54 protein-coding genes and 3 tRNA genes (2 of these 57 only partly in view) are annotated in these 54,853 nt (G+C 72.1%); 34 read left to right on the top strand and 23 right to left on the bottom strand.

The annotated features are described in order from the left end of the window. From AB1K56_RS02655 to AB1K56_RS02640, 4 genes are all read left to right on the top strand, one after another. On the top strand, positions 1-222 hold the 3' end of the coding sequence (locus AB1K56_RS02655) for an FBP domain-containing protein (protein ID WP_136587604.1). The gene continues 279 nt to the left of window position 1, outside the view; the window shows 222 of its 501 coding nt (coding positions 280-501); its start codon lies beyond the left edge, outside the window; it ends in the stop codon at positions 220-222. Continuing rightward, the gene (locus AB1K56_RS02650) at positions 219-1,100 is read left to right on the top strand and encodes a PfkB family carbohydrate kinase (RefSeq protein ID WP_371204428.1); all 882 of its coding nucleotides are present in this window, start codon (positions 219-221) and stop codon (positions 1,098-1,100) included. The genes AB1K56_RS02655 and AB1K56_RS02650 overlap by 4 nt, the downstream gene beginning before the upstream one ends. Before the next feature lie 97 nt (positions 1,101-1,197). Next, a tRNA-Tyr gene (locus AB1K56_RS02645) sits at positions 1,198-1,279 on the top strand. An 85-nt stretch (positions 1,280-1,364) separates the two neighbouring features. Continuing rightward, positions 1,365-1,934, top strand: a complete 570-nt coding sequence (locus AB1K56_RS02640; RefSeq protein ID WP_371204427.1) for a peroxiredoxin — start codon at positions 1,365-1,367, stop codon at positions 1,932-1,934. Between the two features lie 5 nt (positions 1,935-1,939). Here AB1K56_RS02640 and AB1K56_RS02635 read toward each other — a convergent pair whose 3' ends face one another. Further along, positions 1,940-2,293: a hypothetical protein gene (locus AB1K56_RS02635; RefSeq protein WP_371204426.1), complete on the bottom strand. Its 354-nt coding sequence runs from the start codon at positions 2,291-2,293 to the stop codon at positions 1,940-1,942. A gap of 92 nt (positions 2,294-2,385) precedes the next feature. Beyond that, positions 2,386-2,757, bottom strand: a complete 372-nt coding sequence (locus tag AB1K56_RS02630; protein ID WP_136587609.1) for a hypothetical protein — start codon at positions 2,755-2,757, stop codon at positions 2,386-2,388. 148 nt (positions 2,758-2,905) lie between these two features. Between AB1K56_RS02630 and AB1K56_RS02625 the strand changes: the two genes are divergently transcribed. Then, a complete protein-coding gene (locus AB1K56_RS02625) occupies positions 2,906-3,334 on the top strand; it encodes a MarR family winged helix-turn-helix transcriptional regulator (RefSeq protein ID WP_371204425.1) in 429 nt (142 codons plus the stop codon). Here AB1K56_RS02625 and aztA read toward each other — a convergent pair. Beyond that, complete coding sequence (gene aztA / locus AB1K56_RS02620; protein WP_371204424.1) at positions 3,306-3,995, bottom strand: zinc ABC transporter ATP-binding protein AztA; 690 nt, start codon at positions 3,993-3,995, stop codon at positions 3,306-3,308. The genes AB1K56_RS02625 and aztA overlap by 29 nt on opposite strands. Positions 3,996-4,051: 56 nt before the next feature. On the opposite strand from aztA, the gene aztB reads away from it, so the two are divergent. The 4 genes from aztB to aztD are packed head-to-tail and all read left to right on the top strand — an operon-like array spanning position 4,052 to position 8,286. Continuing rightward, positions 4,052-4,906 (top strand): zinc ABC transporter permease AztB, encoded by an 855-nt coding sequence (gene aztB, locus AB1K56_RS02615; protein WP_371204423.1) that lies wholly within the window; start codon positions 4,052-4,054, stop codon positions 4,904-4,906. A gap of 13 nt (positions 4,907-4,919) precedes the next feature. Beyond that, positions 4,920-6,131, top strand: coding sequence for an ABC transporter (locus AB1K56_RS02610; RefSeq protein ID WP_371204422.1), 1,212 nt, complete (start codon positions 4,920-4,922; stop codon positions 6,129-6,131). Between the two features lie 20 nt (positions 6,132-6,151). After that, the gene (gene aztC, locus AB1K56_RS02605) at positions 6,152-7,051 is read left to right on the top strand and encodes a zinc ABC transporter substrate-binding protein AztC (RefSeq protein WP_371204653.1); all 900 of its coding nucleotides are present in this window, start codon (positions 6,152-6,154) and stop codon (positions 7,049-7,051) included. Positions 7,052-7,083: 32 nt separating this feature from the next. Further along, positions 7,084-8,286: a zinc metallochaperone AztD gene (aztD, locus tag AB1K56_RS02600; protein ID WP_371204421.1), complete on the top strand. Its 1,203-nt coding sequence runs from the start codon at positions 7,084-7,086 to the stop codon at positions 8,284-8,286. A 75-nt stretch (positions 8,287-8,361) separates the two neighbouring features. Here the strand turns inward: aztD and AB1K56_RS02595 are convergent, their stop codons facing one another. After that, complete coding sequence (locus AB1K56_RS02595) at positions 8,362-9,249, bottom strand: LysR family transcriptional regulator (RefSeq protein ID WP_371204420.1); 888 nt, start codon at positions 9,247-9,249, stop codon at positions 8,362-8,364. Between the two features lie 99 nt (positions 9,250-9,348). On the opposite strand from AB1K56_RS02595, the gene AB1K56_RS02590 reads away from it, so the two are divergent. After that, the gene (locus AB1K56_RS02590; RefSeq protein ID WP_371204419.1) at positions 9,349-12,819 is read left to right on the top strand and encodes a bifunctional proline dehydrogenase/L-glutamate gamma-semialdehyde dehydrogenase; all 3,471 of its coding nucleotides are present in this window, start codon (positions 9,349-9,351) and stop codon (positions 12,817-12,819) included. 293 nt (positions 12,820-13,112) lie between these two features. On the opposite strand, the gene AB1K56_RS02585 is transcribed toward AB1K56_RS02590, so the two are convergent. Beyond that, positions 13,113-13,787 carry a pyridoxamine 5'-phosphate oxidase family protein gene (locus tag AB1K56_RS02585; protein WP_371204418.1) on the bottom strand — a complete coding sequence of 225 codons (675 nt, stop codon included), beginning with the start codon at positions 13,785-13,787 and terminating at the stop codon, positions 13,113-13,115. An 81-nt stretch (positions 13,788-13,868) separates the two neighbouring features. On the opposite strand from AB1K56_RS02585, the gene AB1K56_RS02580 reads away from it, so the two are divergent. Both AB1K56_RS02580 and AB1K56_RS02575 read left to right on the top strand, forming a co-directional pair. Next, the gene (locus AB1K56_RS02580; protein ID WP_371204417.1) at positions 13,869-15,293 is read left to right on the top strand and encodes a PLP-dependent aminotransferase family protein; all 1,425 of its coding nucleotides are present in this window, start codon (positions 13,869-13,871) and stop codon (positions 15,291-15,293) included. Positions 15,294-15,310: 17 nt separating this feature from the next. Further along, positions 15,311-16,117, top strand: a complete 807-nt coding sequence (locus AB1K56_RS02575) for a MerR family transcriptional regulator (RefSeq protein ID WP_371204416.1) — start codon at positions 15,311-15,313, stop codon at positions 16,115-16,117. Positions 16,118-16,162: 45 nt separating this feature from the next. Here the strand turns inward: AB1K56_RS02575 and AB1K56_RS02570 are convergent, their stop codons facing one another. Continuing rightward, a complete protein-coding gene (locus tag AB1K56_RS02570; protein ID WP_371204415.1) occupies positions 16,163-17,752 on the bottom strand; it encodes a phytoene desaturase family protein in 1,590 nt (529 codons plus the stop codon). Between the two features lie 61 nt (positions 17,753-17,813). Here AB1K56_RS02570 and AB1K56_RS02565 point away from each other — a divergent pair, with 61 nt between their 5' ends. The 4 genes from AB1K56_RS02565 to AB1K56_RS02550 all read left to right on the top strand — a co-directional run bounded on the left by AB1K56_RS02565 (position 17,814) and on the right by AB1K56_RS02550 (position 20,525). Next, positions 17,814-18,611: an inositol monophosphatase family protein gene (locus AB1K56_RS02565; RefSeq protein WP_371204414.1), complete on the top strand. Its 798-nt coding sequence runs from the start codon at positions 17,814-17,816 to the stop codon at positions 18,609-18,611. A 240-nt stretch (positions 18,612-18,851) separates the two neighbouring features. After that, positions 18,852-20,285 carry a peptidoglycan DD-metalloendopeptidase family protein gene (locus AB1K56_RS02560; protein ID WP_371204413.1) on the top strand — a complete coding sequence of 478 codons (1,434 nt, stop codon included), beginning with the start codon at positions 18,852-18,854 and terminating at the stop codon, positions 20,283-20,285. A 67-nt stretch (positions 20,286-20,352) separates the two neighbouring features. After that, positions 20,353-20,424, top strand: a tRNA-Thr gene (locus tag AB1K56_RS02555). A 27-nt stretch (positions 20,425-20,451) separates the two neighbouring features. After that, positions 20,452-20,525, top strand: a tRNA-Met gene (locus AB1K56_RS02550). A gap of 157 nt (positions 20,526-20,682) precedes the next feature. Here the strand turns inward: AB1K56_RS02550 and AB1K56_RS02545 are convergent. Then, positions 20,683-21,762, bottom strand: a complete 1,080-nt coding sequence (locus AB1K56_RS02545; protein WP_371204412.1) for an IS1249 family transposase — start codon at positions 21,760-21,762, stop codon at positions 20,683-20,685. Between the two features lie 339 nt (positions 21,763-22,101). Here AB1K56_RS02545 and AB1K56_RS02540 point away from each other — a divergent pair, with 339 nt between their 5' ends. After that, positions 22,102-23,235: an adenosylhomocysteinase gene (locus tag AB1K56_RS02540; RefSeq protein ID WP_371204411.1), complete on the top strand. Its 1,134-nt coding sequence runs from the start codon at positions 22,102-22,104 to the stop codon at positions 23,233-23,235. Positions 23,236-23,342: 107 nt separating this feature from the next. Here AB1K56_RS02540 and AB1K56_RS02535 read toward each other — a convergent pair whose 3' ends face one another. Together AB1K56_RS02535 and AB1K56_RS02530 are read right to left on the bottom strand one after the other, a co-directional pair. Beyond that, positions 23,343-24,725, bottom strand: a complete 1,383-nt coding sequence (locus AB1K56_RS02535; RefSeq protein ID WP_371204410.1) for an aspartate aminotransferase family protein — start codon at positions 24,723-24,725, stop codon at positions 23,343-23,345. 186 nt (positions 24,726-24,911) lie between these two features. Further along, a complete protein-coding gene (locus AB1K56_RS02530; protein WP_371204409.1) occupies positions 24,912-25,574 on the bottom strand; it encodes an ArsR family transcriptional regulator in 663 nt (220 codons plus the stop codon). Positions 25,575-25,768: 194 nt separating this feature from the next. On the opposite strand from AB1K56_RS02530, the gene AB1K56_RS02525 reads away from it, so the two are divergent. From AB1K56_RS02525 to AB1K56_RS02515, 3 genes are all read left to right on the top strand, one after another. Beyond that, positions 25,769-26,818, top strand: coding sequence for a serine/threonine-protein kinase (locus tag AB1K56_RS02525; RefSeq protein ID WP_371204408.1), 1,050 nt, complete (start codon positions 25,769-25,771; stop codon positions 26,816-26,818). Between the two features lie 196 nt (positions 26,819-27,014). Further along, positions 27,015-28,121, top strand: coding sequence for a fatty acid desaturase (locus AB1K56_RS02520; protein WP_371204407.1), 1,107 nt, complete (start codon positions 27,015-27,017; stop codon positions 28,119-28,121). A gap of 201 nt (positions 28,122-28,322) precedes the next feature. Further along, positions 28,323-29,783, top strand: coding sequence for an MFS transporter (locus AB1K56_RS02515; RefSeq protein ID WP_371204406.1), 1,461 nt, complete (start codon positions 28,323-28,325; stop codon positions 29,781-29,783). A 3-nt stretch (positions 29,784-29,786) separates the two neighbouring features. On the opposite strand, the gene AB1K56_RS02510 is transcribed toward AB1K56_RS02515, so the two are convergent. After that, a complete protein-coding gene (locus AB1K56_RS02510; protein WP_371204405.1) occupies positions 29,787-29,993 on the bottom strand; it encodes a hypothetical protein in 207 nt (68 codons plus the stop codon). A gap of 100 nt (positions 29,994-30,093) precedes the next feature. Here AB1K56_RS02510 and AB1K56_RS02505 point away from each other — a divergent pair, with 100 nt between their 5' ends. Next, a complete protein-coding gene (locus AB1K56_RS02505) occupies positions 30,094-31,023 on the top strand; it encodes an aldo/keto reductase (RefSeq protein WP_371204404.1) in 930 nt (309 codons plus the stop codon). 70 nt (positions 31,024-31,093) lie between these two features. On the opposite strand, the gene AB1K56_RS02500 is transcribed toward AB1K56_RS02505, so the two are convergent. The 3 genes from AB1K56_RS02500 to AB1K56_RS02490 form a co-directional block, all read right to left on the bottom strand. Then, positions 31,094-32,092 (bottom strand): hypothetical protein, encoded by a 999-nt coding sequence (locus AB1K56_RS02500; protein WP_371204403.1) that lies wholly within the window; start codon positions 32,090-32,092, stop codon positions 31,094-31,096. Then, positions 32,079-32,594, bottom strand: a complete 516-nt coding sequence (locus tag AB1K56_RS02495) for an RNA polymerase sigma factor (protein ID WP_167494192.1) — start codon at positions 32,592-32,594, stop codon at positions 32,079-32,081. Before AB1K56_RS02495 ends, AB1K56_RS02500 begins: the two co-directional genes overlap by 14 nt. Positions 32,595-33,007: 413 nt before the next feature. Continuing rightward, a complete protein-coding gene (locus AB1K56_RS02490) occupies positions 33,008-33,400 on the bottom strand; it encodes a PaaI family thioesterase (RefSeq protein WP_371204402.1) in 393 nt (130 codons plus the stop codon). A 120-nt stretch (positions 33,401-33,520) separates the two neighbouring features. Here AB1K56_RS02490 and AB1K56_RS02485 point away from each other — a divergent pair, with 120 nt between their 5' ends. Then, complete coding sequence (locus AB1K56_RS02485; RefSeq protein WP_371204401.1) at positions 33,521-34,846, top strand: MFS transporter; 1,326 nt, start codon at positions 33,521-33,523, stop codon at positions 34,844-34,846. A gap of 277 nt (positions 34,847-35,123) precedes the next feature. Here the strand turns inward: AB1K56_RS02485 and AB1K56_RS02480 are convergent, their stop codons facing one another. The 5 genes from AB1K56_RS02480 to AB1K56_RS02460 all read right to left on the bottom strand — a co-directional run bounded on the left by AB1K56_RS02480 (position 35,124) and on the right by AB1K56_RS02460 (position 39,038). Beyond that, a complete protein-coding gene (locus tag AB1K56_RS02480; RefSeq protein WP_371204652.1) occupies positions 35,124-35,729 on the bottom strand; it encodes a TetR/AcrR family transcriptional regulator in 606 nt (201 codons plus the stop codon). A gap of 33 nt (positions 35,730-35,762) precedes the next feature. Further along, complete coding sequence (locus AB1K56_RS02475) at positions 35,763-37,229, bottom strand: NAD(P)/FAD-dependent oxidoreductase (protein ID WP_371204400.1); 1,467 nt, start codon at positions 37,227-37,229, stop codon at positions 35,763-35,765. Positions 37,230-37,303: 74 nt separating this feature from the next. Then, positions 37,304-37,594, bottom strand: coding sequence for a hypothetical protein (locus AB1K56_RS02470; RefSeq protein ID WP_371204399.1), 291 nt, complete (start codon positions 37,592-37,594; stop codon positions 37,304-37,306). A 34-nt stretch (positions 37,595-37,628) separates the two neighbouring features. Next, positions 37,629-38,465, bottom strand: a complete 837-nt coding sequence (locus tag AB1K56_RS02465; RefSeq protein ID WP_371204398.1) for an NAD-dependent epimerase/dehydratase family protein — start codon at positions 38,463-38,465, stop codon at positions 37,629-37,631. A 156-nt stretch (positions 38,466-38,621) separates the two neighbouring features. After that, complete coding sequence (locus AB1K56_RS02460) at positions 38,622-39,038, bottom strand: Asp23/Gls24 family envelope stress response protein (RefSeq protein ID WP_371204397.1); 417 nt, start codon at positions 39,036-39,038, stop codon at positions 38,622-38,624. A 121-nt stretch (positions 39,039-39,159) separates the two neighbouring features. On the opposite strand from AB1K56_RS02460, the gene AB1K56_RS02455 reads away from it, so the two are divergent. The 6 genes from AB1K56_RS02455 (at position 39,160) to AB1K56_RS02430 (ending at position 43,870) form a co-directional block, all read left to right on the top strand. Beyond that, positions 39,160-39,702: an RNA polymerase sigma factor gene (locus AB1K56_RS02455; protein ID WP_136586844.1), complete on the top strand. Its 543-nt coding sequence runs from the start codon at positions 39,160-39,162 to the stop codon at positions 39,700-39,702. Between the two features lie 5 nt (positions 39,703-39,707). Next, positions 39,708-40,280: a hypothetical protein gene (locus tag AB1K56_RS02450; protein ID WP_371204396.1), complete on the top strand. Its 573-nt coding sequence runs from the start codon at positions 39,708-39,710 to the stop codon at positions 40,278-40,280. After that, the gene (locus AB1K56_RS02445; protein WP_136586842.1) at positions 40,277-40,597 is read left to right on the top strand and encodes a hypothetical protein; all 321 of its coding nucleotides are present in this window, start codon (positions 40,277-40,279) and stop codon (positions 40,595-40,597) included. Before AB1K56_RS02450 ends, AB1K56_RS02445 begins: the two co-directional genes overlap by 4 nt. Positions 40,598-40,705: 108 nt before the next feature. Beyond that, positions 40,706-41,554 carry an SDR family oxidoreductase gene (locus AB1K56_RS02440; protein ID WP_371204395.1) on the top strand — a complete coding sequence of 283 codons (849 nt, stop codon included), beginning with the start codon at positions 40,706-40,708 and terminating at the stop codon, positions 41,552-41,554. Between the two features lie 154 nt (positions 41,555-41,708). Then, positions 41,709-42,713: a pyridoxal-phosphate dependent enzyme gene (locus AB1K56_RS02435; protein ID WP_136586840.1), complete on the top strand. Its 1,005-nt coding sequence runs from the start codon at positions 41,709-41,711 to the stop codon at positions 42,711-42,713. Then, a complete protein-coding gene (locus tag AB1K56_RS02430) occupies positions 42,710-43,870 on the top strand; it encodes a cystathionine gamma-synthase (RefSeq protein WP_371204394.1) in 1,161 nt (386 codons plus the stop codon). The genes AB1K56_RS02435 and AB1K56_RS02430 overlap by 4 nt, the downstream gene beginning before the upstream one ends. Positions 43,871-43,995: 125 nt before the next feature. On the opposite strand, the gene AB1K56_RS02425 is transcribed toward AB1K56_RS02430, so the two are convergent. Further along, positions 43,996-44,631 carry an NADPH-dependent F420 reductase gene (locus tag AB1K56_RS02425; protein ID WP_371204393.1) on the bottom strand — a complete coding sequence of 212 codons (636 nt, stop codon included), beginning with the start codon at positions 44,629-44,631 and terminating at the stop codon, positions 43,996-43,998. A gap of 346 nt (positions 44,632-44,977) precedes the next feature. Here AB1K56_RS02425 and AB1K56_RS02420 point away from each other — a divergent pair, with 346 nt between their 5' ends. The 4 genes from AB1K56_RS02420 to AB1K56_RS02405 all read left to right on the top strand — a co-directional run bounded on the left by AB1K56_RS02420 (position 44,978) and on the right by AB1K56_RS02405 (position 47,837). After that, positions 44,978-45,769, top strand: a complete 792-nt coding sequence (locus AB1K56_RS02420; RefSeq protein WP_371204651.1) for a sulfite exporter TauE/SafE family protein — start codon at positions 44,978-44,980, stop codon at positions 45,767-45,769. An 81-nt stretch (positions 45,770-45,850) separates the two neighbouring features. Then, positions 45,851-46,300, top strand: a complete 450-nt coding sequence (locus AB1K56_RS02415; RefSeq protein WP_371204392.1) for a MaoC family dehydratase N-terminal domain-containing protein — start codon at positions 45,851-45,853, stop codon at positions 46,298-46,300. Continuing rightward, the gene (locus AB1K56_RS02410; protein WP_371204391.1) at positions 46,297-46,701 is read left to right on the top strand and encodes a MaoC/PaaZ C-terminal domain-containing protein; all 405 of its coding nucleotides are present in this window, start codon (positions 46,297-46,299) and stop codon (positions 46,699-46,701) included. Before AB1K56_RS02415 ends, AB1K56_RS02410 begins: the two co-directional genes overlap by 4 nt. Next, on the top strand, positions 46,701-47,837 hold the full coding sequence (locus AB1K56_RS02405) for a UDP-N-acetylmuramate dehydrogenase (RefSeq protein ID WP_371204390.1): 1,137 nt from the start codon (positions 46,701-46,703) through the stop codon (positions 47,835-47,837). The genes AB1K56_RS02410 and AB1K56_RS02405 overlap by 1 nt, the downstream gene beginning before the upstream one ends. A 250-nt stretch (positions 47,838-48,087) precedes the next feature. On the opposite strand, the gene AB1K56_RS02400 is transcribed toward AB1K56_RS02405, so the two are convergent. Together AB1K56_RS02400 and AB1K56_RS02395 are read right to left on the bottom strand one after the other, a co-directional pair. Then, the gene (locus AB1K56_RS02400; RefSeq protein WP_371204389.1) at positions 48,088-49,287 is read right to left on the bottom strand and encodes a pyridoxal phosphate-dependent aminotransferase; all 1,200 of its coding nucleotides are present in this window, start codon (positions 49,285-49,287) and stop codon (positions 48,088-48,090) included. Between the two features lie 48 nt (positions 49,288-49,335). After that, positions 49,336-49,650, bottom strand: coding sequence for a hypothetical protein (locus AB1K56_RS02395; RefSeq protein ID WP_371204388.1), 315 nt, complete (start codon positions 49,648-49,650; stop codon positions 49,336-49,338). A 55-nt stretch (positions 49,651-49,705) separates the two neighbouring features. Between AB1K56_RS02395 and AB1K56_RS02390 the strand changes: the two genes are divergently transcribed. Next, a complete protein-coding gene (locus tag AB1K56_RS02390) occupies positions 49,706-51,001 on the top strand; it encodes a chloride channel protein (RefSeq protein WP_371204387.1) in 1,296 nt (431 codons plus the stop codon). A 62-nt stretch (positions 51,002-51,063) separates the two neighbouring features. On the opposite strand, the gene aceB is transcribed toward AB1K56_RS02390, so the two are convergent. Further along, positions 51,064-52,683, bottom strand: a complete 1,620-nt coding sequence (aceB, locus tag AB1K56_RS02385) for a malate synthase A (protein ID WP_371204650.1) — start codon at positions 52,681-52,683, stop codon at positions 51,064-51,066. A gap of 397 nt (positions 52,684-53,080) precedes the next feature. Beyond that, positions 53,081-54,397, bottom strand: a complete 1,317-nt coding sequence (gene aceA / locus AB1K56_RS02380; RefSeq protein ID WP_371204386.1) for an isocitrate lyase — start codon at positions 54,395-54,397, stop codon at positions 53,081-53,083. A gap of 129 nt (positions 54,398-54,526) precedes the next feature. Between aceA and AB1K56_RS02375 the strand changes: the two genes are divergently transcribed. Beyond that, positions 54,527-54,853: the 5' end (the start) of a helix-turn-helix domain-containing protein gene (locus tag AB1K56_RS02375; protein WP_371204385.1), read on the top strand. Its footprint extends 1,152 nt past the window's final position; only the first 327 of its 1,479 coding nucleotides appear in the window; its start codon is at positions 54,527-54,529; its stop codon lies beyond the right edge, outside the window.

Here is a 54,853-nt window from a genome sequence, read left to right as displayed (position 1 = left end):
TCGCTCTTCACCGCCCGCAAGGCCGGAGAGGCGGGGGAGCACGGCGACACCGTCGGCACCTACATCTGCGCCGACCTCTCGTGCCACGAGACGGTGCGCCTGGCCGCCCCGCTCGCGCCGAGCGAGATCCGCGCGAGTGTCGACCGCAAGATCGACGGCACCAAGCGTCGCACCGAGGAGTTCGTCTCGCGCGTGCTCGACGCGGCGGAGGTGACCCGGTGACCGGTCGGGTGGTCGTCATCGGCGACGCCCTCATCGACGAGTTGCGCGACGAGACGGGCGTGCGCGAGTTCGTCGGGGGCGCCGGACTCAACGTGGCGGTGGGTCTCTCGCGGCTCGGGGTGTCGGCATCCCTCATCGCCATGGTCGGCGATGACGAGGCGGGGGAGCAGATCCGCCGCTACCTCGACGAGTACGACGTCGAGCTGCTCGCGAGCCCGTCCGAGCACGGCACCTCGCGCGCGGTCAGCACGCGCTCTCCGGGCGGCGAACCCGAGTACGTGTTCAACGAGGCGGCCCAGAACCGCCGCGTCTCTTACGGCGACGTCGAGCGGGCGGCGATCGCCGCCGCCCCCATGGTCGTCGTCAGCTGCTTCCCGTTCGACGACCGCGAGCAGACCGACCTGCTCATCGACGCCACGGCATCTCCGTCGACGCCCCTCGCGATCGACCCGAACCCGCGCAGCGGCATGCTGCACGATCGGGCCGAGTTCGTCCGCGGCTTCGAGAAGGCGGCATCCGGAGCCCTTCTCGTCAAGGTCGGCGAAGATGACGCGCACCTGCTCTACGACGCTCCGCTCGAGCAGCTGCGCGAGAAGCTGATCGGTCTCGGCGTGGGCGCGGTGCTCGCGACCTACGGCGCGGGCGGGGCGGCGATCGACGCCGGCGGCACCTCGGTGTCGCGGGGCATCTCCGACCTTCCGGGCCGGATCGTCGACACGATGGGCGGGGGCGACGCGGTGCTCGCGACGACCGCTGCCCTCGTGCGCGATCGGCTGCCCGAGACGGCGGAGGAGTGGGATGCCGTGCTCTCGCGCGCCATGGACGTGGCGGCGGCGACCTGCCGGCACGAGGGCGCGCTGCTGCGCACGCCCGCCTGAAGACAACACGCTGCGTGGTTTGAGGCACCCCTCCGGGGATAGTAGAGTGGTTTCTCGCGCCTCTGGTCGACTGTGAAAGCCGGGCGGGTGCGCATCTGGCGAGTTACCCAAGCGGCCAAAGGGATCTGACTGTAAATCAGACTGCATTGCATTCGGGGGTTCGAATCCCTCACTCGCCACCGGAAGAAAGCCCCTCCTCGCGGAGGGGTTTTTCTTTTCGTCCCCGCCTCTACGCGGCACTCCCGGGAAGGACGCGCTCGCTCCATGGCCGACCACACCTCCTTACCGCCCGATCTTCCAGTGCCGGTCGACGACGGGGCGGCGGCGCACCTGCCCGGGCGACGGATGCCGGGGGTGACGCTGCCGACCTCCGACGGCGGGACGGTCGATCTCGGGGCGTTGCCCGCCGGTCGCACGATCGTCTACCTCTACCCCCTGACGGGGCGTCCCGACGCCGAGCTGCCCGAGGGGTGGGCGGCGATTCCCGGGGCGCGCGGCTGCACCACCGAGGCCTGCGACTTCCGCGACCACCACGAGGATCTGCGCCGCGCCGGGGTCTCGGCCGTCTTCGGGCTCTCGAGCCAGAACGCCGACTATCAGCGCGAGGTGGTGGGGCGGCTGCGTCTGCCCTTCTCGATGATCTCCGACGAGGGGTTCGTCGTGGCCGAGGCGCTGGGGCTGCCGACCTTCGCGGCGGAAGGGCACGCGCGCCTGTACGCGCGGCTGACGCTCGTGGTCGACGACGGCCGCATCACTCACGCGTTCTATCCGGTGTTCCCGCCGAACACCCACGCACAGCAGGTGCTGCGATGGGTGGGGGAGAACCCGCGGTAGCGGGATCAGCAGGCGGCGAGGAGCGCCTTCGACTTCGTCTCGAGGAACGCCACGAGCGCACCGAGCACGTTGACCTCGTTGCCGAGGGTGACGAGTTCGACGGCGCTCAACTCGATCACGTCGTCGCGCGCCTCCATCGTCGCCTTCCAGCTCCCGTCGCCGCCGGCGATCGGCTGCAGGTAGGTGATGGTCTTCGCGTTGCTGAGATCCACCACGATCAGGCCGATGTCGGCGTCGGGTTCGGCGTCGTCATCCTGTTCGAGGACGCGGATGTCGCTCCCGGTCAGATATCCCAGGGTGCGGAACTCCGTCAACCACGCCTCGAGCAAGGCCATGTCGAGCAGCTTGCGAACCGGCATCCGTCACCTCGATCCATGCGCATGAATGTCATACGCCCCCCACATTATGGGGGGCGTACGAGGAGGCTTCCGCCGCGGGGTCGCGCGTGGTATCAGGCGGCGCGAACCGGCCGACCCGCCGCCGCGCGAACGGGGTGCGCGGGAGTGCGCGATGCCTCTTCGGCGGCCTCCCAGGTGCGGGTGTCGACGACGAGGCCGGATGCCGCGTTCGCCTGATCGGCGAGGGAGCGGAGGTAGTCGCCGACGAGTTGCTCGGGCTCGGGCGACTCGAAGACGAAGCGCAGGGGAATGGCCGGCTGGAGCCAGATGGTGGAGCGGCCGGTCTCATCCGCCGTGCCGGTCCAGGTGAGTGTGAAGGATTCTCCACGGCGCAACTTCGTCGACGCGATCACCTTGATGTATCCCATCAGGCGGTCGGGAAGGGAGATGGGGGCGGTGTCGGAACCGTAGAACAGCGTGGCCATGATGATCTCCTTCGTCGATTGGTCGGGCTGAGTTGATTTCTAAGGTACCACGTATTTCACTCGGTTAATTATCTTCGCGAGATACTCAGGTTTCTCACTAGAGTGAGATCCAGCGACCGGCCGGGTCGCGTCGAGAGGGGGTTTCGTCGTGTCTCTCCCCTCCGCTCTGCTCGCGGCGCTGGACGACTACGTCGCAGCCCGCGACGAGGCCATCGCCCGCGCCCGGAGCGAACTCAACGTGAGCGAGCTCGAGGCCTCGGCGCTGTCGTGCATCGCCGACGAACCCGGCATCCGCCCGTCCAACCTGCGCGGTCACCTCGGGGTGACGGCGGCCGGAGTCACGACCCTGGTGGACCGTCTCATCGGTCGCGGCCTGCTGCGGCGCGAACTCGACGCCGAGGATCGCCGCGTCAACCACATCTATCTCGAGATCGACCTGGATGCCGAGCCGTGGGTCGCTCTGCGCCGATTCCCCCGCGAGGTCGAAGAGGCCGTCCGCGAAGAGCCGGCGGAGGTCGCGGCGGCCGCGGCCGAGATGCTGTCGCGCGTCACCGCGCGCGTGCGCGCTCGCGGCTGACGCTCGCCTCCCCGTCGCCGACGACGCGACCGTCCGCGAGGGCGACGACGCGATCGGCGGTCGCGATCAGCCGCTCGTCGTGACTCACGCACACCACCGTCGCGCCGCGGCGGAGCTCGTCGGCGATCGCCGCGCGGTTCAGTGCGGCGCTCGCGGCGTCGAGCCCCGTGGTCGGTTCATCGAGCAGCAGGATGTCGGCCCGGCGGGCGAGCCCCTGCGCGAGCAGAGCCCGCTGTCGCTGCCCTCCCGACAGGATGCCGAAGGGGCGCCGGGCGAGAGCGGCGATGTCGAGGCGGCGCAGGGCCTCATCGACGGCGGCATGATCGGTGCGGCCCATCGGGCGGAACGGGCCCGTGCGGCCCCAGGCGCCGACCGAGACGACGTCGCGAACGGTCAGGGGGAGGTGCTCGCCCACCGCCGCGCGCTGGGGGACGAAGGAGCGCGAGAGGCCGTGGGCGTCGACGTCGCCCGACGTCGCCGCGCGTGAGCCGGCGAGGGCTTCGAGCAGTGTCGACTTGCCCGCCCCGTTCGCCCCGACGACCACGGTGAGGGCACCGCGGGGCACGTCGAGGTCGACGGCGTCCAGGGCCACCGTGCCCGAGAAGGTCACGCGCAGGGCGCGAGCGCGGAGGGCGAGGGCGGGGGAGGGCGACGAGGGCACGGCATCAACTATACGAGTTTGAGAATCGTTCTCACTTCACGCTACGGTCGATCACCGTGTCCTGGCTCCTCGATCCGTTCTCGCTCGACTTCGTGCAGCGCGCCCTGTGGGGCGGCGTCCTCGTCGCGATGCTGTGCGCCGTCGCGGGGACCTGGGTGATCGTGCGGGGCATGGCCTTCCTCGGCGAGGCCCTGGCGCACGGGATGCTGCCCGGCGTCGCACTCGCCACCGTCGCGGGCCTGCCCGTGCTCCTCGGCGCCGCCGCGAGCGCCGTCGTGATGAGCCTGGGCATCGGCATGCTCCAGCGGCGCGCGAAGCTGTCGTACGACACGAGCATCGGACTGCTGTTCGTCGGCATGCTCGCGCTCGGCGTGATCGTGATCTCGCACGCGGGGAGCTTCGCGACGGATGCCACGGCGATCCTGTTCGGCGACATCCTCGCGGTCGGCACCGACGACCTCGTCGTGCTCGCGTTCGCCGCGGCGATCGGCGTCGTCGCCGCGACGCTGGCGCACCGCGCGCTCGTAGCCGCCGCCGTCGACGAACGCGTCGCGACGGTGCTCGGATTGAAACCCCGTCTCGCGCAGACCGTGCTCGTCGGCCTGGTCACCCTCGCGGTGGTCGCCTCGTATCAGGCCGTCGGTTCCCTGCTGGTGGTGGGGCTGCTCGTGGCCCCTGCCGTGGCGGCCCGGCAGTGGACCGTGCGCATCCCCTCGACGATGCTGCTCGCCGCGGTCGTGGGGGCCCTTGCCGTGGCCGTGGGGCTTCTCATCTCCTGGTACGCCGCCACCGCGGCCGGAGCCACCATCGCCGCCACCGCGATCGCCGCGGCGGGGCTGTCGTGGGCGCTGCGGGCCTCATCCGACGCCCTCCGCCGGCGCACGGCATCCCCCGTTCCCCTTCCCGCCTGATCCGAAAGCCCCCATGCGTTCTTCCTCCCCGACCCGACGGGTCGCGCTGCTCGGCGCGCTCGCCGTCTTCACCCTCGCCGGATGCTCGGCCCCCGCCGCCTCCGCCCCGGAACCCTCCGTCGACACCCACGGCGCCATCGACGGGGCGACCGAACTCGCCGAGCCCGCCCTCGGGCTGACCTCGGTCGACGCCGACGGTCGCGTGACGCACCTCGACCTGCTCGAGGAGACCACGACCGAGATCGGCGAAGTGCGCGTGCCCACCGCGGTGCACTCCGACGGCCGCTACCTCTTCGTGGCCGACGACGAGGGCGTCTCGATCGTCGACAGCGGCGTGTGGACCTGGGACCACGTCGACCACTTCCACTACTACCGGGCCGAGGCGCGCGTGCTGGGCGACGTCGACGGCGGCGGGACCGCCACCGTCGCGACCTCGAACTCCTCGACGACCGGCGGAACGGGATTGTTCTTCCCCGCCTCCGGGGAGGCCGTCCTGCTCGACACCGAAGCCCTGTCGAAGGGCGAGATCGTCGAGCGGTTCCGCCTCGACCGTTCGTCCGGGGCGGGGCTGGTCGTCCCGGTCGGGTCGTTCGCCGCGGTCGCCGCGGGCGACGAGGTGTCGCTGCACACCGCCGACGGCGCCGAGGCGGGAGCGCGCACCCCCTGCGTCGACCCGGCCGGCACCATCACCACGCGGGTCGGAGCGGTGATCGGATGCCGCGACGGCGCCCTGCTCGTCACCGTCGCCGACACCGGTCCCGCCGTGGAGCGGATCCCCTACCCGGAGGGGACGACGGCGCCGCGCGCCACGGTGTTCGCGAACCGCGAGGGGCGCCCGACCGTCGCCGCCCCCGCCGGGGAGGCCGGGATCTGGATGCTCGACACCCGTGAGCGCACCTGGACGCTCGTGCCGACGGCCGAGCCGGTCGTGCAGGCCACGGCCGTCGACGACAAGGACGCGCACCTGCTCGCCCTGACCCCGGACGGGCGCGTGCTCGTGCTCGACGGGGAGACGGGGCAGCTGCGCGCGCGAACCGAGCCCCTGGTCGGCGCGAGCCTCGCCGCCGGTCGTCCCGTCTCGCTCCTCGCCGACCAGCAGCGCGCCTACCTCGGCGGCGCCGAGGAGGGACGCCTCTGGGAGCTCGACTTCGCCGACGGCGCGCGCGTCGCCCGCGAGTTCACCCCCGCGACCGCGCCGCTCTTCACGGCCGAGACGGGGCGATGACGATGTCGATGCCGATGCCCGTGCGCCGGACCCTCGCCCTCGCCGTCACGGCCGCCCTGCTCGTCCTGACCGGATGCGCCGGGTCGGCGGCATCCGATCGCCCCCTCGTGGTGGTGACGACGAACATCCTCGGCGACGTCGTGTCGCACCTCGTCGGCGACGAGGCGGAGGTGCTCACGCTCATGCGGCCGGGCGCCGACCCGCACTCGTTCGAGATCTCGGCCGCCGAGGCCGCCCGCGTGCGCACCGCCGACCTGCTCGTGGCCAACGGTCTGGGGCTGGAGGAGGGGCTGCAGCAGCACCTCGACGCCGCCTCCGCGGAGGGGGTGCGCACCTTCGTCGCCGGCGATGCGGTCGACGTGCTGCCCTACACCTCGACCGACGCGGACGGTGCGGACGATCCGCACTTCTGGACGGACCCCGCGCAGATGATCGCCGTGGTCGACGCGATCTCGCCGGTGCTCGGCGAGATCGCCGGGCCGACGGTCGCGGATCACGCCGCCGCGTACCGCGCCGAGCTCGAGACGCTGGATGCCGAGATGACCGCCGCCTTCGCCGCGATCCCGAGCGAGCGACGCGCCCTGGTGACCAATCACCACGTGTTCGGCTACCTCGCCGACCGCTTCGGGTTCCGTGTCATCGGCGCGGTCATCCCGGGCGGGACGACCCTCGCCGCGCCGAGCGCGAGCGACCTGGCCGACCTCGTCTCGGCGATCGACGAGGCGGGGGTGCCGACGATCTTCGCGGAGTCGTCGTCTCCGGATCGGCTCGTGCGCGCGCTCGCCGACGAGGCCGATCGCGACGTCGAGGTGACCGAGCTGTTCACCGAGTCGCTGACCGACGCCGCGGGCGGCGCCCCCGACTACCTGTCCATGATGCGCGTCAACACGGAGCGCATCGCCACCGGCCTGTCGCCCTGAGCGTCGGCCACCACCTGAGAAAGAGAAATCACATGCGCAGTTCTTCCTTCCGCCGAGCGGGCCTGCTCGCGCTCGCGGTCGGCGCGACCGTCGGCCTCTCGGCCTGTGCGGGCGGCGCCGGTTCGGCCGCCCCCGCGTCGAGCGCCCCGGCCTCCGCCGAGGCGGCGACCCGGGTCGCCCTGTCGTACCCGGGCGGCATCGTCGTGCTCGACGGCGACACCCTCGAGACGCTCGCCGACGTCTCGAGCGAAGAGTTCACCCGCCTCAACTCGGCGGGCGACGGTCGCCACATCATGGTCACCACGAGCGCGGGCTTCCAGGTCCTGGACGCCGGGACCGCGGGCGACGAACCCGCGCTCACCGACCTGGTCTTCGCGGCATCCAAGCCCGGCCATGTCGTGACGCACGGGGGCAAGACGGTCCTCTACGCCGACGGCACGAGCGACTCCACGATCTTCGACAGCGACGCCCTCCTGGCATCCACCGATTCGCTCCCCGCGGTCGAGACCGTCCCGGGCGTCGAGGCGCACCACGGCGTCTCGATCGTCCTCGAGGACGGCACCTTCCTCACCACGGTCGGAAACGCCGACGGCCGCAACGGGGCCGTGGCGAAGGATGCCGCGGGCGCGACGATCGCCGAGACCGCCGAGTGCCCCGGCATCCACGGTGAGGGCACCGCGAAGGACGAGGTCGTCGTGTTCGGCTGCGAGAACGGCGCGCTCGTGTACGCCGACGGCGCCTTCACGAAGCTCACCGCCCCCGATCAGCCGTACGGCCGTATGGGCAACGCCTACGTCAGCGACAGCAGTGCCGTCGTCGTGGGCGATTACAAGGACGACCGGGATGCCGAGGGCTACCTGCTCCACCGCGTCGCGCTGATCGACACCGCGGCGAAGACCCAGCGCGTCGTCGACATGCCCGCCGGCGCGGAGTACACCTTCCGCGACGTCGCGCGCGGCCCGGGCGACCTGGCCTACGTGCTCGCCTCGGACGGCTCGATCCACGTGCTCGACCCCGTGACGGGTGTCTTCACCGACGCCTTCCCCGTGATCGACCCGTGGGAGGGCCCCGTCGAGTGGCAGGACGCGCACCCCGCGATCAAGGTCTCGGGCGACATCGCCTACGTCACCGAGCCCGCGAAGAACGCCGTGCACGCGGTCGACCTCACCACGGGCGAGGTCACGACGAGCGCGACGCTCGACGAGACGCCGAACGAGATCGCGCTGACGAAGTAAGAGGAGTCGTCGCTCCCCTCGCCCCCGATCGGGACCCTCTCGGATCACGAGCGGGACCGCGGGGGGAGCGGCGCTTCACCGGCCGCCCCGGTCGTACGCCACCTGCAGTGCCCCGCGCACCGCGCGGACGCCGGGGCGGTCGGCCGTTCCGCGGCGCACCGCGGTGAACACCTCGCGGCGCGGCTCGCCCGGTAGGCCCACGAGCCGCACGGGCGGCGTCTCTCCCGCGAAGACGAGGTCGGGGATCAGACCGACGGCATGACCGGATGCCACGAGCCGCACGTGCGCGGTCAGATCGGCCATCTCGAACCGCACGTCGGGCTCGAACCCGGCCGCCCGGCACTGCTGCGTCGCCCACTGCCGGGCGGCGGTGCCGACGGGCTCCATCACCCACGCGCGGTCGCGGAGGTCGTCGAGCCGTGCCGCGCCGTCCCCGGGCGCGACGGCGAGGCGGATGGCATCCCGGCCCAGGAGGCCCCGCTCGAGGCCCTCGCGGTGTTCGCGCGTGTGGCCGGGATACTGCTCGGCGACGGCGAGGTCGAAGCCGCGGGCGGCGACCTCGAACAACCCCTCCTCGGGGGCGAGCTCGGCGACCTCGACGCGCAACTGCGGTTCGCTCGCGGCGAGGGCGTCGAGCGCGCGGGGGAGCAGGCCGTGCGCCGCGGACTGCATCACGGCCAGCCGCACGGGGGCGAGGGACGGGCGCATGCGCTCGAGCTCGGCGCGCGCGGCCTCGTCGGCGGCGAGCATGCGGGACGCGTGAGCGGCGAGGGCGGCACCCTGCGCGGTCAGGCGCACGCGGCGCCCGTCGGGCTCGAGCAGGGCCACCCCGGCCTCCTTCTCGAGCAGGGCGAGCTGCTGCGAGATCGTCGACGGGCTGTACGAGAGGGCGTCGGCGACGGCGGCGAGCGTGCCGCGCACGCTCAGCTCGTGCAGCAGGCGCAGGCGGCGCAGATCGAACACGGCATCCCTTCGGCTCTATCGAACAGTAGGCGTCAGGAATCATCGCTTTTCTCGAACGAATGCGCACCTCATGCTGAGAGCATCCGAGGAAGGATCGCCATGTCGCTCACCGATGTCCCCGACACCACGTCCGGCACCACCCCCGCTCCGCGACCTGCTCACGGGCTCGTGTCGCCCCACGAGCTCGCCGACGAGGCGATCGCCCTCGTGCGCCGCTGGCTCGCCGAGAGCCGCGACGAGCCGGTCGACGCCGCCGCCGAGCGCCTGGCCGGCGTGCTGCGCGATCCGCACGGCCTCGACTTCACGGTCGGCTTCGTCGACGGCGTCGTGCGCCCCGAAGACGTGCGCGTCGCCGCGCGCAACCTCGCTGCGCTGACCCCGCTCATCCCGGGATTCCTGCCGCTGCACCTCAAGGCCGCGATCCGCCTGGGCGCATTCGCCGCCCCGATCCTGCCGCAGGTCGTGGTCCCCGCCGCCCGCACGGCCCTGCGCTCGATGGTGCGCCACCTCATCGTCGACGCCACCGACGGCAAGCTCGGCGGGGCCATCGCCTCGATCCGCGGCCGGGGAGACGGCATCCGCCTCAACGTCAACCTGCTCGGCGAGGCGATCCTCGGTAAGAAGGAAGCCGCGCGACGCCTGGCCGGCACCCGCAAGCTGCTCGCCCGCGACGACGTCGACTACGTCTCGATCAAAGTCTCGTCGACCGTCGCCCCGCACACCCCCTGGGCCTTCGACGCCGCCGTCGCCGACGCCGTCGCGGCGCTGCGTCCCCTGTACCGGGTCGCGAAGGAGACGGGGACGTTCCTGAACCTCGACATGGAGGAGTTCAAGGACCTCGACCTCACCCTCGCCGTGTTCGAGACGCTGCTGTCGGAGCCCGAGTTCCACGGTGTCGAGGCGGGGATCGTCCTGCAGGCGTACCTGCCCGATGCGCTCGCCGCGATGATCCGCCTGCAGGAGTGGACGGCCGCGCGGGTGGCATCCGGGGGCGCCCCCATCAAGGTGCGCGTCGTCAAGGGCGCGAACCTGCCGATGGAGCGCGTGGACGCCGACGTGCACGACTGGCCGCTGGCCACGTGGGCCTCGAAGCAGGCGACCGACGCCTCGTACAAGGCCGTGCTCGATTACGCCCTGCGCCCCGAGCACACGAAGAACGTGCGGATCGGCGTCGCCGGACACAACCTCTTCGACGTCGCCCTCGCCTGGCTCCTCGCCGAGCGGCGCGGCGTCACCGGCGGCATCGACGTCGAGATGCTCCTCGGCATGGCCACCGCGCAGCAGGCAGTCGTGCGGCGCACGGTCGGTTCGATCCTGCTCTACACGCCCGTCGTGCACCCGCAGGAGTTCGACGTCGCGATCGCCTACCTCATCCGCCGTCTCGAAGAGGGCGCCTCGAGCGAGAACTTCATGTCGGCCGTGTTCGACCTCGACACCCACGCGGCCCTGTTCGCCCGCGAGCGCGACCGCTTCCTGGCATCCCTCGCCGACATGCCCGAGGGGGTGCCGGCGTCGCACCGCGTGCAGGATCGCACCGCCCCCGCGGTGCCGGCGCCGACGCACGGCTTCCGCAACACCCCCGACTCCGACCCGGCGATCGCCGCGAACCGCGACTGGTCGCGCGCGATCATCGCCCGCATGCCGGAGTCGACCCTGGGCCGCGACACCATCGCCGCCCACACCGTCGCCGACGAAGCCGCGCTGAACGCGCTGATCCAGGATGCCGCGGACGCCGCCGCCGCGTGGCGCGCGCTCGGGGCCGCCGGTCGGGCCGAGATCCTGCACCGCGCCGGGGACGCGCTCGAGAAGCGCCGCGCCGACCTGCTCGAGGTCATGGGCGCCGAGTGCGGGAAGGTCATCGAGCAGAGCGATTCCGAGGTGTCGGAGGCGATCGACTTCGCGCACTACTACGCCGAGCAGGCGCGCACGCTCGAGGCCGTCGACGGCGCGACCTTCACCCCCGTCGGGGTGACCGTGGTGACGCCGCCGTGGAACTTCCCCGTCGCGATCCCCGCGGGCTCCACCCTCGCCGCGCTCGCCGCGGGCTCGGCCGTCGTCATCAAGCCCGCGGGCCTCGCCGAGCGGTCGGGTGCCGTGATGGTGGAGGCGCTGTGGGAGGCGGGCGTCCCGCGCGAGGTTCTGAAGCTCGTGCAGGTGTCGGAGAACGACCTCGGGCGCCAGCTGCTCACCCACCCCGCCGTCGAGCGGGTCGTGCTCACCGGCGCCTACGAGACGGCCGAGTTGTTCCGCTCGTTCCGCCCCGACCTGCCGCTGCTCGCCGAGACGAGCGGCAAGAACGCCGTGATCGTCACCCCCAGCGCCGACCTCGACCTCGCGGCCAAGGACGTCGCGATGTCGGCGTTCGGACACGCCGGGCAGAAGTGCTCCGCGGCATCCCTCGTCGTGCTCGTCGGCTCGGTTGCGCGCTCGCGGCGCTTCCGCGACCAGCTCGTCGACGCGGTCACCTCCCTCGAGGTCGGGATGCCGTGGGACGAGGCCTCGCGCGTGGGGCCGCTCATCGAGCCGGCCCACGGCAAGCTGCTGAGCGCGCTCACGACCCTCGAGCCCGGCCAGCGGTGGGTCGTCGAGCCGCGCAGACTCGACGACGACGGGTCGCTGTGGCGTCCCGGCATCCGCGAGGGCGTCCAGCCCGGCAGCGCCTTCCACCGCACCGAGTACTTCGGGCCCGTGCTCGGCATCATGACCGCCGAGACGCTGGATGAGGCGATCGAGATCGTCAACGCGATCGAGTACGGCCTCACCTCGGGCCTGCACGCCCTCGACGAGGCCGAGATCCAGCAATGGCTCTCGCGCATCGAGGCGGGCAACGTCTACGTCAACCGCGGCACCACCGGAGCGATCGTGCAGCGCCAGCCCTTCGGCGGGTGGAAGAAGTCCGCGGTCGGCGCGGGCACCAAGGCCGGCGGACCGCACTACCTCTTCGGGTTCGGCACGTGGGCGGATGCCGCCTCCACGGCCCCCCGCACCCCCGACGCCCTCGCCGCCCCGGCGCTGGCCGCCGTGCCCGCCGCCGAGCGCGAGTGGCTCGCCGCGGCGCTCGCGAGCGACTCCGCCGCGTGGGCCGAGGAGTTCTCGCTTCCCCGGGACGTGACCGGCCTCGAGTCGGAGCAGAACGTGCTGCGCTATTCGGCGGTGCCGGTGACGGTGCGCGTCGAGGACGCTCCGTCGTCGGCCCTCGTTCGCGTCGTGGCCGCGGGAGTGCGTGCGGGCTCGGCCGTGACCGTGAGCTCCGCCGTCGAGCTGTCGCCCGCGGTGCGCGCGTGGCTCGAGGGCGTCGGCGTGCGGGCTTCCGTCGAAGACGCGGCGGACTGGGGCCGCCGCGCGGCTCGCCTCGCCCGGACCGGCGGCCGTGTCCGTCTGCTCGGCGGGTCGTCCGTCGCGGTGGCCGAGGCGACCGACGGCTCGCCCGCGGTGGCCGTGTACGCCGGCGAGGTCACCCGCGCCGGGCACGTCGAACTGCTGCCGTTCCTGCGCGAGCAGGCCGTGTCGATCACCGCGCACCGCTTCGGCACGCCGCGGCGCTACGAGGTCCCGCCGCTGGTCGGCTGAGCGGGACGCCCGTCGAGAGGGCCCGCGGCCCGTCGGCGACGCGGGCCCGGCCGAGGCGCGCACGACTCCTGCGGAAAGGCGCCCCCGGGCGCGTCGGCGGCCCCTCGCGCGACCGAATGCAGGAGTCGTGCTGCGGGTCGGAGCTCGTTCCGGGGTCCCGACGAGGCGCGGCGACGCTGCGCGCGCGGAACTCCTGCGTCAGGGCGCCGGTCGTGCCTCGTCACGGACGTCGGACGCCGGCGATCCGGTCGGGCCGTGCCCGCAGCTGCGGCGGGCGCCGGATCGGGCAGCGGCTACGCCGTCCCCGACGCCGCGATGCGCGCGGCCGCGCGGCCGATCGAGGCCGGAACGGGAGTCCCCGCCGCCGTCTGCGCCGACGTCACCGGGTCGCCGGCGACCATCCGCAGCGGCAGGGTGCCCGCCCACACCGCGCGGTCCTCGCCGTCGTCGTCCTCCTCGACGAGGGAGCCGGCGTTGTCTTTCACGCTCGCCTCGGCGAGGGGGATGCGCAGGACCATCGTCGCGGCGAGCTCGCGCGCGGTCATCGGCCGGACGTCGGCGCTGCGCCCCGGCATGAGGTGCTCCGACAGGGCGAGCAGGGCCGCCTCCTTCTCCTCCGGGGGGACGACGGATGCCATGCCGTGCACCACCGCGCAGCGGTACCGCATCGAGCTGTCGAAGAGGGAACGGGCGTACTTCAGGCCGAGCAGGTGCGTCACGGTCACGCAGACCGGCGCGCCGGCGGCGATCCGACGGAAGAAGTCGCTGCCGGTGGAGCCGTGGATGAGCAGATCGTCGCCGTCGCGTCCGATCCCGACCGGCAGAGCGACCGGGCGGTCGTCGCGCACGATCGCGACCGTCGCCGACAGGGCGTCGTCGATCACCCCGTACAGGGCGGCGCGGTCGGTGCGCTGGTGGTGGGGGAGACGGCGGACGCGGGTCAGGGTGGTCAGGGGCAGATCGGCCATGCCCCGATTCCATCGCGACCACTGGTCTCGCGCATAGTCCGGTTCCACGACTTCGCGGTGGACCAGTGACAGGATCGAGGCGTGATCGACGTCGGCATCCTGGATCGCGGCGCATCCGCTCCGCTGCACGAGCAGCTCGCCCACGGGATCCGGGCGGCCGTGCTCGCCGGGCGTGCGCGCGGCGGTGACGTCGTGCCGTCGACGCGCGCGCTCGCGGCCGACCTGGGACTCGCCCGGGGGACCGTCGTCGCGGCGTACGAGATCCTCCTCGGCGAGGGCTATCTCGTCTCCCGACCGGGCGGAGGCACGACGGTCGCCGACATCCCCCGCGCGCCGAGCGTCGCGCCCACCGCGTCCGCGCCGGTCGACGTCGCCGAGGCCGCGCCCGTCGTCGACCTTCGCCCCGGTCGCCCGGGCACCGCGGGCGTCGTCGACGCGGCGTGGCGGTCGGCCTGGCGTCGCGCGAGCGCGCTCGAGCTCGCTCCCGACGTGACCGACGTCACGGGCGACCCCGCCCTTCGGGCCGCGATCGCCGCGCACCTCGCGCGCACCCGCGGCCTCGCCGTCGCCCCCGACGAGGTGATCGTGACCGCGGGGACGAGCGATGCGATGCTGCTCACCCTGCTCGCGCTCGCGCCGCGCGGGCCCCGGCTGCGCGTCGGCATCGAGAACCCCGGATACCCGCGGGTGCGCAGCCTGCTCGACCGTCTCGGCGCCCACGCGGTCCCGGTCCCCGTCCGCCTCGCGACCGGCCTCGATCTCGACGCGCTCGAGGCCCACCGCGATCTCGACGCGGTGATCGTGACCCCGCACCACCACTACCCGCTCGGAAGCAGATGGGATGCCGCCGCCCGCTCGCGCGTGCTCGGGTGGGCGGCGCGCAGCGGGACCGTCGTCGTCGAAGACGACTACGACAGCGAGTTCCCGCACGGGCGGGTCCCGCTCCCGCCGCTGCACCTGCTCGATCCCGCGGGCGTGGTGTCGATCGGCACCCTGTCGAAGGTGCTGAGTCCCGCGGTGCGGTGCGGCTGGATCGTGGCGACCGGCGTGCTCCGGGACCGGCTCGTCGCGGCGCGGGAGGATCTCGATCCGACCGTGTCGCAGGTGCAGCAGCACGCCCTCGCCCTCTACCTCGCCGAGGGCGCCCTCGCCCGCCACACCGCCCGTCGCCGCCGCGACTACCGCCACCGCCGCCGGCTGCTGCTCGACGCGTTCGCGGGGGTCGACGGCATGACGCTGACCGCGACCGACGGCGGCCTGCACGCGGTGGTGCTGCTCGACGACGCCCCACCGGCGTCGGAGCGTGCGGTGGTCGACGCGCTCGCCGCCCGCGGCATCCTGGTCTCGTCCCTGTCGGGCTACGCGGTGCCCGGGACCGCGGTGGACCTGCCCGCGGGGATCGTGTTCGGCTACGCGGAGCCGTCGACCCCGGCGCTGATGGAGGCCGTCGGCCGGATCATCGCGGTGGCGCGCACGGCCGCCCGAGTTGACTCTGACACGGTGTGAGGGAGGAGAACGGAAGCATGTTGTCCATCGGAGCGTTCGCGCAGATCGGTCAGGTGACCCACCGGATGCTGCGGCACTGGGACACCGCCGGATTGCTCGTGCCCGCACACGTGGACGAGCACAGCGGGTACCGCTCGTACGATCCGTCGCAGCTCGAGAGGCTGCACCGGATCGTCGCGCTCCGACAGCTCGGATTCGGTCTCGACGACGTCGCCGCGATCCTGGGGCAGGGGGTGGATGCCGACCGCATCGCCCTCCTGCTCCGCGAGCGCCGCGCCGAGGTCGAGCGCGAGCACCGGATCGCCGCCGCGCGGCTCGTCGACGTGGAGCGGCGCCTCCACCTCATCGAAGGAGAGAAGCACATGCGAGAGATCGAGATCGTCCAGAAGTCGCTGCCCGCCGTCCGTCTCGCGGCGCGTCGCCGCCTCGTCGCCGACGGCGCCGAGATGGCGGAGGTCGTCGGCGCGACCTTCGACGCGGTCGCGGCGGTCATCGGCGCCGAGAAGGGGGCGCTCGACACCCCGGTCGCCCAGTACGCCGCCCGGGAGGACGGCACCGAGCTGATCGCCGGGTACGTCTCCGCCGCCGGCGCCGTGGGCGATGGCGTCGAGATCGTCGAGCTCCCCGCGGTCGCGGTGGCCGTGTGCGGCATCCATCTCGGGTCGATGGATCGGATCGGCGAGAGCTGGCAGTCGATCCATGCGCAGATCCTCGACCGCGGGTTCGTTCCGTCGGGCCCGTGCCGCGAGCTGTACGTGCGGGCCGAATCCGACGATCAGGCCGACTGGGTGACCGAACTGCAGCAGCCGGTCATCGCCGCCTGACCCGGCGTGCGGCCGGGGTCGGGGCGCGCCGAACCGCCCCGCTCCTCAGCCGCCCAGGATCTCCAGCGCCGCCATCGCGGCGTTCTGCCCGCCGATCCCGCTGACCGCTCCGCCGCGCTGCGCGCTCGATCCGCACAGCAGCACGCGCGGGTGCGGAGTCGACACCCCCCACCGCGCCGCGGGCGTCGATGCGGGGGCGTCCAGCCAGGGCCACGACAGCGTCCCGTGGAAGATGTCGCCGCCGACCATGTTGAGAGACTCCTCGAGATCGCGGGTCGTCCGGGCCTCGATGCACAGGCGCCCGTCGGGAGCGCGCAGGATGCAGTCGCGCAGCGGCTCCGCGATGACCGACTCGAGTGAGGCCTGCGCGGCGGCGAGCAGCTTCGCGCCCGCGGCGACGGGATCCATGTCGGCGATGAGCCGGTGCGGCACCTGCAGCCCGAACATCGTCAGGGTCTGCGCGCCGTCGGCGACGAGGTGGTCGCCGAGGATCGACGGGTCGGTCAGCGAGTGGCAGTAGATCTCGACCGGGAGCGGGTCGGGGATGAGTCCTCCGGATGCCGCCGCGTACGCGGCATCCACCTGGGTCATCGTCTCGTTGACGTGGAAGGTGCCCGAGAAGGCGGCCTCGGGGGTGACCGACTCGTCGCGCAGGCGGGGCAGGCGCGACAGGAGAATGTTCACCTTCACCTGCGCTCCCTCGGGTGTCTCGGCGCCCGTCGTCTCGCTGCCGCCCGCGGCCAGGAGGCGGTCGAGCACGGCGCGGCCCACACCGCTGAGGACGAGCTCGCCGTGGAACACCTCGGAACGGTCGGTCATGGTGTGCACGTCGCCGTCGGGGGAGATCGAGATCGCCTCGACGCCGGTGAAGATCTCGGCGCCGGACTCGAGGGCGACGCGCTCGAGCTCCTTCGTGACGGTGCCCATACCGCCGACCGGGACGTCCCAGTCGCCGGTGCCGCCGCCGACCACGTGGTAGAGGAAGCACCGGTTCTGGGCGAGGGAGGGGTCGTCGGACGTGGCGAAGGTGCCGATCAGCCCGTCGGTGAGGGCGATGCCCCGCACGAGATCGCTCTCGAACGACCTGCGCAGCAGATCGCCGAGCGGCCGGGTCGTGAGCGCCTCCCACAGGTCGTCGTCGCCCACGCGCTCGCGCAGCTCGTCCGCCGTCGGCAGGGGGTCGGTCATCGTCGGGAACACCGCTTCGGCCAGCGGTGCCAGGCGCGCGCCGAAGGCCGAGAACCGCTCCGCCTCGGCGGCGCCGTCGTCGCCGAGGGTCCGGACGAACGACGCGGTCGTCGCCGCGGCATCCCGGGTGTCGATCAGGATGCCGCGGGAGGGATCGCGCGGATCGGGAGTGTAGGAGGAGTACCGGCGCCGTTCGAGCCTGATGCGCAGCCCGAGATCGTCGATGATCTTCTGCGGCAGCAGGCTCACCAGGTACGAGTAGCGCGACAGGCGCGCGTCGACGCCGAACCACGGGCGTTCCGACACGGCGGCTCCGCCCACCGCCTCGGCTCTCTCGATCACCGCCACGCGGCGCCCGGCCCGGGCGAGGTAGGCCGCGGCGACCAGGGCGTTGTGCCCGCCCCCCACGATGACGACGTCGTACTGGCGAGAATCCGAAGCGGTCATGACCCCACGCTAACGAGCCGGGCGGATTGGGCGCAGGGGGTGGCGCAGTAGCGTGGATGCCATGACCCTTGCCGCAGAACTGCTCGACATCGCCGCGCGCATCGCCCGCGAGGCCGGCGAACTCGCCCACCGCCGTCGGCAGGAGGGCGTGACGGTGGCCGCCACCAAATCGGCCGCGGCCGACATCGTCACCGCCGCCGACCGCGAGGTCGAGGCGTTCATCCGCGCCGAGCTCACCCGGGAGCGGCCCGACGACGGCTTCTTCGGTGAGGAGTCGGGCGCCGAGCAGGGCACGAGCGGAATCACGTGGGTCGTCGACCCCATCGACGGCACCGTGAACTACGCCTACGGCATCCCCGCGTGGGCGGTCAGCATCGCCGCCGTCGAGGGAACGGCCGACACCGCCGCGTGGACCGCGCTCGCGGGGGCGGTCTTCAACCCCGTGACGGGCGAGTTGTTCCGCGCATCCCGCGGTGGGGGAGCGTGGCTCGGCGACCGCCGCCTGTCGGTGGGCGAGGTGGGCCCCGCCGGAGGGCTCGTGGCCACCGGCTTCGGGTACGACCCCGAGACGCACGGCCCCGCCCTGGCGCAGTTGGCGCGCGTGATGCCGATCGCGCGCGACGTGCGTCGTATCGGCGCGGCCTCGCTCGATCTGGCCTCGGTGGCCGCCGGTCGTGTCGACGCCTACTACGAGCGCGGGACGCAGCCGTGGGATCACGCGGCCGGATCCCTGCTCGTGCAGGAGGCCGGTGGAACGGTCGGCGGAGCCCCCGGAGGCCGCCCCGGCAACGGCATGGTGATCGCCGCGGGGCCCGCGTTCTTCGAGCGCCTCGAGCCCCTTCTCGACTACGACAGGTGAAAACGGGGGGCGTTCATGGCATTCCCAGACCTTGAGAGGTAGGGTGTTTACCAGTTCGTTATTTTTCCGTGACCCGAATTCGCGGAAATGGCCAAGCCCCTAAAGCCCGAAGCCGTCGCGCCTGCGACACGACACGAGAGCCCCCGCGCGTTGCCGTCAGAAGCCCCCGAGACTGAGCCCGCCCCCACCCGGCGGTCTCGTCGCCCCCTCACCACGCCTGCCGTCGAGCCCGCTCCGCGATTGACCCGCGCCGAGATGCGCCGTCTCGCGGCGAGCGAGAGCCCGGTCGCCGTCGCCGAGGAGTCCGCTCCGAAGCCCGCCGATCCGGCCCCCGTCGACGCCGAGTCCGCCTCTCAGCCCGAGCTGATCGAGAACGTCGCCGTCGCGGTCATGGAGACCGTCATCGCCGCGACCATCGAGCCAACGCTGCCTCCCCGCGAGGCTGCTCCCGAGGCGCCGGTCGACGATGCGGCCGACGCCCTCGAGGTCACCGTCGTCGAGGAGCCCCGCTCCGACGAGGTCGCCGTCATTCTGCAGAGCGCCGACAGCGACGTCGCGACCACGCCCGTCTCGCTGCCGACGTCGCCGATCACCCTCCCGGTCTCGCGCCGTTCGCGCCGTCGTCCCGCGGCATCCGTCATCCTCGACTCGGCTGGCGACGAGCCCGCTGCCGCCGAGAGCGCCGCGGCCGAGCCCGTCGCCGTCGCTCCGGTCGACGAGGCCCCGGATGCCACGATCCCGGCGCCCGCGGCATCCGTCGCTCCGGCCGACGCCGACGCCGACGCCGACGAGTTCGTCGCCGCCGCGCGCCTGTTCTCCTTCACCGGCGAGACCGCCGTGCAGGCCGCGACCCCGGTCGTCGCGCCGCGCGAGCCCGTCGCCGAGGGCCTTCCCGCCGCAGCCGGAGCAGCCCCCCGCACCCGCCGCAACGTCCGCCGCATCGCGGCCACGTCGTTCTCGGTCGGTGTGATGGGCGTCGTCGGCCTCCTCACCGTCGGCATGACCATGCCGGTGAGCGCCCTCGCTTCGGCCAGCGGCACCGACAGCGTCACGGCTCCCGCCGAGGCCGCCACGACCCGCCTCGCGGTCGGTGGCAGCGACGTCGCCGCGGGCGACGGCGAGATCCAGGCCTACGTGGCCCCCGCGCAGGCGCAGTCCGGCGTCGTCGACCGCGCCGACGACGGCTACAGTGCCACGACCTACGCGAAGATGGCCCTCGACTCGGGCATCACGCGTCCGTCCGACTTCTACACCAACAACCCCAACTCGCCGATCCAGTGGCCGTTCGCCGTGGGTGTGTCGATCTCGTACGGCTTCGGCATGCGCGACGGCGGTTTCCACGAGGGCGCCGACTTCGTTCCCGGCGAGGGGGCGCCCGTCCAGGCGATCGCCGACGGCACGGTGCGCATCGCGACCGAGCAGGGCGGCGCCTTCGGCGTGACCGTGCTCATCGACCACGAGATCGACGGGCAGCTCGTCTCGAGCCGCTACGGCCACATGCAGTACGGCTCCCTGCAGGTCACGCAGGGCGAGCACGTGAAGGTGGGTCAGTTCCTCGGCCGCACCGGAAACACGGGTCGCTCGTTCGGTGCGCACACGCACGTCGAGATCCTCCAGAACGGCACGACGCCGATCGATCCGATCGCGTGGCTGCGACAGCACGCCGGAGGTTGAGGCTCGATTCGTAAGAGAGTGTCTCGGTCTGATATTCTCTTCTAGTTGCCCGGAGCGATCCGGGTACGCCCCGATAGCTCAGTGGCAGAGCACTTCCATGGTAAGGAAGGGGTCGTCAGTTCAATCCTGACTCGGGGCTCAAGCATCCGGTTTCCGGATGCCACGCGGCGGGGTAGCTCAGTTGGTGAGAGCGCACGACTCATAATCGTGAGGTCGCGGGTTCAAGCCCCGCTCCCGCTACCGAACTAGTGTTACTCGAACAAATGACCTTGAGATAAAGGTCCAGGCGTTCGGCAGACGAAGCGTCGGGGATTTCTCCGGCGCTTCTTTGGTTGGTCGTGACAGCGAGCGCTGCGTGGGGCCTTTAGGGCAGAAATTGTGGATGGGCTTGGGCGTGTCAGTGTCGTCCTGCCCATCCTGTTCTGAGCCGGAGGCCTTCGGTGGCGTCGAGGCCGTTGTCGGAGAGGGCGGGGCTGGGGGCGTCGAGGTCGATGTGTGGGTCCTCGTGCGGGGCTTGTGGCGTGGGGGCGTGGGCGTGTCTGTGGGCGTGGTCGATGGGGACTTCGTGCAGCAGCAGGAACCATTCGACGGCGCGGCGTTGATGTTCGATCGGCATGCCGCGGTGGTGGCGCAGCAGGTGCCGGATCTGGGAGTTGAGCCCTTCCAGGCGTGAGGTGGTTCTCGGGGCGTTGTGCCGGACGAAGGCGAAGGCGTGTTCGTTTTCGGCGACGCGGTGCAAGATCGCCCAGGCTTTGCGGAGGAGTTTGTGGGTGTAGCCGAAGTGACCGTTGTCGTAGAGGGTGCGTTCGCGCAGCAGGTGCCCGTAGGTCTTCCACCAGGCTTCCAGCGTGAGACGCCAGGTGATGGCGTCGTCGACGGTGTGAATGTCGCTGAGGGCGAGGGCGATGGGGCGGAGGTCGCGGCCTGCGCGCAGGCGCGGGTTCCTTGTCAGTTCGCGGGTGACGTTCAGCTGCAGGTGGAAGATGCAGCGTTGGATGACGGTGTCGGGCCAGTGCAGGGCGAGAGCGGAGCGGATCCCGGAGCCGCCGTCGGTGACCACCACCATCGGGGCGGGGATCGTTTCGAACAGCACACCCCAGGCCGCGGCGGATTCCCGAGCTGCCCACTGCCATCCCACGACGGTGTTGGTGGTGGTGAGGGCGATCAGCAGACACCACGTTTCGATCCAGATCCCATCAACGAGGATCACTTCGTGCACTTCCCCCATGATCGGCAGGCGCGACTGAAGCTCCCAACACCAGGCGGTGTCGCGTCGAAAGGAGCGGGCGCTGCGCGAGCCCGCGAGCTCGGCTTGTGAGGCTTTGCCCGTCAGCCAGATCAAGAACCGGCGCAGTTGCTCACGGCGGGTGACGTCGGGGCGGCGACGGATGCTGGAGGACCCACACGACCGGCACCGCCACCGTTGGGTCCCAGAGGGGTGTCGTCCGTTCTTCACCAGCTTCGACCCGCATACCACGCACGAGCCCTAGTTCGGGGGGAGGTCCACGACTAAGGGTCACGGACCATACCGATCCCCGTTTCACCGCAGCATCACGCGGCTAGATCAGGTTTCCATCCACTCCTTTTGGCCTATAACCCGTGACCCAGGCAGCGCCCTCATCGAGGCGCCGACCGAGCCGGTGGCCTCCCCGCCACGAGCCCGCGCGGGATTATGCTCGCCCCATGCTGATCGCCGCCGAGCACGGTCGCGGGTCTCGTCCCGCGCCGATCTTCGGCGATCACTCCTACCGTTCCGAGCTCTATCAGTGAGCCGGGTGCCGTCCCTCGTCACCCCCTCTCACTGATCGGAACACCCATGACCATCCGCACCTACCCGACCCCTCCCGCGCCCGGAATCGACTGGGCCGCCGCGCACATGCCCCTCACCCGCGAGGCCGTCCGAGAGCTCGGCTCCGTCTTCCGCGGGCTGCGCATCGCGATGTGCCTCCACATCGAACCGAAGACGGCTGTCCTCGTGCGCCTGCTCGCCGAGGCGGGAGCCGAGGTCTCGCTGACCGGTTCGCCCGGCACGACCCGCGAAGACACGGCCGCCGATCTGCGCGAGCGGGGCGTCGCCGTCCACGCCGCGCGCGACGACGATGCGCCCCGCGTCGCCGCGGTGCTCGCGAGCGACCCCCATCTCATCCTCGACAACGGGGGAGACCTGTTCCGGGGCGTCCTCGACGGTCATCCCGCCCCGCACCTGCGCGGCGGCACCGAGGAGACGACGACGGGCGGCATCGTCCTGCGTCGACGCGCGGCCGAGGTGCGGCATCCGATCGTCGTCATCAACGACAGTCCGCTCAAACTGCTCGTCGAGAACCGCTTCGGGGTCGGGCAGTCGGTGGTCCAGGCGTTCATGAACGCGACGAACCTCATGATCCCCGGCTCCCGCGCCACGGTGGTCGGCTTCGGCCCCTGCGGGCGGGGGACCGCGCACACCCTGCGCCAGCTCGGAGCGGTGGTCACCGTGGCCGACATCGACCCCTACCGCGCCCTCGAGGCCTCACTCGAGGGGTTCATCGTCGCGGATCTCGACGAGGCGCTGGAGCGCGCGCGTCTCGTGTTCCTGGCGACCGGGGCGCCGAAGGTGCTCGGCGCCGCGCAGATCGACCGGCTCGCGGACGGCGCGACCATCGCCGGCGTCGGCCACCACCCGTGGGAGATGGACCTCGAGGCCCTGGGGCAGCCCACCGTCGCCGAGGGGTTCCACGCCTCCTACGATCTCGCGGGCGGTCGCACGGTGCACGTGATCGCCGACACGAACATGGTCAACCTGGTCGCCGGGCTGGGCAATCCGATCGAGGCGATGGATCTCGGCCTGACGCTGCAGGCCCGCTCGCTGGCCGCCGTCGCGCGCGGCGAGGTCGAGCGCGGGGTGCACCCCGTTCCGGATGCCGTGGACCGCAGCGTCGCGGCGGCCTTCCTGCGTCAGCGGACGGCGGGCTGAGGCAGGTCGCCGCTCAGCCGCCGCTCACGATCCGCGCGCTTCCATGGCAGTGCGCGCGGATCGTGGGGCGGCGGATGCCGCGACGCCGGGTCGCGGCATCCGCCCCCTCACTTCATGGTGTCGAGGATCCCCACCAGGTCGTCGAACGTCGTGCGGGGGTTGAGGATCGCGAAGCGCGCGTTCACGCGACCGGCGTGGCTCGACGGGGTGACGAAGGCGTGCTGCCCGTCGAGCAACTGCGCCGACCAGCGGTCGTAGTCCGCCTTCTCCCAGCCGACGCGCTCGAAGACCACGACCCCCAGCTGAGGACGGCGGACGAGCGTGAGCTCGGGGCGGCCGTCGATCTCGTCCGCGATGCGCTCGGCGAGCTCGATCGCGGCGGTGATCGCCTCGCGGTAGACGGCGGCGCCGTAGGTGGCGAGCGAGAACCACAGCGGCAGGCCGCGCGCGCGTCGGGTGAGGTGAGCGGCGAAATCCGAGGGGCTCCAGTCGCTCGTCTCGGTGAGCGTGTCGAGGTACTCGGCGTGCTGTGTGTGGGCGCGACGACCGAGCTCGGGGTCGCGGTAGATGAGCGCGCAGGCGTCGAACGGGGCGAACAGCCACTTGTGCGGATCGACGACGAGGGAGTCGGCGTGCTCGACGCCGGCGAAGCGGTGCCGCGCGCGCGGCGAGAGCATGCCGGTGAGCCCGTAGGCGCCGTCGACGTGCAGCCACGCGTCGGTGCCCTCGAGGGCCCGGGCGATGTCGGCGATGTCGTCGACGATGCCGAAGTTGGTGGAGCCGGCGGTGGCGACGACGGCGAAGACGCTGTCGCCGTGCTCGTCGAGGGCCGCGCGCACGGCGGCACCGCGCAGCACGCCGTCGTCGCCCACGGGCACGCCCACGACCTCGACGTCCATCACGCGGGCGGCCGAGGCGATCGAGGAGTGCGCCTCGACGCTGCAGACGACGCGCCAGGCGTCGGGGCGGGGCTTGCCGGCATCCGCGAACCGGTCCCGAGCGGCCTCGCGCGCGGCGACGAGCGCCGAGAGGTTGCCCAGCGTGCCGCCCTGCACGAAGACGCCTCCGGCACCGGCGGGGAGTCCGAACTCGGCGGCGAGCCAGCGCAGCACCTCGTTCTCGGCGTGCACCGCTCCCGCTCCCTCGAGCCACGAGCCGCCGTAGAGGGCGCTGGCGGAGACGACGAGGTCGAAGGCCGCCGCCGCCTTGGTGGGGGCGCTGGGGATGAACGACAGGTAGCGGGGGTCATCGGTCGTGATGCACGCGGGCGCGAGGACGTGCTCGAAGACGCCGAGGGCCTTGCGCGCGCCGATGCCCTTCTCGTCGATCGTGCGGCCCGCGAGGCGCGTCAGCTCGGCGGCCGGCAGCGGCTTGTCGAGCGGGGTGTCCTCGGCGGTGAGGCGACCCCGCGAGTACTCGAGCACCATGTCGACGATGGCGCGGGTCTCGTCGCTGACCTCGTGCATGCGCGCGGCGGGGGAGTGGGGCATCAGGATCTCCGGGATCGGGATGCCGAGCGCAGCCGTGGCGGAAGCGGCGTCGACATCGGCATCGACAGGGTCGGCTCGGGACGGGTGGGTCCGGCTCGCTGGAGGTAGCTTATTCGCCCCCGGGGGCGACCCGCGGTGCGGGGCGCGCCCGCGCTCGGGTCCCCGGTCGGGAAGAGCCCCTGACGCCTACGCCGCGGTCAGCTGCGGGGCCACGCGGGCGATGCGCGCGCGCAGTTCCGACACCGTCCGGTCGAACTCCTCGTCGCTGCCGGTGTGCGCGGGGTCGCGGATCGACCAGTGCACGTCGTCGCGTCCGCCGAGGTTCTCGTGCGCGTGGTCGCACACGCTGATGACGAAGTCGCCGGGGCGGGCCACCTCGGTGAGGGAGCGCGGACGCACCTCGCCGTCGAGGTGCAGGCCGTGCCGGGCCGCCGCGGCGACCGCGCCCGCGTGCACGCGCTCGCCCGGGTGGGTTCCGGCCGACTCGGCGGGGATCGCGCTGTGCGCACCCCAGATGGCGCGCGCCAGCTGAGACCGGGCCGAGTTCGCCGTGCAGACGAACAGCACCCGCCCCTCGACCTTGCGCGGGGCGAGCGTGAGATCCGAGAAGGCCTCGGGCACGAGCTGCAGGTAGCTGCGTCGTCCGTCCGACTCGGAGCGCACGCGGCGCGCGATGCCGCGGTCTTCCAGCACGTTGGCGTGGAAGGCGACGAGGTTCGATTTCATCCCGAGCAGATCGGCGATCTCGCTCGACGACATGTCACCCATCGCGAGCAGGTCCACGATGCGCAGACGACCGGGGTCGCCGAGCGCGGCGAACGCGTCGGCCCGTCGCTGAAGGTCGTCCATTATGCCCCCGTCCGCCCGCCGTGTCACCCGGATGCGAACTTCCGTTTTGCTCAGTAGAGTTTGAGCGACCGCAACGGGCGGGCGCCCCCCAAGAGTGCGCCCGTTGCGGTCATCTCCCGCTCCGGGCTAGAGGAGTTTCTCATGCGGCAGCCGACATCGGATGAGCGGATGTCGTCGATCCGGGGAACCCGCCCATGAGCGTGGCCGCCCCGGGAGACGGCGGGCGTCGTGCGCTGCGCGCGCTGCGCGAGAAGGATGCCGCGGCCTCGCTCCTCCCCGATCTGTCCGGGGTCTTCGCGGGCCGGTACCGCGTGCGGGCGCCCCTCGGCCCGCGCGGTCATGACGGCCTCGCGTTCCGCGCGCGCGACGACATCCTCCTGCGCGACGTCGTCGTCACGGTCTTCCCCGTCGACCCCGTCGGTGCCTCCGACCCGCCGCGTCGGCTGCAGGGCGCGCGCGCCCTCACGACGCTCGACCACCCCTTCCTCGTCACGCTCTACGACGCGCACCTCTCCGCCGACGGCCGCGGCTACCTCGTGACCGAGCTGATCGACGGTCCCTCGCTGCGCGAGCTGCTCGACGTCGACGGACCACTGCGCCCGGATGCCGCCGCCGCCCTCGTCGAAGACCTCGCGCGTGCCCTCTCCGCCGTTCACGAGGTGGGCATCGTGCACCACCACCTCACGTCGTCGCGCATCCTGCTCCGACCGGTGCGCCACCCCGGCCGGCGGTTCATCGCAGTGCTGGCCGATTTCGGTGTGACGCACCTGCTGGCGGGGGCGCCCGCAGAGACGCCGGAAGACGACGACGACTACCTCGCTCCCGAGCAGGTGCGCGGCGAGGTTCCGGGAGCAGCCTCCGACATCTACGCCCTCGGCCTGCTGGCGGTGGAGGCGCTGACCGGCGAGAGCCCCGTACTGGGCGGGGCCGCGCAGCACCTCGTGCTCGCGCCGCTGGATTTCGATCCGGTCATCCCCTCGCGCTTCGGCCCGGGGTGGGAGGTCCTCCTCACCGCCATGACCGATCCCGATCCCGCGCGGCGGCCCACCGCGGACGAGGTCGTCGGCGTGGTGACCGAGCTGCGTGGAGGTGCTCCGGCGACCGAGCCGGTGGTGCCCGTCGCCGAGGTCGCCGTGCCGATCGACGGCGAGCCGGTCTCGGCCCTGCACGCGGTCGGGCAGGCACGCGAGACGGTCGTCCGTCGGCGATCGCCGATCTGGGCGTGGGTCACGCACGCGCGCTGAACGGCCCGCGGACGCGCCAACCTGGCAATCGCCTGACCTTCGCGACCCTCCGCGCGGCCCGATGCGCGTAATCCCGCGGGCCGACCCGGCAGAACATGCGCTCTCGGGCATATGGCCGACGTAGCGTCGAGATCAGTCCTCGGCATCCGCCCGCGGCTTCCGGCCGTCGCGGTCACCCCCACCCGAGGAGCAGGTCATGGCTTCCCCCACCATCGAGTCCCGCCTGGGGCCCATCCGCCAGACGTACAAGGGCACGACGGACTTCCCGCCCATGGCGAAGGCCTACACCGAGCTGTCGCAGGTCGTGCGCGAGACGGGCCTGCTGACGCGCGCCCGCGCCTTCTACGCCCTCGTGGGCGCCGCGCTCGCGGTCGGCTTCGGCGGGGCCGTGACGGGCTTCGTCCTCCTCGGCGACAGCTGGCTCCAGCTGCTCATCGCCGCCGCGTTCGGCATCCTGTTCACCCAGGTCGCGTTCCTCGCGCACGAGGCCGCGCACAAGCAGATCTTCGCGTCGGGACGCGCGAACGACCGACTGGCGCTGTGGCTGGCCGCGGGCGTCGTGGGGATCAGCCTGTCGTGGTGGACGTCGAAGCACACCCGCCACCACGCCAATCCGAACCGCGTGGGCAAGGACCCCGACATCGAGGTCGACACCATCTCGTTCGTCGAGAGGGATGCCGTCGAGGCCCGCGGACTGCGCCGCTGGATCACCCGCCGCCAGGGCTGGCTGTTCTTCCCGCTGCTGACCCTCGAGGGCGCGAACCTGCACGCGCACGCCTTCCGCCACCTCTTCTCGCGCGGCGAGGTCAAGGGACGATGGACCGAGCTGGGGATCATCGCCCTGCGCTTCGCCGTGTTCGTGGCCCCGGTGTTCGTGTTCCTCCCGCTCGGCATGGCCTTCGCGTTCCTCGGCGTGCAGCTGGCGGTGTTCGGGGTGTACATGGGCGCCTCGTTCGCCCCGAACCACAAGGGCATGGCCGTGATCGCCCCGGATGCCAAGCTCGACTTCTTCAGCAAGCAGGTGCGCACCTCGCGCAACATCACCGGCGGCTGGTGGGCCACGTGGCTCATGGGCGGGCTGAACTACCAGATCGAGCACCACCTGTTCCCGAACATGCCGCGTCCGCACCTCAGCCGTGCCCGCGCGATCGTGAGGGAGCACAGCGCCACCCTGAACGTGCCGTACGTCGAGACGACGCTGCTGCAGTCGTACGGCATCGTGATCCGGTACCTGAACCGCGTCGGTCTCGCCGCGCGCGATCCGTTCGAGTGCCCGATGACGTCGGCCGCCGCGCGGGCCTGAGCGGACCCCGAGCGCGGGTGAGCGGCATCCGCCCGCTCTCACCCGCGCGCTGCGCCCTACACGCGCGCACGGGCGGGCGCCCCGTGGCCCCGGAGCGGACGTAGCCTGGAGCGACGAACCCGGGAGGTCTGGATGACGCATCGAGCGATCCGCGCGTCGACGGGACCGACCCGACGCCGGCCCGGCCGGACCCGCTGACCGGTGGACGCATCCGCCGATCCGCGCCGGTGGCGCGCCCTGGCCGTGCTGCTGATGGGGCAGTTCGCCTCCCTTCTCGACCTCAGCGTCACCAACGTCGCCCTCCCCTCGATCGGGCGATCGACGGGGGCCGGGCCCAGCGAGCTGCAGTGGGTCATCACCGGCTACGTCCTGGCGTTCGGGCTCGTCCCGGTCATCGGCGGCCGGCTCGGCGACGGCCGCGGACGCCGGCGCATGTTCGTCGTGTCGATGCTCGGCTTCGTCGTCGCGAGCGCCGCGGTGGGGCTCGCCCCGACCCCCGAGGTGCTCATCGCGGCGCGCGTGGTGCAGGGGATCTTCGGCGGCATGATCGGACCGCAGGTCTCGGGCTTCATCCAGAACGCGTTCCCCCCGCTCGAGCGCGGCAAGGCCTTCGGGCGGCTCGGTCTCACGGTGGGCGCCGGCACCGCGCTCGGCCCCGTCGTGGCGGGCCTTCTGATCGCGGTGGGCGGCGAGACCGACGGCTGGCGCCTGGTGTTCTTCATCAACGTGCCGATCGGCATCGCGGCGGTCGTGCTCGCGCGTCGGTGGGTCGCCGCCGACGCGCCGGTCGCGCAGGGCTCCGGGCGCCGACTGGATTTGCTCGGGGTCGTCCTGCTCGGCACCGGGCTGCTGTGCCTGCTGTTCCCGATCGTCGAGACGGGGCAGTCCGGCGGACCCGTGACGCTCCTCCTGCTGATCCCCGCGGCAGGTCTGCTCGTCGCCTTCGTCCGCCACGAGGCCCGACTCACGCGAGCGGATGCCGCGCCCCTGGTCGATCTGCGCCTGTTCCGCACGCGCTCGTTCGTCATCGGCGTGGTCTTCGCGGTGGTGTTCTTCTGCAGCAACACCGGCATCCCGCTCGTCCTCGCGCTGTACTACCAGGACGGGCTGGGCTTCACGGCGTTGCAGTCGGCGCTCGGGGTCACCGCCTACGCCGTGGGGACGGTCTTCGGCGCCCCTCTCGCCGGTCGCTTCGTGTCGCGCGTCGGTCGGCCCCTGCTGCTCGGGGCGGTGTCGGTCTTCACCCTCGTCACGATCGTGCTCGGCCTCGTCGTCCGCGCCGCCCCCGAGGCCACCGACCCGACGGGCGTGATCCTGCGCCTGTGCCTGCCGCTGTTCCTCCTCGGCGTCGCCGGCGGGTCGATCGTGACGCCGAACCAGACGCTCACCCTCGCCGAGGTCGATCCCGCGCGCGGCGGCGTCGCCGGCGGTGTCGTGCAGACCGCGCAGCGGGTGGGCGCCTCGATCGGTCAGACGGTGCTCGGGACGAGTTTCGTCATCGTGCTCGCGGGAGCGGCCCGGGCGACCGAACCGGGTTCCGCGGCGCCCGACCCGGGCGTCTTCGCCGACGCCCTGACGGTGGCGCTCGGGGTGTCGGTCGTCTTCTCGCTGTCGGCGGCCGTGCTCAGCGGCATCGAGGTGCGGCGGTCGCGGACGCGGTAGGACTCAGCCCTCGTCGTCCCAGCGCGAGCGCGGGCGGTCGTCGTCGTCATCCGCGCGCTCGACGCCGCGGGTCGCCGGCCACTCCAGCTGGAACCCGCAGTCGCGGCACTCGTCGGCGTCCTCGCCCTCGTCGAGGAGAGGGTGCATCGTAATCCCGCAGGCCGGGCAGATCGGCTGCCGGTCGTCGGGGGAGGCGTCGAGGAAGGTCATGGCGGTTCGCTTTCGGTGCACCGCCGACACCCGTCGACGGGACCTCAGGAGCAACCGGCGCCGAGGCCCGGATGTTCCCGCGCCCCGCTAGCGTCGGATCATGAGCGTCCCCGCCCCCCTCGGCCTCGGCCTCGCCGCCGTCGGCCGCCCCGCCTACATCACGACCGCGCGCGACGCCGACCTGGGCGAACCCGCCGACAGATCGATCGAGGCGATGCGTGCGCGCGCGCACGAGCTCCTCGACGAGGCGTGGGCGCTCGGCATCCGCTACGTCGACGCGGCCCGGTCGTACGGGTACGCCGAGGAGTTCCTCGGCTCGTGGCTCGCCGCGCACCCCGAGCGTCGTCGCGAGCTGACGATCGGCTCGAAGTGGGGCTACGCCTACGTCGGCGACTGGCGGATGGATGCCGCGGTCCACGAGCGCAAGGAGCACTCGGCCGCCATGCTCGACCGGCAGTGGCCCGAGACGCTCGCGGCGCTGGGAACCGCCCCCGATCTGTACCTGATCCACTCCGTCACTCCCGACAGCCCGGTGCTGGCGGATGCCGCCGTGCTCGAGCGTATGCGCCGGCTGCGCGCCGAGGGCGTGCGCGCGGGACTGTCGACGAGCGGCCCGCGGCAGGCCGAGGTGCTGCGCGCGGCCCTCGCCCTCCCCGACACCCCGTTCCAGGCGGTGCAGGCGACCTGGAACCTGCGCGAGTCCTCGGCGGGCGATGCGCTCGCCGCGGCGCACAGCGCCGGCTGGACCGTGGTGCTGAAGGAGGTGCTCGCCAACGGCTCCCTCGCCGAGGCGGCGCCCGGGAGCGCGCTCGAGCGGGTGGCATCCGGGGTCGATCCCGACATCGCGGCCATCGGGGCCGCCCGCGCGCAGGCCTTCGCCGATGTCGTGCTGGTCGGAGCCACGACGCGTCGCCACCTCCAGCGCGCGGCGGAGGCGCCGGCGCGGACGATCGACCGGGCGGATCTCGCGGCCCTCGCGGTCGACCCGGTGCAGTACTGGCGGGAACGCGCGGATCGCCCCTGGCGCTGACCGCGCCGGCTGCGCGCCCACGGCCGCCGGGCCAGACGCGGGCGAGACGCCGTGATCGACCCGGGGCGGCTCAGCGGGGAGCGTCGGCCCTGTCCTGCACGTCCCACAGGGCGTACTCGGTCAACGACCCGGCGGGCAGGTCGAGATCGGTGTTCGGGGCGGTCAGCGCCGACTCGAAGCCGACGATGCGCCCGGTGTCGGTCGACAGCAGCAGCGTCACGTCGGTGTCGGCCGTCGACGAGGGCATGCCGGCCAGACCCACGACCTCGCGACCGAGGCGGTCCTGCGTCGTCCCGAGCGCCCGCAGGCCGGGGGAGGAGGCGACGACCTCGAGCAGCGCGGACTGCTGGGCGTCGTCCAACGTCCACTCGCCCTGGATGCTGCGCACCCCCACCAGGGCGTCGCCCGCGCTCAGGCTCCCGGTCGCGCCCGTGGCCGTCTCGATGAGCGCGCGCATGGCGTCGACCGAGGGTTCCGGCGAAGACGGAGACAGCGGACGGAACTGGTTGCGCACGTAGCGCATCTCGCCGACGACGGTCCCGGGCGCGGGGTCGACGTTCGGGACGGTGTCGCCGTCGGCGTTCGTCGCCTCCGCCGCGGTGGTCACCACCGACCCGGAGAAATCCTCGTTCCACCGCACATCGACCCACTCCCGCCGGAACACGGTGGCCTCCGCGCCGTCGGGCGAGGCGCTGAAGTACCAGCCGAGCGACAGGGAGCGCCGCTCGGCGGTGACGGCGCCGGCTCCGGCGGCCAGCTGGGCCTGTGCGCGCGCGATCACCTCCGCCGCGCCGGTTCCGCTGGGAACGGCGGTGTACACGAGGGGCTTGGGCGTCTGAGCGGATGCCGACGATCCCGGCATCCACAGCATCCCCGTCACGACCGCCACGACGATCGCGACCGCGGCCGCGGCCGAGACCCACGCGAGGGACGGGCGGCGACGGCGGGCGGGCGGGTGGTCGAGGATCCGCCGCAGGCGACGCTCGGCGTCGAGGGGGAGCGGAGCGTCGAGAGGCGTCTCGGCGGGGTCGAGTCGGCGCAGGGCGCGCGCGAGGTCATCGTCGGTCATCGCTCACCTCCTCCCTCGGGGCAGCCGCCCGCTCGAGCAGGGGCCGCAATCGCGCGCGGGCGCGGTTGAGTCGGGTCCACACCGCGCCGGTGTTCATCTCCATGACCAGGGCGACCTCGGCGGCCGACAGCTCCTCCCAGTAGGTGAGCCAGAGGATCTCGCGCTCGCGCTCGGGCAGGCCGCGGATCGCGTCGACGAGACGCTGCGCCATCGCCGGTTCGGCCTCGCTCGCCAGGGCGCGCACGTGGTCTTCGATGTGCGTCCACAATGCCCCCTCCCGGTCGCGTCGCCGATACTCATTCGCGATGAGGTTGCGCGCGGTGCGGTACAACCACGGCAATCCGAACGGATCACGCGGATCGCGTTTGCGCCACGCGATCTCGAAGCAATCCATCGTGAGGTCGGCGGCGGCCTCGCGATCCGATACGCGCCGCTCGATGAATCGCCGAACGGCGTTGTGGTGCTCGCGGAAGAGCGCCACGAATTCCGTCTCGTCGATCACCGGCGCGCGTCTCCGGGCGTTCGAAGGGGCTGTGTTCCGTCGCGCTCGATCCTTACAGACCGACGGGCGGGAAAAGAATTCAGGTCGCGTGTAAGGAATGCGCTCCGGACGACACCACATTGATGGGGGTGGGTGTCGTCTCCGGCTTCGAGACGATACCCATACGCCCGTCGAGAGATGTTCGGGACAGAGATCGACGGGCGAGGGAGTGCGCTGCATGGGGGCAGTGCACTCCCTCGGATCCTCGCCATGGCATCCAGGATGCCAGAGGGCGGCGCGGTGCCCGGTCTCGCGCTCGCGGGGCGGGCGCGCGGGGTCCCCGCGTCAGCCGTCGCCGACGGTCGTGCGCGCACCGGAGCCCGGCGCCGACGTCGCCGCGCCTCACTCCGGATCGCCCTCACTCCGGATCGCCCTCACTCCGGATCGACGAGGAGGTTCGTGATGCGGGCCGTCGCCACGAGTCGGCCCTCGTCGTCGGTCACGCGCACGTCGTAGGTCGCGATGCGCCGCCCCCGATGGGCCGGGGTCGCGACGGCGTGGATGCGCCCGTCGCGCGCGCCGCGATGGTGGGTGATGTTCAGGTCGACGCCGACGCACACCTTCCCGAAGGTCGAGGCGTGGATCATCGCCGCCCACGATCCGACGGCCTCGGCGAGGGCCGCCGTCGCTCCGCCGTGGAGCCGCCCGAGCGACTGGGTGTTGCCGGACACGGGCATCGACGCGCTCACGCCGTCGGTCGACTGCGCCGTGACGACGATGCCGAGACGCTCGTCGAGGGCACCGGGCACGATCGTCCAGGGTGTCATGGCCGCTCCTTCCGCCGTCCTCTTGTCGGACGGACGCACGTCTGACACTATTACTGAACGCTCGGTCGGTAACAGGTGCCGTCGAGTTCGATCCTGCCCCCACAGAACGACGGAGTTCTCATGGCCTCGCAGACAGCGGCATCCACCCGTGCCACCACGGCCGGCATCTCGCGAGAGGAACGGCGCGTCCTCGCCGGGACCCTCGTGGGCACCTCGATCGAGTGGTACGACTTCTTCATCTACGCCCAAGCGGCCGGCCTCGTGCTCGCGCCGCTGTTCCTCGCCCCCCTCGCGGAGTCCGACCCGGCCATCGCGCAGGTGCTGTCGTTCGCGACGATCGGCATCTCGTTCCTCTTCCGCCCCCTCGGCGCGATCGTCGCGGGGTACCTCGGCGACCGCCTCGGGCGCAAGAAGATGCTCGTGCTGACCCTCATCATGATGGGCGTGTCGACGGCCCTCATCGGCGTGCTGCCGACGTACGCCGCGATCGGCGTCGCCGCCCCCATCCTGCTCATCCTGCTGCGCGTGCTGCAGGGCTTCTCGGCCGGTGGCGAGTGGGGCGGGGCCGCGTTGCTCTCGGTCGAGCACGCCCCCGTCACCCGTCGCGGCTACTTCGGCGCCTACCCGCAGATCGGCGTTCCGGTGGGCATGATCCTCGCCACCGCGACGCTGTGGATCCTCACCTCGTCGATGTCGGCCGAGGCCTTCCTCGCCTGGGGCTGGCGCGTGCCGTTCCTCTTCTCGATCGTGCTGATCGTCGTCGGCTACGTCATCCGTCGCGCGGTCGAGGAGAGCCCCGTCTTCGAAGACCTCGTGCGCCGCCGCAAGGAGTCGTCCGCCCCGCTCGGCCAGCTGTTCCGCAAGAACTGGCGCCAGGTCGTGCTCACCGCGCTGGTGTTCATCGGCAACAACGCCGCCGGCTACCTGCTCATCGCGTTCTTCGCCACCTACACGGTCACCGTCCTCGGGCTCGAGCGCCCCACCGTGCTGCTGGCCACGACCCTGGCATCCTTCGGCTGGCTCGGCTTCACCCTGTGGGGCGGCCGTCTCTCCGACACCCTCGGCCGCGTGCGCACGTTCCAGCTCGGCTACCTGCTGCTGGCGGTCTGGGCGGTGCCGATGTGGTTCCTCATCGACACGGGGAACATCGTCTGGTACTTCGTGGCGCTGTTCGTCATAACCCTCGGACTGGGACTGTCGTACGGCCCGCAGGCCGCGCTGTACGCCGAGATGTTCCCCGCGAACGTGCGCTACTCGGGCGTCTCGATCGGCTACGCGCTCGGCGCGATCCTCGGCGGCGCCTTCGCCCCGATGATCGCCGAGGCGCTGCTGCGCTCGACCGGCGCGTCGTGGACGATCGGTGCGTACATCGCGGTCGCTGCCCTGGTGTCGCTGGTCGCCGTCTCGCTCATCAAGGAGCCGAAGGGCGTCGACCTGCGGGCCTGATGCATGACGCCGCCCCGGGGCCCCGCGCCGCTCGACGCGCGGGGCCCCGCTGCGGTGTGCGGGGCGTTCGCGCTGCGCTGCGCGGAGCGTTGGCGCTGCGCGGGGCGTTCGTGCCGCGCGGGGCGTTCCGCGAGGCGGTCGCGCTGCGCGGGGTCGCCGCCGCGCCGCTCCGGGCCGCGAACGCACACGATCGGCGCGAGATCACCCGCTGTGCGCCGCGCGGATCGGGCGATCTCGCGCCGATCGTGTGATCTCGCGGCGCTCCGCGCCCGCGCCGTCAGGACGTGCGCAGGCCCTCGAGCGCGATGCGCACGATGTCGGCGCCGAGGCGATCGCCGTCCACCCCGCCGCCGGGCCGGTACCACTCCACGACGGAGTTGATCATCCCGAACAGCAGTCGCGCCGCGACCGCCGCGTCGACGTCGTCGCGCACGTCGCCTTCGGCCTGGGCGTCGGCGACGAGGGCGGTGACGCGGTGGTCGAACACGCGCCGACGTTCGAGCGCGGCCTGCTCGACCGGGCTGTTGCCGCGCACGCGCAGCAGCAGGGTCACGGCGGGCAGCTGCGCCACCAGCACGTCGGTCGCTCCCGTCAGCACGTGCCGCAGGCGGTCGGATGCCGCGCCCTCGACCGCGCGCGGATCGTCGAGGACCGCCTCGAGCCCGCCGAGGGCCGCCTCGAGGGCGACCGAGAGCAGCTCCTCCTTCGAGGAGAAGTGGTGGTAGAGCGCGGATTTGGCCAGGCCCAGGCGGCGGGCGAGGTCGGACACACTCGTGGCGTCGTAGCCCTGCTCGTTGAACAGCTGCACCGCGACGGCGAGGATGCCCTCCCGGTCGTAGCCGGGCCGTCCGCGCCGGGCGGGCGCGTCGGCGGCGGGGGTCATGGCGGAGTCGGCGGCGGTCACCCTGTCAGTGTGTCATTCCAGCAGCGCCGGGGCGTCGGCGTGCAGCAGCGCTCGCGCCGCGTTCCCGATCACGGCGCTGTAGGTGGGGTAGGCGAAGCGCACGCCCGCGAGGGTCGCGACGTCGATCCCGGCCGCCATCGCGGTCGTGACCGACTGGATGACCTCGACCGCGTTCTCGCCGACCGCGTGCGCACCGAGCACGAGCTCGCGGCGCCGGTCGGCGATGAGCATGAGGAAGCCGTTCTCGCGGTCGTCGATGACGGCCCGGTCGAGGTCGGCGAAGCGCACCGTGGCCACGACGCACGACGGGTCGCGATCGCGCGCCTGCTCCTCGGTCAGACCGACTCCGGCGTAGTCGGGATCGGTGAACCCGCCCGCGGGCAGGAGGTGGTGGGGCGTCCGGCGGTTCGCGCCGAGCACGGCGTTCTCGGCCGCCGCCTCGCCCTCGAACTGCGCGGCCTGGACGAGCATGTCGCGGCCGTTGGCGTCGCCGACGGCGAGGATGTGCGGCACGATCGTGCGGAAGTACCGGTCGACGGGGATCGCCGAGCGCTCCACCTCGACCCCGGCTCTCTCGAGCCCGAGGTCTTCGACGTCGGCGGGCCATCCCGTGGCCATCACGACGACGTCGACGTCTACCGTGCGCGATCCGCCGCCCTCGCTCCAGGTGAGGCCGATCGCGCCGTCGTCGCGTCGATCGAGGCGTTCCACCGTGTCGATCCCGCAGCGCACGTCGACGCCGCTGTTCTCGAGCGAGGTCGCGATCGCGCGCGAGATGGACGCATCGGATGCCATGAGCACGCGCGGCGCGACATCGAGCAGCGTGACCTCCGACCCGAACGAGCGGAACACCGTCACGAGCTGCGCCCCGGTGTTGCCCGCGCCGATGACCGCGACGCGGCGCGGCAGTTCCGGCAGGGCCAGGACGTCCTCGGGGACGGTCGCCAGCTCCGCGCCCGGGATGGGCAGGCGGCGGGAGTGGCCGCCGACGCACACGAGGATCGACTCCGCCCGCACGCGCCGACCCGTGTCGAGCACGAGCGTGTGCTGGTCGTCGAAGCGCGCCCGGCCCTCGTGCACGAGGTCGATACCCGCCGCCGCGAACCGCTCCGCCTCCCGCTTGATCGAGCGGACGGCATCCACGCGCTCATGTACGCGCGCGACGACGGCGGACCACTCCACGCGCGGTTCGTCGACGACGATGCCGTAGTCGTCGGCCGCACGCGTCTCGCGCATCAGCCGTGCGGCCTTCGCCAGCACGCGCGTGGGGACGCAGCCCGTGTTCACGCACGTGCCGCCCACGCGGCCTGCCTCGAGCACGACGACGCGCGCGCCGAGCTCGGCCGCGCGCAGGGCCGCGGCGGTGCCTGCGGGACCCGCTCCGATCACGGCGACGTCGTACTCGTCGACCTCCGCACGCGCCGGGGCGGCGGAGGCGCGGGTGTCGGGCGAGGGGGCGGGGCTGGCGGTGTCGCGCACGGTGGTCCTCCCGAGGATCGAGGACTCCAGTCAACCCGCCGGGGCTCCACCCCGGCCGGGGGTTGTGCTCGGGGTCAGAACCTCTCGTACAGGTCGCTCGCGGTCAGACCCGATCCGCCGATCGCGTGCACGCCCGGGGCGGGGTGCAGCGAGAACGTACGTCCGTCGTGCAGCAGCGTCGCGGTGTAGTCGCCGCGCGTATCGAGCTTCACCTCGAAGCGACCGGTGTCAATGAGGCGGAGGATCACCACCGCGCCGCTGCGCGCGACGAACTTCGTCTCCTTCTCGTGCGCCGTCGGCAGCGGCAGGATCGGTTCGTCTGCGGGGGGTGCCGGTGAGGGCGTGTTCGGGTCGTCGGCATCCATTCGCCGAGTCTGTCACGCCCCCACGGGGCGCGGGTCAGCGCCCGTCGCGCCAGGAGTGCTGCGGGTCGTACCCCAGAAGCCGTCGGGCCTTGTCGATCGACAGCAGCGTCGTGTTCTCGCCGAGCTCGCGCGTCTCGACACCGGGGAACACCTCCGCGACGAGCTCGCTGTTCGGGCGGGTCATGACGGTGTCGGCGGCCGCGATGATGAAGGTCTCGAAGCCCGCGGGCGCGACCTCGAGGGCGCGCTCGATGGCCTGGGCGCCGTCGCGCGCGTCGATGTAGCCCCAGAGGTTCCACTTGCGGGTGCGCGCGTCGTCGTCGAACGGGAACTCCGCGTAGTCGTCGGGGACCATCACGTTCGAGAAACGCAGCGCCGTGATCGACAGGTCGGGGTTCCAGCGCACCAGCTCGGTCGCGAGGCGCTCCTCGAGCGTCTTGACGAGCGAGTACACCGACTCGGGGCGCGGAGCGTACTCCTCGTCGACCGGGATGTAGGGCGGCGGCACGTCGAACGGCAGGCCCAGCACCGTCTCGCTCGAGGCGTAGACGATCTTGCGGATGCCGAGGCGCACGGCCGCCCAGAACACGTTGAACGTGCTGGTCATGTTGTTGTGGAAGGTCGCGACATCGGAGCGGATGCCGGGGGCCGGGATCGCCCCGAGGTGCACGACCGCGTCGAACCCCTGGTGCTGGTCGTTCACTCCGGCGAGGGCGTCGATGACCTGGCCGTAGTCGGTGAGCTCGACCTGAACGAACCCGGGGCCGCGGTCGCCGCGGACGTCGAGGCCGATCACGTCGTGGCCCGCGCGCAGTTCGCGGGCGACGACGGTGCCGAGTTTTCCGGACGAACCGGTGAGGGCGATGCGCATGATGCTGAGCTCCTGGGTGTGGGGGAGGGATGCCGCCGACGATAGCGGCGGGGTCCGACACCGGTGCACGTCTTGACGCGGGATCCACGAAGGCGCGTGCCGTGCCGGACACGGGGAAGGCCCGCGAGCGGTCAGCTCGCGGGCCCGGACGGCACGTCAGTGGACGCGCGCCTCCTCCTGCTCGTCGTCGTCGTCGCTGGGGATGTAGACGTCGACCACGGTCACGTTGATCTCGACGGCCTTCATGCCGACGATCTCCGTGATCGCCCGGCGGACGGCCGAGCGCACGTCGTCGGCGACGCGCTGGATCCGCTCGGGGTAGTCGACCTGGATGGCGATGTCGGCCGCGACCTCGGTCTCGCCGACCTCGACGCTCACGCCCTGGGCGTAGTCCTTCGCGCCGACGGCCTGACGGATGTTGCCGATCACGCGCGCGGCGCCGCCACCGAGTGCGTGGACGCCGGGGACCTCGGCCGCGGCGATACCGGCGACCTTCGCGACCACCGGGTCGACGATGACGGTCTTGCCGCCGCTGGTGCGGGCGTCGGCCGAGAGGGAGGAGTTCTGTGCCATGGGATGCGTCCTTTCGTCAAGATCCCCGTCCGCGAAGGGTGCGGGGTGTTTCGCTATGTGGACGGAACAGATTCGTGAAACGTCACGGCTCGAGCCTGGAAATCTGCTGACAGGAAACGCGATGCCCTCTTTGTCCACCGCCACGGACGCGTTTCTCGCGTCGCGCGCGGCCGACGGCGATCAGCTGGCGTTCGGAGTGCTGGTGCGCCGGCATGCCCCGTTCCTCGTCGCCTTCGCCACGCGTCTCACCGGCTCCCGCGCCGACGCCGACGATTGCGTGCAGGAAGCCCTCATCACGGCGTGGCGTCGGCTGCCCGACCTCACCGATCCCGAGAAGGTGCGAAGCTGGCTGACGACCATCGTCTCGCGCAAGGCGACCGACCGGCTGCGCTCGCGCAAGATCTCGGATCAGATCGACGAGGAGATGGTGTCGGCCGCCGACGACCCTGAGCGGTCGGCCGTGGCGTCGTCGCAGATGGACGCCTTGAAGAAGGTGCTGGCGGAACTGCCCGAGGAACTCCGCGTCGTCTGGGTGCTGCGCGAGGTCGGCGGGCACAGCTACGACGAGATCGCCGTCGAGGTGGGGGAGTCGGCCGCCACGGTGCGAGGTCGTCTCGCCCGGGCACGTAAGACCGTGTTGGAACGCATGCAGGAGTGGAGGTGACCGGAATGAGCGAGCACAACGACGACATCGGCGGTTCCGGCTACACACTGGAAGACCTCTCCGCCTATCTCGATCGCGGGAGGACCCCCCGCATCCCCGCGATCGAGCGCAACGCCGAGTGCCAGGCGGTCCTCGCCTCCATGGAGCGCATGGGCCGTCTGTCGCGCGAGATCGTCGAGGAGCAGGCCGCCGAGCCCCTCGCCGACTCCTGGTACGACAGCATCATGCGGGAGGTGATGCGAGAGTTCCGCTCCGGACGCGACATCCCCCTGGCGCGCACCGAGGACGGAACGGAGATCGTCGTCACCGAGGGCGCGCTCTACGAGCTGATCCGCGCGGTGGGCGACGGGATCGAGGGCGTGCTGGTCGGGCGCGTGCGGCTCGAGCAGCCCGAGCCCGATGCCCCGCTCGACGTGCGGGTGACGGTGAGCGTGCGCTTCGGCCGCGCGATGAACGCCGCCGTCGACGAGATGCGCGACGGCATCCGCCAGGCGATCGAGCGGCACGGCGATCTGAAGGTCGGACGCGTCGACGTGACCGTCGGCGACGTCCATCTGGACGAGGGGGAAGACGAATGACCCGCATCACGGCGGCCGAACTGGCTCCACGCATCGATCTGGCCGTCACCGCGGTCGAGGGTGTCCGCGAGTGCTACTCCGCCCGACCGGTGGTCGCTCGTGCTCTCGAGCACGTCGCCGACGTCGAGGGGTCGCTCGCGGCCGTCGACGACGTTCCGGGCGCGCGCGCCATCACGGTCTGCATCGGCGTCTCGACCGAAGACGACTCCGCCGCCGTGGCCACGGCCGTGGCGGCGGCGGCGCGCGGTGCGGGCTCGGACGACGAGCCGGCGACCGTGCGGGTGCGCGTCGCGCGTCTGGTGGCACCGGCCTCCTGAGCGCCGTCGCGCACCGCGGGGCGAAGCTCCATCACTGAGGCTTTTCCCGGCCGAGGGGGTCTGCGGCGGCATACGCTGGACGTACCGCTCACTCGCCCCGGAGGCCGTATGTCCACGCCGCCCGTCATCGCCGTCACCGGATCCACCGGAGCCGTGGGAGGCCGCGTCGCCCGCGACCTCGCCGCGCGCGGCATCCCCCAGCGTCTGCTCGTGCGCGACGCGTCGCGCGCGCCCCGTCTGGACGGCGCCGAGATCCACGTGGCCCGGTATTCCGACGCGGATGCCGCCCGCGCGGCCCTCGAGGGAGTCGAGACGCTGCTGATGGTCTCGGCCTCCGAGACCGCCGACCGCGTGGAGCACCACCGCACCTTCGTCGAGGCCGCGGCCACCGCGGGCGTGCGTTCGATCGTCTACACGTCGTTCCTCGCCGCCGCCCCCGACGCGGTCTTCACGCTCGGCCGCGACCACGCGGCCACCGAGGACATCATCCGGTCGTCCGGGATGAGGTTCACGTTCCTTCGCGACAACTTCTACATGGACATGATGGAGCTCTTCGCCGGCGACGACGGGGTCATCCGGGGCCCGGCGGGCGAGGGGCGCTGCTCGCTGGTGTCGCGGTCCGACGTCGCCGCCACCGCGGTCGCGGTGTTGCGCGATCCCTCCGCGCACGCCGACGCCTCGTACGACCTCACCGGCCCCGAGGCGCTGACGATGGCGGAGGTGGCGGAGAAGATCTCGGCCGTGCGGGGCCACCCCGTGCGGTTCCTCGACGAGACCGTCGACGAGGCCTACGCGTCCCGCGCCGCCTTCGGCGCCCCGCGCTGGCAGGTCGACGCGTGGGTGAGCACCTACACCGCCATCGCGAGCGGCGACCTCGCGGCTGTCTCGCCCGACGTCGAGCGCGTCACCGGTCGGCCCGCGCAGAGCTTCGAGGAGTTCCTGGGCGCCGTCTCGTGAGGCCCGACCACGTCGCGATGCGATCCCGGACCCGACTCGGGTATGCTGACCGCGTGCTGACCTGTCGCTGTTGTCGCTGAACGCCCCGCGTTCTCTTTCGACGACCCCGTCAGCCGCGCCCGCAGAGGGCGCACCAACCCTTCAGGATGCCACCGTGCGTTACGCCCAGAGCGTCGCCGACCTCGTCGGCAACACCCCCCTCGTCCGCCTCACCCGCGTCACCGACGGCATCGCCGCCACGGTCCTCGCGAAGATCGAGTACTTCAACCCCGGCGGGTCGGCCAAAGACCGCATCGCCGCGAACATCGTCGACGCCGCCGAGCGCGACGGTCTGTTGCAGCCGGGCGGCGTCATCGTCGAGCCGACCAGCGGCAACACCGGTGTCGGCCTGGCCCTCGTGGCCCAGCAGCGCGGCTACCGCTGCGTGTTCGTCGTGCCCGACAAGGTCGCCGAAGACAAGCGGGCGGTGCTGCGCGCCTACGGCGCCGAGGTCGTGGTCACGCCCACGAACGTCGAGCCCGACGACCCGAACTCCTACTACAGCGTCTCGGATCGTCTCGTGCGCGAGATCCCGGGGGCCTTCAAGCCCAACCAGTACGCCAACCCCAACGGGCCGCGCAGCCACTACGAGACCACCGGCCCCGAGATCTGGCGCGACACCGACGGCGAGCTGACGCACTTCGTCGCGGGGGTCGGGACCGGCGGGACGATCACCGGCACCGGTCGCTACCTGCGCGAGGTCGCCGGGGCGTCGGTGCGGATCGTGGGCGTCGATCCCGAGGGGTCGATCTACTCGGGCGACGACATCCACGGCTACGACGTCGAGGGCGTCGGAGAGGACTTCTGGCCGCCGGCATTCGACCCGACCCTCGTCGACGCCTACGAGCGCGTCTCCGACGCCGAGTCGTTCGCGATGACCCGCCGCCTCGCCCGTGAGGAGGGGCTGCTCGTGGGCGGCTCGAGCGGGATGGCGGTCGTCGGCGCCCTGCGCGTGGCGAGGGACCTCCCCGCCGACGCGGTCGTCGTCGTCGTCCTTCCCGACCATGGCCGTGGCTACCTGAGCAAGATCTTCGACGACGAGTGGATGACCGCGCGCGGCTACGAGGTCGCGCCCGTGGCATCCCTCCTTCCTTCGACCCCCGAGGAGCACTCCGCATGAGCACCCACGACGCCGCCCGCGGCTTCGACAGCCTCGCCGTCCACGCGGGACAGGCGCCCGATGAGACGACCGGCGCGGTGATCCCGCCGATCCACGTCTCGACGACCTACGCGCAGGACGGCATCGGAGGCCTCCGCGGCGGCTACGAGTACGGCCGCAGCGGCAACCCCACGCGCACCGCGCTCGAGACCCAGATCGCCGCCCTCGAGGGCGGGGCGCGCGCGCTCTCGTTCGCGTCCGGTCTCGCGGGAGAAGACGCGCTGCTGCGCGCGGCCCTCGTCCCCGGCGACGAGGTGCTGCTCGGCAACGACGTCTACGGCGGCACGTACCGCCTGCTCGCGCGGGTGCTGGGCCCGTGGGGCGTGAAGCTGCGCGTCGTCGACATGAGCGACCTGGATGCCGTGGCATCCGCCCTCGCCGAGCGCGCGCCGAAGATGGTCTGGGTCGAGACGCCCAGCAACCCGATGCTGCGTATCACCGACATCGCGGGTCTCGCGCGTCTCGGCCACGACGCCGGTGCGCTGGTCGTGGTCGACAACACCTTCGCCTCGCCCGCCCTGCAGCGCCCGCTCTCGCTCGGTGCCGACGTCGTCGTGCACTCGGCGACGAAGTACCTGGGCGGCCACAGCGACGTCGTGGGTGGGGCTCTCGCGTTCGCCGACGCCGCGCTGGCCGAGAAGGTGCAGTTCCTGCAGTTCGCCGCCGGGGCGGTGTCGGGACCGTTCGACGCCTACCTGACCACGCGCGGGATCAAGACCCTCGCGGTGCGCATGCAGCGCCACAGCTCGAACGCCCAGGCGATCGCCGAGCACCTGCTCGCGCACGACCGCGTCGCGAAGGTGTACTACCCGGGTCTGCCCTCGCACCCGGGCCACGAGCTGGCGGCGCGGCAGATGAGCGGGTTCGGCGGCATCGTCTCGCTCGAGCTCGCCGACGGGGCCGCCGCCCGCCGGTTCGCGGAGTCGACGCGCCTGTTCGCGCTCGCCGAGTCGCTCGGCGGCGTCGAGTCGCTCGTGAACTACCCGGATGCCATGACCCACGCCTCGGTCCGCGGCACTGAGCTCGCGGTGCCCGAGACGATCGTGCGTCTGTCGGTGGGTATCGAGTCGGTCGACGACCTGGTGGCCGACGTCGACCAGGCGCTCGCCGCGCTCTGACCGAATGGACGAACCCGGCGCTCCGCAGGTGCGGGCGCCGGGTTCGTCGATTCGCGTGAGGTGCCAGTTTCTGTCGCTTGCGGGTACCCCGAAGCGACGAAAACCGGCACCTCACGCGGGAGGGGTCAGCGCTCGGCGCGGGCCAGGTTCTGCGTCAGCTCGGCGGCGTTCTGGCGGACCACGTACGCGGGCTGGTCGCGCTCGACGCGCCAGCTCTCGCTGAGCGGTCCGACGTTGACGGTGTCGAAGCCGAACTCGTCGTAGATGCGCGTCACGAGGGCGACGGCCTCGTCGGAGTCGCCCGCGGTGGCGAGGGCACGACGGTCGTCGCTGCCGGCGGGGCCGCCGTCGGTGAGGATGTCGGCGGCCGGGATGTGGTTGAACGCCTTCACGACGACCGACTCCGGGAGGCGCTTCTGCAGCATCTCGGAGGTCGTGGTCTTCTTCTCGTCGAGCTCGGCGATGTGGCCGTCGCGCTCGAAGTAGTAGTTGTTCGTGTCGAGCACGGTCTTGCCGGCGAGCTCGGCGGCGGGAAGGTCGTCGATCGCCTTGAGGGGCACGGTCACGACGACGATGTCGCCGGCCTCGGCCGCCTCGCGCGCGGTAGCGGCGCGGGCCTTGTCGCCGACCTCGGCGATCAGGTCGCCCAGGGTCTCGGGCCCGCGGGAGTTCGCGATCACGACGTCGTAGCCGTTCTGCGCGAAGCCCTTCGCGAGGGCCGAACCGATGTTTCCTGCTCCGATGATTCCTACGGTTGTCATGAGCAGAGCCAACCGAGGGGGGGCGCTGCGGCATTCCCGGGAGCGCTACCAAGAGTTCAGCGTCATAAATAGTTAGCAGGTCTAGTAATCAGTGTCAACCGGTTCGGGTCGGAAGCCCGCGGTGCTTATCGTGATCCCGTCGCACCCTCACGCGAGTGGTCGCAGTCCGGTGTTCGGGTCACCGTCCTGCTTGACCTGTGAGGGCGACGGCCCCCGGTGGACGCGGCTTCGGACCACCGGGGGCCGCTTTCTTTTCCAGGCGGACAGTGCGGGCGATCGGGTGAGCGCGGTGCGTCGCCCCGCCGGTGGGAGACTGGACGTCGTGCCTTCCGAGACCCGCCCCGCCGTGACCGGCCGCCCCACCCGCTCCGCTCGTCTGTACCTGGTGTGCATCGCGGTCGGCCTGCTGGCCGGGCTCATGTCCGGGCTCTTCGGGGTCGGCGGCGGCACCGTCATCGTGCCCCTGCTCGTCCTGCTGTTGGGATACGACCAGCGCCTCGCGGCGGGGACCTCGCTCGCGGCGATCGTGCCCACGGCATCCGTCGGGGTCATCACCTACGCCGTCGACGGGCACGTCGCGTGGTTGCCGGCGCTCATCCTCGCGGTCGGCGCGGTCGGCGGCGCGCAGATCGGCACGTGGCTCCTGCCCAAGCTGTCGCAGACGGCGTTGCGCTGGTCGTTCGTGGTCTTCCTCGTCGCGGTGATCGTGAGCCTGTACTTCGTCATCCCTTCGCGCGACGCCGAGCTCGAACTCACCTGGATCACGGGACCGGGGCTGGCGCTGCTGGGCGTGATCACCGGCATCCTGGCGGGACTGCTCGGGGTGGGCGGCGGCATCATCGTCGTGCCGGCGCTGTTGCTGCTGTTCGGCACGAGCGATCTCGTGGCCAAGGGCACGTCGCTGCTCATGATGATCCCCACCGCCGTGTCGGGAACCATCGGCAACCTGCGGCGGTCCAACGTCGATCTGCCCGCGGCCCTGTGCGTCGGCGTCGCCGCGTGCGCGACGACCGCGCTCGGCGCCCAGATCGCGAAAGCCGTCGACCCGTTCGTGGCGAACGTGCTGTTCTCGATCTTCCTCGTCTTCATCGCCTCGCAGATCGCGGTCAAGGCCGTGCGCGGCCGCCGGCAGCGCTGAGCGCCACGTGGAGCGGCGACCCGGTCCGGCGGGCGCCGCGGCGCGAGGGGGCGGCGCGGGACCGCTCGGTAGACTGACCCGGTGCCCGTGAACCCCGAACTCGTCGGTCGTGTCTTCCCGCCGACCGCTCCCTACCTGGTCGGCCGAGAGAAGGTGCGCGAGTTCGCCCGCGCCGTCTTCGCCGACGCCCCGCAGCACAGCGATCCCGAGGCCGCCCGCGCGCTCGGCTACGCCGACGTCGTGGCCCCGCCGACCTTCGCGATGGTCGTGCAGGATCTCACGCTCCAGCAGCTGCTCGGCGACCCCGACTCCGGCATCGAGCTGTCGCGTCTCGTTCACGCCGAGCAGCGCTTCCGCTACTCCCGCCCGATCGTGGCGGGCGACGAGCTCGTCGCGACCCTGTCGGTCACCGGCATCCGTTCGATGGGCGGCAACGCGATGATCACCAGCGAAGCCGAGATCGTGGATGCCGCCGGCGCCCACGTCGTGACGACGACGAGCGTCCTGCTCGCGGGGGAGGCCGGCGCATGAGCGCGTTCACCGTGGGCGACGTGATCGCCGAGCGTTCGATTCACCTCACGCGCGAGTCGCTGGTGCGCTACGCCGGGGCCTCGGGCGACTTCAACCCGATCCACTACCGCGACGACGTCGCGGCCGCGGTGGGTCTGCCCGGCGTCCTCGCGCACGGCATGCTGACGATGGGCATCGCCGTCGGCACGCTCGCCGAGGCGCTCGGCGACCCGGGTCGCATCCTCGAGTACGGCGTGCGGTTCACGCGCCCGGTCGTCGTCGACCCCGAGACGGGAGCCGACCTGCACGTCAGCGCCAAGGTCGGAGCCGTCGACGACGAGACGGCGCGCATCGATCTGACCGTGACGTTCGCGGAGACCACCGTGCTCGGCAAGGCGCAGGTGCGGGTGCGGCTGTCCTGATGCCCGACGTCGATCCCGTCCCGCTCGCGCAGCTGACGACCCTCCGCACCGGCGGGACCCCCGCGCGCCTGGTCGAGGCGACCACGACCGATGAGCTCGTCGCGACGTTGCGCGACGTGTGGTCCGACGGTGGGGCGTGGTTCGTGCTCGGGGGCGGATCGAACCTCTTCGTCGGCGACGAGCCGTTCGAGGGCACCGTGATCCGCGTGCGCACCTCCGGGATCGAAGAGTTCCCCGGCACCCGCCCCGACACCGTGCTCCTGCGGGTGCAGGCCGGCCACGACTGGGACGCCCTCGTCGCCGAGACCGTGGCGCGCGGTTACGCCGGGATCGAAGCCATGTCGGGCATCCCCGGCACGGTAGGCGCCGCCCCGGTGCAGAACGTGGGCGCCTACGGGCAGGAGATCGTGCAGACCCTCGTCGAGGTCGAGCTCGTCGACGAGTTCACCGGCGAGGTGTCGCGCGTCGCGGCATCCGATCTCGGGCTCGGTTTCCGCACCTCGGTGCTGAAGCAGCACTACGGCTCGGTGCCGGAGCGGTCCGCCGTCATCCTGTCGGTGACGCTCGAGCTGGAGCGCGTCGGCTCCGGAGAGCGTCCGATCGCGGGGGAGCAGCTTCGCGGGGCCCTCGGGCTCGAGCCCGACGAGGCCGTCTCGCTGCGGTGGATCCGCGACCACGTCCTCGCCACCCGCGCCCGCAAGGGCATGGTGCTCGACGCCGAAGACCCCGACACCTGGAGTGCCGGCTCGTTCTTCCAAAACGCGATCGTGTCGGAGTCGTTCGCGCGCACGCTTCCCGCGGAGTGCCCGAAGTGGCCGATGGGGCCCGCGGTCGACCCGGTGACCGTGATCCCGCTCGCCGCGTTCGACGGCATCGTCCCACCTCCTGCGGTCGAGAACCGGCAGGTCAAGGTGAGCGCGGCCTGGCTCATCGAGAACGCGGGTCTGTCGCGAGGATTCCGCCTCCCGCGCTCGCGCGCCGGGCTGTCGACCAAGCACACCCTCGCGCTCACGAACCGTGGCCAGGCGACCGCCGCCGAGATCGCCCAGCTCGCCCGCTTCGTGCAGCAGCGCGTGCAGTCCGAGTTCGGCCTGCTGCTGCAGCCCGAGCCCGTTCTGGTGAACGTCGAGCTGTAGCCCCTGCCCGCCACGGCGGTGCCGTCGTGCCGTGATCGGGGCCGCCCGCCCACCGCGTGCCTCGGCGGCGTGCCGGTGCCCTCCGAGGTGGTGCCCTCCGAGGGGGTGCCGTCTCGCGGAGTTCGGGCTCAGGAGGGTGGCTCCGGATGCCGCGGGGCGGCGTGTCGGGAGGAAACTCCGCAGGACGGCAGCCCCGTCGGCGCACGAAACGGCGCCGGCCACCGCGATGCGGTGACCGGCGCCGGAGGACTCAGGCGAACAGGCGCTGGAGGCGCTGGATGCCCTCGAGCAGCTGGTCGTCGCCCAGGGCGTACGACAGGCGGAGGTAGCCGCTCGGGCCGAACGCCTCGCCGGGGACCACGGCCACCTCGGCCTTCTCGAGGATGAGGTCCGCGAGCTCGAGCGAGGTCGTCGGCGTCACCCCGTCCCACGAGCGGTTCAGCAGGCCCTGCACGTCGGGGTACACGTAGAACGCCCCGAGGGGGTTCGGCACCTGGACGCCGTCGATCTTCGACAGCTCCGACACGATCAGCTTCCGGCGGCGGTCGAAGGCGAGGCGGAACTGCTCGGCCTCGTCCTGCGGGCCGTTCAGCGCCTCGGCGGCGGCGAGCTGCGCGATGTTGTTGACGTTGCTCGTCAGGTGCGACTGCAGGTTGCCGGCGAGCTTCATGGCATCCGCCGGTCCCACCATCCAGCCCACGCGCCATCCGGTCATGGCGTAGGTCTTCGCGACGCCGTTGACGAGGATGGTCTGCTCGGCGAGCTCGGGCACGGCCTCGACGATCGAGACGGCGCGCGCACCCTCGTAGGTGAGGTTCTGGTAGATCTCGTCGGTGATGACCCAGATGCCGTGCTCGAGCGCCCAGCGGCCGATCTCGGCGGTCTCTTCGGGCGTGTACACCGACCCGGTCGGGTTCGACGGCGACACGAAGACGAGCACCGTGGTCTTGTCGGTGCGGGCGGCCTCGAGCTGGGCGACGGTGACCTTGTAGTCCTGGTCGGCGCCGGCGAACACCTCGACGGGCGTGCCGTCGGCGAGCTCGATCGCCTCGGGGTAGGTGGTCCAGTACGGCGCGGGCAGCAGCACTTCGTCGCCGGGGTTCACCACGGTCTGGAACGCCTGGTACACCGACTGCTTGCCACCGTTGGTCACGATGACCTGCGAGGGCGCGACCTCGAGACCGGAGTCGCGCCGCGTCTTGGCGGCGATCGCCTCGCGCAGCACGGGGAGACCGGCGGCGGGGGTGTAGCGGTAGTTCTTCGGGTCCTGAAGCGCCTTCGCTGCGGCATCCACGATGAACGACGGGGTGGCGAAGTCGGGCTCGCCGGCCGCGTACGAGATGACGGGTCGGCCGGCGGCCTGGAGGGCCTTGGCCTTGGCGTCGACCTTGAGGGTCGCGGACTCGGCGATGGCGGACAGCTTGCGGGAGAGCGGGGCGCGGGAAGTCACGGTTCCGAGCCTAGTGTTCCCGGGCTTTTCCGCCGAGGGACATGACGATCAGGGCACGAGGATCAGCAGTGCCGGCACGAGCATCAGGATGCCGAGCACCAGCGCGGTCACCGACCACGCGCGTCGACCGGCCCGACGCGCGGCGACCACGAGACCGACGATCGCGAGGAGGACGACCACGATCCCGTCGAGGAAGAGCAGCGGCAGCAGGATGATGCCGAGCCACCAGATCGCGTTCATCTCGGGGATGAGCCCGAGCAGGTACACCCCGAGCGTCGGCACGATGAGCACGCCCGCGACGCAGGTCGCGATGATGCCGAGGACGTCGGCGGGCCGGCGGAGGGTGGGGGACGGGGGCGTCATGCGGTCAGGCTACCGCCGGTCGAAACACGAAACACGGGTCCATTAGCGTGGCGGGGTGACCGCTCAGACCGCCATCCCGCTGCGCTCGCGACGTCGGGGATTCGCCGCTCTCGTCCGTCTGGGGATCGCCACCCTCCTCGTCGGTGTGACAACGGGTCTGGCCGTGCTGCTGCTGGTGTGGATCGTGCACAGCCTCGAGCATCTCGTCTGGGGGCACGAGGAGGGGCCGTTCCTCGACGGTCTGGCCTACCCGGAGCAGTGGTGGCTGCCCATCGCCACGGTGGGTGGGGCGGGCGTGGTCGCCGCTCTCGGCTGGTACCTGCTGCGCCGGTTCGGCCGGAAGATCGCCACGGTCGAGCAGGGCGTCGACGGGGCCCGGATGCCGTGGTGGGAGACGCTCGCCGACACCGTGCTGCAGGTGGGTTCGGTCGCGATGGGCGCCTCGATCGGCAAGGAGGTCGCCCCGCGCGAGCTCTCGGCGATGGCGAGCTCGAAGGTCGTGCGCTGGTTCGGGCTCGACGCGCGGTGGTGCCGCATCCTGATCGCCTCGGCCGCGGGCGCGGGTCTCGCCGCGGTCTACAACGTGCCGCTGGCCGGTGCCCTGTTCGCCGTCGAGATCCTCCTCGCGCAGTTCAGCGTGGGAGCGGCGGTGGTGGCGTTGAGCGTCAGCACGATCGCGACCCTGGTGGCCCGTCCGCTCGTGGGGGACGGTTCGCTGTACTCGGTCGGGTCGCTCGAGGTCAACGCGTCGCTGATCGTCGCCGCGATCCTCATCGGCCCGCTGATGGGGTGGGGCGCGACGAGCTTCGCCGCGGTGACGAAGAAGCTCGCGCGTTTCCGTCCCGAGGGGTGGAAGCTGCTGGTCGTGCTGCCGCTGACGTTCACGGCGGTGGGTGCAGTCGGGGCGGCCTTCCCGCTCATCCTCGGCAACGGCCGGGCCCTCGCGACGGCCGGGTTCGATCTGTCGCAGCCGGCGCTGCTGCTGCTCGCGCTCGCCGTGCTGAAGTACGTCGCGACCGCGCTGTCGCTGGGTTCCGGCGCGATCGGCGGAACGCTGCAGCCCTCGGTCGCGATCGGCGCGGCGCTCGGCGCGGCGGCGGCGGCCGGGTGGGCGTTCGTCTGGCCCGGAGCCGACGGCACGGCGCTCGCGATCGTCGCGGCGGGGGCGTTCCTGGCATCCAACATGCGAGCGCCGTTCACGGCGATCGCCCTCATCATCGAGTTCACCGACACCGGCTTCGAGCTGCTGCTGCCGCTCTTCCTCGCCGTGGCGGGTTCGCTCGCGGCATCCAAGCTCACCTCTCGCGAGAGCCTGCGGCCCTTCGCCCCCGTGGACCCCGGCCGGCAGTAGGGCGGTTCGCCGCGTCATGCGAGAGGGCCGGGGCTCGTGGCCCCGGCCCTCTCGGCATCCGGTCAGTCCAGGTACTTCGCGTACGCCGGCAGCGTCAGGAACGCCGGGAACTCCGGACGCAGCGCCACCTCGCGGAACACCTCGGCCGCGTCGTCGAAGCGGTCGCCGTCGAAGCGCGGGGTCTCGGCGAGGACATCGTCGACCAGGCCCTCGACGAACCCACGCGTGATCGCCGTGCCCTCGGCGGTCTCGCGGTCCTGGTGGATCCACTGCCAGATCTGCGAGCGCGAGATCTCGGCGGTCGCCGCGTCTTCCATGAGGTCGTCGATCGCGACGGCGCCCAGTCCCCGCAGCCACGCCTCGAGGTAGCGGATGGCCACCGACACGTTGCCGCGCACGCCCGCCGTGGTCACCGGCAGGCCGATGCGCACGTCGAGCAGCTGGCGGGGGTCGATCGCCACCTCGTCGCGGGTGCGCTCGAGCTGGTTCTCGCGTTCGCCGAGCACCGCGTCGAACTCGGCGCGCGCCACCGGGATGAGGTCGGGGTGGGCCACCCACGTGCCGTCGAAGCCGTCTCCGGCCTCGCGCCTCTTGTCGGCGGCGACCTTCTCGAACGCGGCCTCGGTCACCTCGGGCTTGCGACGGTTGGGGATGAAGGCGCTCATGCCGCCGATCGCATACGCGCCCCGCTTGTGGCAGGTCTGCACGAGCAGCTCGGTGTAGGCCCGCATGAACGGCACGGTCATCGTGACCTCGCTACGGTCGGGGAGCACGAAGCGCGCCCCGCGCCCGCGGTAGGTCTTGATGATCGAGAAGATGTAGTCCCAGCGGCCGGCGTTCAGACCCGCGCAGTGGTCGCGCAGGGCGAAGAGGATCTCCTCCATCTCGAACGCCGCGGGCAGGGTCTCGATCAGCACGGTGGCGCGGATCGTGCCGTGCGCGAGGCCGAGGCGCTGCTCGGTGAACGAGAACACGTCGTCCCACAGTCGCGCTTCTTCGGCGGACTCGATCTTCGGCAGGTAGAAGTACGGCCCCCGGCCCGCCGCGATCAGGGCGTGCGCGTTGTGGAAGACGTACAGCCCGTAGTCGACGAGGGAACCGGATGCCGCCAGCTCGCGCCCCGCGCGATCGATGAACGTCACGTGCTTCTCGGGCAGGTGCCAGCCGCGCGGGCGCATCACGATCGTGGGCGTGCGCTCGGCGGTCACCTCGTAGCGCTTGCCCTCGGGGCTCGTGAACGACAGCTGCCCGCGGATCGCGTCGAACAGCGAGAGCTGTCCGCCGATGACGTTGCGCCAGGTGGGGCTCGTGGCATCCTCCTGGTCGGCCAGCCACACCATCGCGCCGGAGTTCAGCGCGTTGATGGTCATCTTCGGGTCGGTGGGTCCGGTGATCTCGACGCGGCGGTCCTCGAGGCCCGGGCCCGCGCCCGCCACGCGCCACGACGGGTCGTCGCGGATGTGCGCGGTGTCGGCGCGGAAGTGCGGGTCGTCGCCCGTACCGATCTCGAAGCGGCGGCGCTCGCGGGCGGCGAGCCGGTCGTGCCGGCGCCGCGCGAAGCGGTCGTGCAGCTCGGTGAGGAAGGCGATCGCGGCGGGGGTGAGGATCTCGCCGTCGCGTCCTTCGAGGGGGCGCTCGAGGCGCAGGTGCGGGGCGGATGCGGATGCCGGGGCGTTCGGCATCCGGGAATCGTCGGCGTCGGTGCGGCTGCCGCTCGGCGGGGTCGCGGTGGTGGGCGGGGGAGAGGTGATGAGGGTCATGGTCGTGGCTTTCTGTCTGTGTCGCGCGGTGCCCCTCGCCCCGCGAACCTTGTCCCACTTATGGCTGGTCGGGGGTGGCTTGACCGGCCATATGTGGGACGAGCTCCGTCATAACGGGGACGGGCTGTCGGTGTGCGGCGGAAAGGGGAGGTGCGGCGGAAAGGGGAGGTGCGGCGGAAGGAGAGGTGCGGCGGGAGGGGCCGCTTGCGGACCTTGTCCCACAAATGGCTGGTTGAGGGTGGCTCAGGTGGCCATAAGTGGGACGAGGTCCGCGATGAGTGGGATGAGGTTCTCGCGCGCGCGGCGGGGTCGCCGGGGGTCAGTGGAACTGGGCCGTCTCGGTGGAGCCGGCCAGGGCGAGGGTGGCGCTGTCGGGGTTGAGCGCGGTCGAGACGACGTCGAAGTAGCCGGTACCCGCTTCGCGCTGGTGGCGCGTGGCGGTGTACCCCTGGGCTTCGGCGGCGAACTCGGCCTCCTGCAGCTCGACGTACGCGCTCATGGCGCGCTCGGCGTAGCCGCGGGCGAGGTCGAACATCGAGTGGTTCACGGCGTGGAAACCGGCCAGCGTGATGAACTGGAAGGCGTAGCCGAGGGCGGCCAGGTCGGCCTGGAACGTGGCGATCTGCTCGTCGTCGAGGTGGCGCTTCCAGTTGAAGCTCGGCGAGCAGTTGTAGGCGAGCTTCTTGCCCGGGTAGCGGGCGTGGACCGCCTCGGCGAAGGCGCGGGCGAGCTCGATGTCGGGCTCCCCGGTCTCCACCCACAGCAGGTCGGCGTAAGGGGCGAAGGCCAGTCCGCGCGCGATGACCGAGTCGAGTCCCGGCCGCACGCGGTAGAAGCCCTCGGTCGTGCGCTCGCCGGTGAGGAACTCGGCATCCCGCGGGTCGACGTCGCTGGTCAGCAGGTCGGCGGCCAGGGCGTCGGTGCGGGCGATGATGACCGTCGGCACTCCCGCGACGTCGGCGGCCAGGCGCGCGGCGTTGAGCGTGCGGATGTGCTGCTGGATCGGAACGAGCACCTTCCCGCCGAGGTGTCCGCACTTCTTCTCGCTCGCGAGCTGGTCCTCCCAGTGGATGCCGGCGGCCCCCGCCGCGATCAGCGACTGCGCGAGCTCGTAGGCGTTCAGGGGACCGCCGAAGCCGGCCTCGGCGTCGGCGACGATGGGGGCGAGCCAGTCCTGCGTGACCTCTCCCTCGGCGCGCTCGATCTGGTCCTGCCGGAGCAGCGCGTTGTTGATGCGACGCACCACGGCGGGAACGCTGTTGGCGGGGTACAGGCTCTGGTCGGGGTAGGTCTGACCCGCGAGGTTGCCGTCGGCGGCGACCTGCCAACCGCTGAGGTAGATGGCCTTGAGCCCGGCGCGCACCTGCTGCACCGCCTGACCGCCCGTGTAGGCGCCGAGGGCGCGGACGTAGTCCTCGGTGTGAAGGAGGTTCCACAGGTTCTCGGCTCCGCGGCGGGCGAGGGTGGACTCCTCGCGGACGCTCCCGCGGAGGCGGACGACGTCTTCGGCGGTGTAGGTCCGCTCGATGCCGTCCCAGCGCGGGTCGGACTCCCACGCGGTGCGGATCTCATCGGCGGTCTCGGTCTGGTCGCCGGGGCGCAGGGGCTGCTGGGCGGGAGTGGCCTGGATCGTCATGTCGTCCTCCTTCGGGTGACGGGGCGTCGGTGCCCCGTGGAGACCACTGTCGGCGAAGATCAACCCGCTCGAACGGAATTTCCTGTGTGAAGATCGACCGATCTTCCGTTCTCGTGAGATCCTCCCGGTATGGACACCGGCGTCACCCTGCCCTCGGCATCCCTCCCGCTCGACCATGAGGAGGTGGACACCCTCACCATCGGTCGGCGCATCCGGCAGCTGCGCACCGCGCGCGGCCTGACCCTCGACGACCTCGCCGCCGCGGTGGGGCGCGCGCCGAGTCAGATGTCGATGATCGAGAACGGCCGTCGCGAGGCGAAGCTCACGCTGCTGCAGGCGATCGCGCGGGCCCTCGGGTGCACGCTGGATCAGATCCTGGATGCCGAGCCCCTCGACGCCCGCGCCACCCTCGAGCTGTCGGTCGAACGCGCCATGCGCGGTCAGACGTTCCAGGCG

Source organism: Microbacterium sp. BWR-S6Y, from assembly GCF_041379845.1.
Classification (GTDB): domain Bacteria; phylum Actinomycetota; class Actinomycetes; order Actinomycetales; family Microbacteriaceae; genus Microbacterium; species Microbacterium hydrothermale.
Note: the sequence above shows the minus strand (reverse complement) of the source record. Positions and strands in the feature narration are given on the sequence as shown.

What these genes read in the sequence shown, in the direction of transcription:
- AB1K56_RS02640 (WP_371204427.1), top strand. Translation starts at nt 1,365, where the DNA reads ATGGCCGACCACACCTCCTTACCGCCCGATCTTCCAGTGCCGGTCGAC.
- AB1K56_RS02635 (WP_371204426.1), bottom strand. Translation starts at nt 2,293, where the DNA reads ATGCCGGTTCGCAAGCTGCTCGACATGGCCTTGCTCGAGGCGTGGTTG.
- AB1K56_RS02630 (WP_136587609.1), bottom strand. Translation starts at nt 2,757, where the DNA reads ATGGCCACGCTGTTCTACGGTTCCGACACCGCCCCCATCTCCCTTCCC.
- AB1K56_RS02610 (WP_371204422.1), top strand. Translation starts at nt 4,920, where the DNA reads ATGCGTTCTTCCTCCCCGACCCGACGGGTCGCGCTGCTCGGCGCGCTC.
- aztD (WP_371204421.1), top strand. Translation starts at nt 7,084, where the DNA reads ATGCGCAGTTCTTCCTTCCGCCGAGCGGGCCTGCTCGCGCTCGCGGTC.
- AB1K56_RS02590 (WP_371204419.1), top strand. Translation starts at nt 9,349, where the DNA reads ATGTCGCTCACCGATGTCCCCGACACCACGTCCGGCACCACCCCCGCT.
- AB1K56_RS02585 (WP_371204418.1), bottom strand. Translation starts at nt 13,787, where the DNA reads ATGGCCGATCTGCCCCTGACCACCCTGACCCGCGTCCGCCGTCTCCCC.
- AB1K56_RS02575 (WP_371204416.1), top strand. Translation starts at nt 15,311, where the DNA reads ATGTTGTCCATCGGAGCGTTCGCGCAGATCGGTCAGGTGACCCACCGG.
- AB1K56_RS02570 (WP_371204415.1), bottom strand. Translation starts at nt 17,752, where the DNA reads ATGACCGCTTCGGATTCTCGCCAGTACGACGTCGTCATCGTGGGGGGC.
- AB1K56_RS02565 (WP_371204414.1), top strand. Translation starts at nt 17,814, where the DNA reads ATGACCCTTGCCGCAGAACTGCTCGACATCGCCGCGCGCATCGCCCGC.
- AB1K56_RS02540 (WP_371204411.1), top strand. Translation starts at nt 22,102, where the DNA reads ATGACCATCCGCACCTACCCGACCCCTCCCGCGCCCGGAATCGACTGG.
- AB1K56_RS02535 (WP_371204410.1), bottom strand. Translation starts at nt 24,725, where the DNA reads ATGCCCCACTCCCCCGCCGCGCGCATGCACGAGGTCAGCGACGAGACC.
- AB1K56_RS02530 (WP_371204409.1), bottom strand. Translation starts at nt 25,574, where the DNA reads ATGGACGACCTTCAGCGACGGGCCGACGCGTTCGCCGCGCTCGGCGAC.
- AB1K56_RS02525 (WP_371204408.1), top strand. Translation starts at nt 25,769, where the DNA reads ATGAGCGTGGCCGCCCCGGGAGACGGCGGGCGTCGTGCGCTGCGCGCG.
- AB1K56_RS02520 (WP_371204407.1), top strand. Translation starts at nt 27,015, where the DNA reads ATGGCTTCCCCCACCATCGAGTCCCGCCTGGGGCCCATCCGCCAGACG.
- AB1K56_RS02510 (WP_371204405.1), bottom strand. Translation starts at nt 29,993, where the DNA reads ATGACCTTCCTCGACGCCTCCCCCGACGACCGGCAGCCGATCTGCCCG.
- AB1K56_RS02505 (WP_371204404.1), top strand. Translation starts at nt 30,094, where the DNA reads ATGAGCGTCCCCGCCCCCCTCGGCCTCGGCCTCGCCGCCGTCGGCCGC.
- AB1K56_RS02500 (WP_371204403.1), bottom strand. Translation starts at nt 32,092, where the DNA reads ATGACCGACGATGACCTCGCGCGCGCCCTGCGCCGACTCGACCCCGCC.
- AB1K56_RS02490 (WP_371204402.1), bottom strand. Translation starts at nt 33,400, where the DNA reads ATGACACCCTGGACGATCGTGCCCGGTGCCCTCGACGAGCGTCTCGGC.
- AB1K56_RS02485 (WP_371204401.1), top strand. Translation starts at nt 33,521, where the DNA reads ATGGCCTCGCAGACAGCGGCATCCACCCGTGCCACCACGGCCGGCATC.
- AB1K56_RS02480 (WP_371204652.1), bottom strand. Translation starts at nt 35,729, where the DNA reads ATGACCCCCGCCGCCGACGCGCCCGCCCGGCGCGGACGGCCCGGCTAC.
- AB1K56_RS02470 (WP_371204399.1), bottom strand. Translation starts at nt 37,594, where the DNA reads ATGGATGCCGACGACCCGAACACGCCCTCACCGGCACCCCCCGCAGAC.
- AB1K56_RS02465 (WP_371204398.1), bottom strand. Translation starts at nt 38,465, where the DNA reads ATGCGCATCGCCCTCACCGGTTCGTCCGGAAAACTCGGCACCGTCGTC.
- AB1K56_RS02460 (WP_371204397.1), bottom strand. Translation starts at nt 39,038, where the DNA reads ATGGCACAGAACTCCTCCCTCTCGGCCGACGCCCGCACCAGCGGCGGC.
- AB1K56_RS02455 (WP_136586844.1), top strand. Translation starts at nt 39,160, where the DNA reads ATGCCCTCTTTGTCCACCGCCACGGACGCGTTTCTCGCGTCGCGCGCG.
- AB1K56_RS02450 (WP_371204396.1), top strand. Translation starts at nt 39,708, where the DNA reads ATGAGCGAGCACAACGACGACATCGGCGGTTCCGGCTACACACTGGAA.
- AB1K56_RS02445 (WP_136586842.1), top strand. Translation starts at nt 40,277, where the DNA reads ATGACCCGCATCACGGCGGCCGAACTGGCTCCACGCATCGATCTGGCC.
- AB1K56_RS02440 (WP_371204395.1), top strand. Translation starts at nt 40,706, where the DNA reads ATGTCCACGCCGCCCGTCATCGCCGTCACCGGATCCACCGGAGCCGTG.
- AB1K56_RS02430 (WP_371204394.1), top strand. Translation starts at nt 42,710, where the DNA reads ATGAGCACCCACGACGCCGCCCGCGGCTTCGACAGCCTCGCCGTCCAC.
- AB1K56_RS02425 (WP_371204393.1), bottom strand. Translation starts at nt 44,631, where the DNA reads ATGACAACCGTAGGAATCATCGGAGCAGGAAACATCGGTTCGGCCCTC.
- AB1K56_RS02410 (WP_371204391.1), top strand. Translation starts at nt 46,297, where the DNA reads ATGAGCGCGTTCACCGTGGGCGACGTGATCGCCGAGCGTTCGATTCAC.
- AB1K56_RS02405 (WP_371204390.1), top strand. Translation starts at nt 46,701, where the DNA reads ATGCCCGACGTCGATCCCGTCCCGCTCGCGCAGCTGACGACCCTCCGC.
- AB1K56_RS02395 (WP_371204388.1), bottom strand. Translation starts at nt 49,650, where the DNA reads ATGACGCCCCCGTCCCCCACCCTCCGCCGGCCCGCCGACGTCCTCGGC.
- aceB (WP_371204650.1), bottom strand. Translation starts at nt 52,683, where the DNA reads ATGCCGAACGCCCCGGCATCCGCATCCGCCCCGCACCTGCGCCTCGAG.
- aceA (WP_371204386.1), bottom strand. Translation starts at nt 54,397, where the DNA reads ATGACGATCCAGGCCACTCCCGCCCAGCAGCCCCTGCGCCCCGGCGAC.